Genomic DNA, 53,956 nt, shown 5'->3' with positions numbered 1-53,956 from the left:
GGAGGTCGAGCGCATGGCCAACGAGATCGTCGTGCAGAACAGCCCGGTGACGACGCGGCTGATGTCGGTCGACGACGCGATCGCCGAGGGCGCCATGGCGCTGTTCGGCGAGAAATACGGCGACGAGGTGCGTGTCGTGTCGATGGGCACCGGCCTGCATGGCGCCAAGGCAAACCGGCCTTATTCCGTCGAGCTTTGCGGCGGCACGCATGTGAAATCGACCGGCGATATCGGCCTGGTGCGCATCCTGTCGGATAGCGCGGTGGCGGCCGGCGTGCGCCGCATCGAGGCGCTGACCGGCGAGGCGGCGCGCAGGCATCTGGACGAGCAGGACAGGCGGCTGAAAGCCGCGGCGGCGACCTTGAAGATCGCGCCGGCCGATGTGCCGGCTCGCGTCGAAACATTGCTTGAGGAACGCAAGAAGCTCGAAAAGGAACTCAGCGAGGCGCGCAAGAAGCTGGCGCTTGGCGCCGGCCCGGCCGTATCCGATGCTCCGCCCACCAACGAGACCGTCGCCGGCGTCGGCTTCCTCGGCAAGGCGGTCAGTGGCGTGGCGCCGAAGGACCTGAAGCCGCTGGCGGATGCCGGCAAGAAGACGCTCGGCTCCGGCGTGGTCGTCTTTGTCGGCGCCGGCGAGGACAACAAGGCGAGCGTGGTCGTCGGCGTCACCGACGATTTGACCGGCCGCTTCAGCGCCGTCGATCTCGTGCGCGTCGCGTCCGCCGCGCTTGGCGGTCAAGGCGGCGGCGGTCGGCCCGACATGGCGCAGGCCGGCGGCCCCGACGCGTCCAAGGCCAATGATGCCATTGCGGCGGTGAAGGCGGCGCTGGAAGCGGCGTAGGTTAGGGGCGTCAGCAAAGCCGCGTCGCTTTCAGGGTGTGGGCCATTCTGGCGGAGTCGCCCCAAGTGGACAGCCAGATGAGGCAATCCGTGGCGACGGTGATCGTTGCGCGCAGGAGGTATAGTAGCGGGCCTGGTGCCAGCAACTGCTCCTCGGCGTGATGGAGATGGGCCAGCTCTTCCTCACGGATCGACTGGATAATGGCATGCAGTTCGGGATCGCGCTCAGCTAGATAGTAGAGCTGGTCGTCGAGATGGCGGTGCACTGTCGCTTCGACGGCGGCTGTGCATGCCCAGATGCCTTGCGGGCCCAGCAGGGCAGTGAGAAAGCCCAGCAACCAGCCTCCCCAACTCCAGAATTGCATCACGCGGCATGGACGCGAATTTCGCGCCGGCATGGCGGCACGGAAGGCGGCACAATGCTGGCGCTCGTGTCCAAGCATCTCCAACAAAGCTGGCACGCAATCAGGCGAAAAGCGTCGCGCGACAAGGATTTGCGCCGAATAGATCCTGATCGCTCCAAATTCGCCGGCGTGGTTGACCCGGACTATCCTGCCCACAGTCACCCCGTCGCGGCGAGAAAGCTCACCCATTGGAGAAGCTTGCCCGCACGGCGATACGATCCCACCATTCCTGCAAGACGGGGAAGCGGGAAAGGAGCTTTCGCCCCTCCGCGACCTTGACAAAATAGGCGACGATCGGTGCCGCGTGCAGGTCGGCCAGTGTCAGTTGCTCGCCTAGCAGCCAAGGCCCTTTCGCCTTCAGCGATGTCAGAACCTTGAGCACTGTCTCAGCCTGGCTCAGTCCGCCGGCAATCAGCGCCTCATCCGGCGCTGCCTTCTCCAGCCGCTCGACGGCGACGTCCCAGACCATGGCGCGATAACCATAGGCGTCGAGCATGCCGCTGATCTGGACCATCCTGGCGCGGCCGCGCGCGTCGGCCGGCTGCAAGGCCGGGCCGTCGAAGGCTTCGTCGACATAGCGCGTGATCGCACCGGTCTCGAACAGTCGAAAACCGTCGTGCTCGAAGGCCGGGATGCGGCCGAAAGGGTGATGTTCCAGATACCAGGCCGGGATGCCTTCGGCGGCGAAGATGTCGAGGGGAACGAGCTCGTAGCCGACGCCTTTCTCCTCCAGCGTCATCCGTGCGATGCGCACATAAACGCTGTAGTCCGCGCCGTAGAGAGTTGGCTTGGCCATCGATCAGCGCTCCCCTCCAAAAAAGAAGGCTCCTTCCGGAGCCTTCGGTATGCCGAATGTGGGTTTACCCCATCGCTTTCTGCAAATTCTCGTCGATCTTGTCGAGGAAGCCGGTGGTCGAGAGCCAGGGCTGGTCGGGACCGATCAGCAGCGACAGGTCCTTTGTCATGAAACCGCTCTCGACGGTCTGGATACAGACCTTTTCCAGCGTCTCGGCGAAGCGCTTGAGCTCGGCATTGTCGTCGAGCTTGGCGCGGTGGGCGAGGCCGCGCGTCCAGGCGAAGATCGAGGCGATCGAATTGGTCGAGGTTTCCTCGCCCTTCTGATGCTGCCGGTAGTGGCGCGTCACGGTGCCGTGCGCGGCTTCCGCCTCCACCGTCTTGCCGTCCGGCGTCATCAGCACCGAGGTCATCAGGCCGAGCGAGCCGAAGCCTTGCGCCACGGTGTCGGACTGCACGTCGCCGTCATAGTTCTTGCAGGCCCAGACATAGCCGCCCGACCATTTCAGGCTGGAAGCGACCATGTCGTCGATCAGGCGGTGCTCGTACCAGAGTTTCCTTGCCTTGAACTCGGCCTCGAACTCCTTCTCGTAGACCTCCTGGAAGATGTCCTTGAAGCGGCCGTCATAGGCTTTGAGGATGGTGTTCTTGGTCGACAGATAGACCGGGAAATTGCGCAGCAAGCCGTAGTTCAGCGAGGCGCGGGCGAACTCGCGGATCGACTCGTCGAGATTGTACATGGCCATGGCGACGCCGCCGCCCGGCGCGTCATAGACGTCATGCTCGATCACCTGGCCGTCCTCGCCGACGAACTTGATCGTCAGCTTGCCTTTGCCGGGGAAGCGGAAGTCGGTGGCGCGGTACTGGTCGCCGAAGGCATGACGGCCCACGACGATCGGCTTGGTCCAGCCCGGCACCAGGCGCGGCACGTTCTTCATGATGATCGGCTCGCGGAAGATGGTGCCGCCGAGAATGTTGCGGATGGTGCCGTTGGGCGACTTCCACATCTTCTTCAGCTTGAATTCCTCGACGCGCGCCTCGTCGGGGGTGATCGTCGCGCATTTCACGCCGACGCCCCATTTCTTAATGGCATTGGCCGAATCGATCGTCACCTGATCGTTTGTGGCGTCGCGGTGCTCGATGCCGAGATCGTAATATTCCAGCTTCAGGTCGAGATAGGGGTGGATCAGCTTGTCCTTGATGAACTGCCAGATGATGCGGGTCATCTCGTCGCCGTCGAGCTCGACGACCGGGTTCGCCACCTTGATCTTCGCCATGAAAAGAATGCCTCGTTGCTGGGGGATCTGAACGGCCTTGCCCACATGGCTTCGGCCGGGGATGCGGAGCGTATATCAAAGGCTTTTTCAGCGCGCAAACCGCGATCCGCGCCGGGGCAGACGGGTGCCGCTGTTGTGAATGCTTCATTTTCCGATCCGGATGTGGCAGGGGACGCCGAAACGCCGCAAACCCCGGTTACCCATAGCCATGCCAGCCACAGAAGACACAACCAAGACCGCTTCCGCCGGACCGGCGATCATCCTGGTCGAGCCGCAGCTCGGCGAGAATATCGGCATGGTCGCGCGGGCGATGGCGAATTTCGGCTTGTCCGAGCTCAGGCTGGTCAACCCGCGCGACGGCTGGCCGAGCGAGAAGGCGCGCGCGGCGGCCAGCCGCGCCGACCACGTCATCGACGCCACCAGGGTCTTCGACGATCTGCCCTCGGCGGTCGCCGACCTGAACTTCGTCTTCGCCACGACAGCGCGCGAGCGCGACGGCTTCAAGCCGGTGCGCGGTCCGGTGGAAGCGGGCAGGGCGCTCAGGGCGCGCAGCGAGGCCGGGCTGCGCACCGGTATCCTGTTCGGCCGCGAGCGCTTCGGCCTTTACAATGACGAGGTCGGGCTTGCCGACGAGATCGTCACCTTTCCGGTCGATCCCGGCTTTTCCTCACTCAACATCGCCCAGGCGGTGCTTTTGATGTCCTATGAATGGATGAAATCCGGCCTCGCCGACGAAACCCAGACCAACTTCTCCGGGCCGGAGCTGGCGCCGGCGCCCAAGGAGCAGCTGCACAGCCTGTTCGCCTACCTCGAGAACGCGCTGGAAGCGCGCGGCTATTTTCGCCCCGAAGAAAAGAAGCCGAAGATGGTCGACAATCTGCGCGCAGTGCTGACGCGCCCGGGCTTCGCCGAGCCCGAGCTCAAGGTGCTGCGCGGGATCATTTCCTCGCTCGACAGGTTTTCGCCGGCCATGCCGCGTGGCGACGGCTCGCCCGGGGACGATCCGAGACGATTGCCGGCCGGCGCGCGCAGTCGCGCCAAAGACGAAGAAAGTTAAGATCGGTAAGCTGTGAGCATTTGAAGTAACCGAATTTTATTCGGTCGTGCCTCATCCTTGCTGCAATAGTGGGGGTGGCACATGTTTACGTCCAATATTGGTCGGCTGCGCTTTTTCCTTTACTCTCTCGGTCTCGCCGTAGCCGAAACCGTGGTGATCGTCATCTGCATTGTCAGCACGATCGGCTTCGAAGGGCTGCTCAATTCAGGGCCGGGTCCGTCGCGCCAGGGCATGGCAGGCGCGGTCCTCATCGCCTCTCTCATCTTCGTCGCGCTTCGCGGCAACATCGCCTCGCGCCGCACCCGCGACGCCAACGGACGCCGCTGGATCCTGTGGGCCTACATCGCCCTTTCGGCCGTCTATGCCCTTCTGCAGGCAGGCGTGCTGCTTGTCGTCAAATTCGGCGACCCCGAGAGCATTCCGGGCGGGCTGAACCTGCTTGGGCTTTCGGTATTCGGCCTCTGGTGCACGATTTGGTGGGCGAAGCCCGTCGCGGGCAGCAACATCGATGAATTGACCGATGTCTTCGACTTCGATGGCCCGCTGCCGGCAACGACGCGCGCTGCCCGCACCGCTGTGCCGGCCGCTCCACGCGCCGCGGTTGGCGCTTCAGCCGCACTCATCCCACCCGCGCCGCAGCCTTTCGGCAGACCGCGCCCGGCCGGTTTCGGCAAGCGCGGGATATGAGTGATTTTAGAAGATAGGGCATGATGTCGTCCGAAAAGCCGCTTGACACTTTTCGGCATCATGTTCTAGCGACTGCGCAAAAGCTGCTCGCATTCGCCTCTTCAAGACCACGATCATTCGCGATAGAAGCGCGTCGGTCCAATTCCGGGCCTGTCGTTTCTCATAACCGGATGACAATGAGCGATCGATCAAGCCAGCGCCCGATCCTGATGTTCGATTCCGGCGTCGGCGGGCTGACCGTGCTGCGCGAGGCGCGCGTGCTGATGCCCGACCGCCGCTTCGTCTATGTCGCCGACGACGCGGCGTTTCCCTATGGCGCCTGGGAAGAGCCGGCGCTCCAGGAACACATCCTTGCGCTGTTCGGCAAATTGCTCGACCGGCTCCAGCCGGCGATTTCGGTCATTGCCTGCAATACGGCCTCAACGCTGGTGATCGATGCGCTGCGCGACAAATTCCCCGGCCATCCCTTTGTCGGCACCGTTCCAGCGATCAAGCCGGCGGCCGAACGCACCCGCTCCGGCCTGGTATCGGTGCTGGCGACGCCGGGCACGGTGAAGCGCCAGTACACGCGCGACCTGATCAGCAAATGGGCGCAGAAATGCCATGTGCGCCTGGTCGGCAGCGATCGGCTGGCGGGGCTCGCCGAGATCTATATGCGCCAGGGTTTCATCGACGAGGAAGCCGTGCGCGCCGAAATTGCGCCCTGCTTCATCGAGCGCGACGGTAACCGCACCGACATCGTCGTGCTTGCCTGCACGCATTACCCGTTTCTCGCCAACCGCATGCGCAAGACCGCGCCCTGGCCGGTCGACTGGATAGATCCGGCCGAGGCGATCGCGCGGCGCGCCATGTCGCTGCTTGAACCCGTTGGGGAGACATCCGCTGAAAGCGAGCCGGATCTTGCCGTTTTCACCTCGGGCAAGGTGGATTTCGCCACGAGGCGGCTGATCCAGGGTTTTGGACTCACCGCACCTTAGTGCTCAAAGCGGCTGAGCGGTCTCGAAAACGATGCTGCGTTGATCCGGATCGGCCGAGACAAGCTTCAGACTGAGATTGTCGCCCTGTCTGAGCCCTGAAGCCTTCACGCTGGCAACCACCGGCATGTCGGCAAGCTGCACGCGCACGCCACGCTCGACGAAGTCGGTGACGACGGCCTCGAACGTCTCGCCCTCATGTCCCTTGAGCATCACCGCCTCGGCAAGGTCGATTGCCGCGTGGCTGATCTGCGAGGCGCGGGCATCCGCACGCCCCATCACCTTCGGCAATCTGGCGAAGGCATCGGTGACGGCCTGCGGCACGGGCTGGCCGTTGACGATCGCCAGTGCGCAGCGCAGGACGTAACGGTCGGCCAGCCGCCTGAGCGGCGCGGTGGCGTGGGCATAGGTCGCGGCCATAGCCTCATGCCAGGGGACGATGCCCTCCTGATAGGGTTGGTAGGACGCGCCGTTGCCTGCGCGGCGGATTTCCAGCATCAGCGCCGCCTGTTTCGGGTCGGCCGGATCGAGCGTGCGTTGATAGTCGCGCAAGCTGGTGGAGGCCGGCCAGGACAGGCCGAGCGCCTGTGCCGCGTTGCGCAGCCGTTGCACCTTGGAGGCGTCCGGCCCCGACATCACCCGGAACAAGCCGGTCTTGTGGGCCAGCATGGCATCGGCAATCGCCATATTGGCGGCCAGCGAAAGTGCTGCATTGTCCTGCTCGGATTGCAGCAGCGGCCTGAACGAAAGCCGGAACGTGGCGTCGGCGAGCCTTTCCACCTCCTGCTCGGGCGGATCGACGCGCGAAGCGCCGCGGCGTTGTTCGTTTGCCGCCATACGCCGCGGCAGTTCCGCGAAGCCGGCCGGAACGTCGTCGGCCCGCACGCTGTCATAGGCGAGCTTGGCGCGGCTTTGGATGATGGCGCGCTCCGCGCTGTCCAGCTTCACCGCACCGTCTCCGGCAACCCGGATCGTGAAGACGACCGCAGGACGCGGTCCATCGGGCAACAGGCTCGCCGCCGCCTCGGCGAGCACCGGCGGGTAGAGCCCGGCCTTGCCGTCCGGCAAGTAAAGCGTCTCGCCTCGGTTCCAGGCTTCGGTATCAATCGTATCGCCGTCCTCGACGAACCAGGCCACGTCGGCAATGGCATAGTGCAAGAGAAGATCGCCGCCGCTGGCTTCGATCGAGAAGGCCTGGTCGAGATCGGTGGAACTCGCCGGATCGAGCGTGACGAAGGGCATTGCCGTCCGGTCGGCATGCTGGTCGGGCACACGCTTTGCCGCCGCCTCAGCCGCGGCCATAACCGCAGGCGGAAATCCATCCGGCACGTGGAATTCTGCGCGGATTTTCGCAAGGCCGGTGGAAAGCGCCTGTGAGGGATCGTTCAGGGATTTCATGCAACCGTCCTACACTGGCATTCCGGGCGCGGGAAGGCTTGCCAGGATATCGCCAAGGTCGGCAGCCTAATCGCCAACTCAAGCAGGCCCACGGGCCGGGCCGTAGCCGCTGGAACTGCCGCTTCAGCCCGGCGTTTCTTCTCACAGCAAAGGGAGAAACCGCCATGCCCGCCAAATCGCAAGCCCAGCAAAAGGCCGCCGGCGCAGCGCTTTCCGCCAAGCGCGGGGAGACGAAGAAGAGCGAGCTCAAGGGCGCTTCGCGCGAAATGTATGAATCGATGAGCGAAAAGCAGCTCGAGGAGTTCGCCGAGACCAAGCGCAAAAGTCTGCCCAGCAAGAAGTCGTAGATCGAATGAAAGGCCTGCGGCGTCGGCCGCAGGCCTCCGTCAACCCCTTTTGGCGCAAGATGAGCTAGCGGCGCCACCAGCAGCGTTTGGTCTTGTAACGGATGACGTGGCGATGGCCGTGGCGCCAGACCACTCTTTTCGTCACCACGACGCGGCATATCTGCCTGTGGCCGCTCCAATGCCTGGCCATGGCAGGTTCCGGGGTCATAACTGCCATAGATCCCGCCAATACAGCGGCCCCGGTCAGGGTAAGGAAGAACTTCTTCATCGGAATTCGGACTCCTCTGCTCCAGTCCCTTAATTAAGATGGCAGAGCAGGGCAGCTCCTTGGAAGCACAAGCCGCTCTGCTGCCGACGGCCTTCGCCACAACCGGCACCGCACGCCACGGGGAAATTATCGGGTTGCGACCCGCGCTGCCAGCCGTAAGCTTGACACCGGTTAAATCTCTGTTTAACAGGCCCACCAACACCGGGTGGCGACGCCCGGTGGTTTCTTTTGACGTGTCCCGTGGGTTTTCCGTCGCTTTGCGTGGAAAACCCTGTCAGGTCTCGAAAACGGAGGCCAGAGGAGGGCGCGTTTCCTTCGCCCGGAGCCATGGGGTTCCGGGTATATTGTTTTGAAAGGGAATGCGATGAGCAAGCGCGAATCCGCGAAATACAAGATCGACCGCCGTCTCGGCGAAAATATCTGGGGCCGTCCGAAGTCCCCGGTCAACAAGCGTGAATACGGTCCCGGCCAGCACGGCCAGCGCCGCAAGGGCAAGCTTTCCGATTTCGGCCTGCAGCTGCGCGCCAAGCAGAAGCTGAAGGGTCACTATGGCGACGTTTCGGAAAAGCAGTTCCGCAAGGTCTATGAAGAGGCCAACCGCCGCAAGGGCGATACCTCCGAGAACCTGATCGGCCTGCTCGAGTCGCGTCTCGACGCGGTGGTCTACCGCGCCAAGTTCGTGCCGACCATCTTCGCCGCCCGTCAGTTCGTCAACCACGGCCATGTCAACGTCAACGGCAAGCGCACGAACATCGGCTCGTATCGCTGCAAGCCGGGCGACGTCATCGAGGTGCGCGAGAAGTCGAAGCAGCTCGTGATTGTGCTGGAATCGGTCGCTCTCGCCGAGCGCGACGTGCCGGATTACATCGAAGCCGACCACAACAAGATGACCGCGACCTTCGCTCGCGTTCCCGGCCTTTCGGACGTTCCGTTCGCCGTGCAGATGGAACCGAACCTGGTCGTCGAATTCTACTCGCGCTGATCGACATCGATCAGCCGCAGCATCCAGGGCCGCCCTTCGAGGCGGCCTTTTCTTTGGCGGTCAGGTCCGCTAAGCCGGGCGCCAACAGAACCATGGGGCCGGCGCCATGAATATGCTGCCAGATGTCAAATCCCTCGAGGCGATCGACGATGAGACCGACGGCGGTTTCCACCCGCTGTTCCGCGACGTGCCGTCCTCGGTCGAGTTCAACAAGCTGCGCAAGCGGCTGTTGAGGCTCACCCGCCAGGCGATCGAGGATTTCGCCATGGTGAAGCCGGGCGAACGCTGGCTGGTGGCGCTGTCGGGCGGCAAGGATTCCTACGGCCTGCTGGCGCTTTTGCTCGACCTCAAATGGCGCGGGCTGCTGCCGGTCGAACTGCTTGCCTGCAATCTCGACCAGGGCCAGCCGAATTTCCCGAAGCACATCCTGCCCGACTATCTCAACGCCAACGGCATCGCCCATCGCATCGAATACCAGGACACCTATTCGGTGGTGACCGACAAGCTGCCGCAGGGCAGCACCTATTGCTCGCTCTGCTCGCGGCTGCGGCGCGGCCATCTCTATCGCATCGCGCGCGAGGAGGGGTGTTCGGCGCTGGTGCTTGGCCATCACCGCGAGGATATCCTCGAGACCTTCTTCATGAACCTGTTCCATGGCGGACGTCTCGCCGCTATGCCCCCCAAGCTCCTCAATGACGAAGGCGACGTCATGGTGCTGCGGCCGCTCGCCTATAGCGCCGAGGCCGACCTCGAAAAATTCGCCAACGCGATGAAATTCCCGATCATCCCGTGCGATCTGTGCGGCAGCCAGGAAGGGCTGCAGCGCAACGCCATGAAGGCGATGCTCGACGATATCGAGAAGCGCATGCCGGGCCGCAAGGACACGATGATCCGCGCCATGGCCAATGTAAGGCCCTCGCATCTCCTGGACAGGAAGCTGTTCGACTTCGCGGGCCTCGATGCAAACCCAGGACAAGACATTTCTGATGCGATTTGACGATAACGCGATCGACTGGCTGGCCGAGCTTCTCGCCGGTGCCGCAAACGCCGAAATCATGCCGCGCTTCCGCCGGCTGGGCGAGGGCGACGTGCGCCAGAAGACATCCGCCGCCGACCTCGTCACCGAGGCGGACGTCAACGCCGAAAGGCTGATCACCGCCCGGCTGCGTGAACGTTATCCGGACGCCATGGTGGTCGGCGAGGAAGCCTGCTCCGATAACCCGGCGCTGCTGTCTGGCCTTGGCGATGCTGCGCTTGCCTTTGTCATCGATCCGGTCGACGGCACTTTCAATTTCGCTTCCGGCGTGCCGCTGTTTGGCGTCATGGCCGGCGTCGTCGTCAATGGCGAGACCGTCGCCGGCATCATCCATGACCCGGTCGGCAAGGACTGGCTGATCGGGACCAAGGGCGCCGGCAGCCATATCCGCCATGCGCATGGCGCGCTGGAGAAGGTTCGCGTCTCGGCGCCGGTGCCGATGTCGCAGATGACCGGCGCCGTTTCCTGGCAGTTTCTTCAAGAGCCCGAACGCTCGCGGCTCGCCCGCAACCAGACCAAGACGCTGTCGCAATTCGCCTATCGCTGCGCGGCGCATGAATACCGGCTTCTGGCCAGCGGCCACGCCCATTTCGTGCTCTACAACAAGCTGATGCCCTGGGATCATCTCGCCGGGGCGCTGATCCACCAGGAAGCCGGCGGCCATGTCGCGCGCGTCGACGGCAGCGCCTATCTGCCGTCGCATGTCGATGGCGGCCTGCTGGTGGCGCCCGACAAGCAAAGCTGGGACGAGTTGCGACACGAGCTCTGGGCCGAGTAGGGGCCCGTGCCGGCTCTGGCCGGCAAAGCTGCCGGCCACACGGCGTCTAATGCAGATCGGTGACGTGCCCCGATACTGGGGGATTGTGGGGCTGGAACATCCTGCCCCGCTCGGCGATCAGGATCATCAGCAAAGCCGCGACCGAGACGCTGCAGAAGCCGGCGGCCAGAGGCGTCACCGTGCCGTTATAGGCCTGGCCGATCAGCGCGCCGATGATGGCGCCGAGGAAGGTCTGCATGAAGCCCAGGATGGACGCGGCGGTGCCGGCGAGCTCGCCGAGCGGCTCCATGGCCAAAGCGTTGAAATTCGCGCCAAGTCCGCCGAACGGCAGCATCGCGCCGGCAAAAAACGCGATGAAGAGCCAGAGCGGCATTTTCATTTCGAGCGAGACGACGAGCCAGGCAAGGCTGATGCACAGGAAGATAAGCAGCGCGCCTTGCGATAGGCGGCGCATGCCGATCTGTCCGACCAGCCGCGAATTCAGATAGTTCGAGAAAGCCAGCACGCCGGCGACGCCGGCAAAGATCAGCGGGAACAATTCGCCGACATGGAAGATGTCGATATAGATCTGCTGGGCCGAGCTGATGAAGCCGAACATGGCCGCGAAGATGAAGGTGCTGGCAAAGGCGTAGCAAAGCGTGAGGCGGTTGGTGAGCACGATGCGGAAGCCGCCGGCGACAGAGCTTACCGTCAGCGGCCGGCGATATTCCGGATGCAGCGTCTCGGGCAGGCGCAACAGCGCCCACGCCGACACGACCAGCGCACCGATGGCCATGGTGACGAAAATCCAATGCCAACTGGCAAACAGCATGACGAACTGGCCGATGCCGGGCGCGACCACCGGAATTGCCATGAACACCATGAAGATCAGCGACATCACCTCGGCCATGCGCCGCCCTTCGAACGTGTCGCGCACGATCGAGACGGCGATGACGCGGGTCGCCGCCGCGCCGAAGCCTTGTATCAGGCGGCAGGTCAGCAACAGGGCGAAACTCGGCGCGACGGCGGCGGCAGCCGCGGCGGCGACGTAGACGACCAGGCCGAAGACCAATGGCGCACGGCGCCCGAAGCGATCCGAAATGGGTCCGAAGAAAAGCTGTCCGCCGCCGAAGCCAAGCATATAGGCGGTGATCACATATTGGCGGTGATTCTCGCTCACCACGCCGAGCGAGGCGCCGATCTGCTGAAGCGCCGGCAGCATGATGTCGATGGCCAGGGAGTTGAGCGCCATGAGCGCCGCGCAGAGCGCAATGAATTCCCAGCGCGGAATGGGCAAGCTTGTTGCCGATTGCTGCGCTGCTGCCTGCTTGTCCACCGCGAAATCCGATTCTTCAAACGAACATGCGCCGGATTACCGGCGCATCCATTCGTCTCGTTCTCGAATCCGAGAACTACAATGCCGAGGTGGGGGCAGCCCCGGAAGCTAGTGTCCGCCGGCCGGTCGCCGACGCAATCCGATCAGGCGGCGCCTTTGACGCTGACGCCCTTTTCGACCAGGAAGTCCTGCAATTCACCGGCTTGGAACATCTCGCGCACGATGTCGCAACCGCCGACGAATTCGCCCTTCACATAGAGCTGCGGGATGGTCGGCCAGTTGGAATAATCCTTGATGCCCTGGCGCAATTCGGCCGAGTCGAGCACGTTGACGCCTTTGTAGTCGGCCCCGATATAGTCGAGGATCTGCACCACCTGGCCGGAGAACCCGCATTGCGGGAAGCCGGGGGTGCCCTTCATGAAGAGCACGACGTCGTTGCTCTTCACTTCATTATCGATGTAGTCGTTGATGCCGGTCATGGACAATCCTTTCATGCCTGTGGGAGTCAGGCTCGAAGCATGTCCTTCAAATAAACCCATAGGTTGGCTGAAACAAGACGTTAGCCGTGACGCTGGCCCAATGGCGCAAAAGTCGGCGCGGTTTGGGCCAAACCGAGTGACGGTGGATTCGTAGTGATGAATCTGAGCTTGGTGCCCGACGCGGAAGACGTCTCCCGGCCCAGATCTGCCCCCTCGGAGCTGTGACCCGTTGCGCATATCTTCACCAAGCGCGATGATCTCCACTGCGCCAAGCCGGCGTTCTGGGCATTTGGAGGCGAATGCGGCATGTCCGGTTTCGATATCGGCTTCGTGATCTTCCCTGGAATCACGCAACTCGACTTTACTGGCCCGTTTGAAGTCTTGAGCCGGCTTGGAACGCCTGCCTCGATCTCTGCGGCCAGCAAGTTCCCTCAATCGAGAACCCACGTTGTCGCGAAGACCATGCTACCGGTTTCGAGCGACCGCGGTCTCGGCATCATGCCCACCTGCACGTTTCAGAGCTGTCCCCAACTAGACCTGATTTGCCTGCCCGGTGGCGCAGGCGTCGTAGAAGCTCTCGCCGATTTCGAGACGATCGATTTCATTCGCCGCCAGGGCGAGCAGGCAGAATATGTAACCTCTGTTTGCATGGGCGCCTTTCTTCTTGGTGCAGCCGGGTTGTTGAAGGGACGTAGGGCTGCGACACATTGGGCCTACGTCGATCTGCTCCCCTTGGTCGGCGCCAGTCACGAAAAGGGCCGGGTAGTGCGCGACGGCAATGTCTTCACCTCGGGCGGCGTCACTTCGGGGATTGACTTCGCATTCCGCATCGTCGCCGAACTTGCTGGACCGGAGGTCGCGCAAGCCATCCAACTCGGGATCGAGTACGACCCGTCTCCTCCCTTTGATTCAGGTCACCCTGACAAGGCATCCGAGGCGGCCATCGCGCTCATGGTTCAACGCAACGAAAAGGCCTACACGGGGATTCGCGAAGGACTCAAAAAATTGGTCATCCCCGGCAAATTTCCGCGCTAAGGGACCTACAACTCCAATACGAGCCGTCAGATTTCAAGCACTAGTCCGGAACGCTGGTCTGCAGCGCCAGAGCATGCAGGACACCGCCCATCTTGCCCTTCAGCGCGTCATAGACCAGCTGGTGCTGCTGGACGCGGCTTTTGCCCCGGAAACTCTCGGCCACCACTTCGGCCGCATAATGATCGCCGTCGCCGGCCAGGTCGCGGATGGTCACTTTGGCGTCGGGAATGCCTTCCTTGATCAGTTTTTCGATGTCGTGGGCATCCATTGCCATGGCAAAATCCTGTTTCAAGCGGGCAGGCTGTGTGGTGTGACTCGGGGTAGAGCCTAGAACCTTTCCAGCCCGGATTGAAGCCGTTCCGTCGCAGAAGGAAGCCTAGGAATTATCCGGGCTCGGATGAACCACACCGTCCTCGCTGATGTCATCGCGCGTCGAATAGGCGCGGCCGAGGCTGAAGACCAGCACGTAGAGCGGGACGTTGATCAGCAGGCCGACGATGGGAAGATAGCTCGTCATCCGCCATGCAGTTGAGAAGAAGGCCTGACCGTAGCCGTCGCAGATCAAGGACGAGCCATAGTCCCAAACCGCCCCGACCGCGGCGGCAACGGCAAAGAGCTTGATGCAGGTCGCGATGTGCTTCGCCCGCGCCGGCTCCGGAGAAAACCTGTTCCACAGCACGAGGCAGGCGATTGGAACCGCGTAGATCAGGCTCTGCACGATGAGCATCGGCAGCGTGCCGTTTGCCGCCGCCAGGAACTCGGCGCGGGTTTCTAGCCGGGGGCAGACCTCGCTCGAGGTCGTCGACAGCAGGAACAGGGCGAACGGTCCGAGAAACCAGAAGAAGAACAGAGACGGCCAGAAGACGACTGCGACCAGCGCCCTGGCGGTTAAATCATGTCGCATAAAAAAGGATCTATGCGACATGATTTAGGTCTTTTGTCGTAGGCATGTCTTTTTCCCGAAACCGCTGCACACTTTCGGGAGACATGCTTCTGGTCAACTGGCCTGATCCATGAAGCGCGGGAACCAGCCCTCATGGGCGGCGGTCAATTCACTGACCGGGATCGGCCGTGCGTCACCCAGCTTCAATTCACGTCCGCCGGTGGTGCCGATCCATGGCGCGAAGATGCCGAGCTTGCTCTGCTCCTCGCGGATCCTGTCCCATTCGCCGCTTTGCGGGTCGATCGATAACGTCAATAGATAGCGGCCTTGGTCCTCGCCGAACCAGACCGGAATCGGGTCGGTGCCGGTGAGGCCGGGGATGGTGGCGCCGATGCCGGAGGCCATAGCCATTTCGGCCAGCGCTACCGCCAGGCCGCCGTCGGAGACATCGTGGGCCGATGTCACGATGCCGGAAGCGATCAGCGAGCGCACATGGTCGCCGACGCGCTTCTCATGCGCGAGGTCGACGGGCGGCGGCGGACCGTCGGAGCGGCCATGGATGTCACGCATATAGGCGGACTGGCCGAGATGGCTGCCCCATGTCGGTGGCGCGCCGACAAGCACGATCATCTGGCCCTCGGCAGCAAAGCCGATGCGCGCCATCTTCGACCAGTCGGCGATGAGGCCGACGCCGCCGATCGTCGGGGTCGGCAGGATGCCGCGGCCATTGGTTTCGTTGTAGAGCGAGACATTGCCCGACACGATCGGGAAGCCGAGCGCGCGGCAGGCATCGCCGATGCCTTTGATGGCGCCGACGAGCTGACCCATGATCTCCGGCCGCTCCGGATTGCCGAAATTGAGATTGTCGGTGGCAGCAAGCGGCAGGGCGCCCGTTGCCGTCAGGTTGCGCCAGCATTCGGCCACAGCCTGCTTGCCGCCTTCGTAAGGATCGGCCTCGCAGTAGCGCGGCGTGACGTCGGAGGAAAAGGCCAGCGCCTTGGTCGGGTGACCTTCGACGCGCACGACGCCGGCATCGCCGCCTGGAAGCTGTAGCGAATTGCCCTGGATCAGCGTGTCATACTGCTCCCACACCCAGCGGCGCGAGGAGAGATCCGGCCCCCCCAGCATCTTGAGCAGCGCGTCGGCGACGTCGGCCTTCGGTGCGTCGTTCGCGGCAAGCGGCGTTGGTTTCTTCGCCTCGATCCAGGGGCGGTCATATTCCGGCGCCTCGTCGCCCAGTTCCTTGATCGGCAGATTGGCGACCTCGTCACCCTGGTGGATGACGCGGAAGCGCAGGTCATCGGTGGTCTTGCCGACGATGGCGAAGTCGAGGCCCCATTTGCGGAAGATCGCCTCGGCTTCCTCTTCCTTCTCGGGGCGCAGCACCATCAGCATGCGCTCCTGGCTTTCCGACAGCATCATCTCATAGGCGCTCATGCGCTCCTCGCGCACCGGCACCTTGTCAAGGTCGAGCTCGATGCCGAGGTCGCCCTTGGCGCCCATCTCGACCGCCGAGCAGGTGAGGCCGGCCGCACCCATGTCCTGGATGGCGATGACGGCGCCCGACGCCATCAGCTCGAGACAGGCCTCCAGCAGGCATTTTTCGGTGAAGGGATCTCCGACCTGCACGGTCGGACGCTTCTCCTCGATCTTGTCGTCGAATTCGGCCGAGGCCATGGTGGCGCCGCCGACGCCGTCGCGCCCGGTCTTGGCGCCGAGATAGACGACCGGCAGGCCGACGCCCTTGGCCTGCGACAGGAAGATGGCGTTGGTCTTGGCAAGACCCGCCGCGAAGGCATTGACCAGAATGTTGCCGTTGTAGCGAGCATCGAAATTGACTTCGCCGCCGACGGTCGGCACGCCGAAGGAATTGCCGTAGCCGCCGACGCCCGAAACCACGCCCGCGACAAGGTGCCGGGTCTTGGGATGATCCGGCGCGCCGAAGCGAAGCGCGTTCATTGCCGCCACCGGCCTGGCGCCCATTGTGAAGACGTCGCGCAGGATGCCGCCGACGCCGGTCGCGGCACCCTGATAAGGTTCGATGTAAGAGGGGTGGTTGTGGCTCTCCATCTTGAAGACGACGCAGTCACCGTCGCCGATGTCGACCACGCCGGCATTCTCGCCTGGACCCTGGATGACCTGCGGACCGCTGGTCGGCAGCGTGCGCAGCCATTTCTTGGAGGACTTGTAGGAGCAGTGCTCGTTCCACATCGCCGAGAAGATGCCGAGCTCGGTGAAGCTTGGCTCGCGGCCGACCAGATCGAGGATGCGCTGGTATTCGTCCGGCTTCAGCCCATGCGCGGCGACGAGCTCGGGAGTGATCGGCACGGAATTGGAAATGGTCATGAGCGGCGATTTTTGTCCGTGGAAGAGGGGAGTTTCTTTGAGTCTCCTCTTATCGCAAGCTTTCGCGCGATACACCCCACCGGATGACGAAAAAAGCCGGAAAACGGCCCCTGCCGGCGGAGGCCAGGGCCTAGAGCTCGCCAGCTTGATCAGGAAAAACTGTCGTAGCCGGCGCGGCCTTCGTCAAGCAGGCGGCGGATGACGGCGACGCCGCCGGCGACATCCGTGCTTTGCCGCGGCTGCGACACGCCAAAGCGCACGCCGTGAAAGACCTGCTCGGAGCGGCCGGCCTTGAACTCGTCCTCGTCGTCGATGAGCACGCCTTGCGCCAGGCAGGCGTTCTTGAAAGTGCCGGACAGCCAAGGGTCCGGCAAGGTCAGCCAGACGAAGGGCACGTTGTCGCGCGCCTTGAAATCAAAACCCGCCAGCACTTCGCGCACGATGGCGAGGCGCGCCTGGATTTCGCCAATGCAGCGCTTGCGGATCTCGCCCGCCTGGCCCGACATCACCAGCCTCGTGCCGACCTCGGCCAGCAGAAAGGGCAGGCCGCCGGTCATCATCTTGTGGGCGACACGGATGCGGTGGCGGTAGGCCGGCGGGCAGGAAAGCCAGCCGCCGCGCACGCCTGCCGCGACCGACTTTGACAGGCCGCCGGCGACGATCGTGCGCTCGGGCGCATATTCGGCCAGCAGCGGTGTCGGGTCGTCGGTGAGCTCGCCGTAGAGATCGTCCTCGATCAGCGCGACATTGTATTCGCGCGCGATCTTGGCGATCGCCTGCCGTCGCTCCGCCGACAACGTCACCAGCGTCGGGTTCTTCGCGGTCGGCATCAGGAACATCAGCTTTGGATGTTTCTGCGCGCAGACGCGCTCGAAATCATCCGGGTCGATACCATCGTCGTCGGTCGAAACCAACGCCGTGCGGCGGCCGATCAGCCCGGCGCTGCGCGCGATCTGCGAATAGGTGAGATGCTCGAAGACCACGTAGTCGCCGGGCATGGTCAGCGCAGCGATCGCCGCCATGACCGCAGCATGGGTACCCAGCGTCGGCACGATCGAATCGAGCGAGGGGCGGAAGGCATTGCGTGCCAGCCAGCGGCTTCCGGCTTCGTACCAGCGTTCGGGAAAGTCCCGCGTGTAGCTCGAAATGTCGTGCGGATGCTCCTGCGCCGTGCGTGCCAGCATGTCGGCAATCACCGCGCCCTGGCCGACATCGGGCGCGGCGGTGCTGTCGAAGCGCAGCTTGCCGCTCGGCGCATCGATGGGGCGCGTGCCCTGGATGCCAGGTTCCAAATCCGGCTTCGGGTCTGCGGCGCGCTGGCCTAGCACATAGGTGCCGCGGCCGACCTCGCCGCTCACAAGGCCCCGCTCGCGCAGCAGCTGATAGGCCCTGCCGATGGTGCCGACGGTCGTGCCGATGTCGTAGGCGAGGTCACGCTGCGGCGGCAGTTTTGCACCGGCATCGATGACGCCCTTGTCGATATCTGACTCAATGCTGTCAGCAAGGCGCTGATAGAGCGGACCGGAGCCAGAGGAAAGATCGGGGATCCAATTTGTCATGGTGACAATTTTCTATATTGCACCGCGCGATGAGTCAATTCATATCGATCTCGCGATTGGGAAGGTACAATCGGAACAAGGCAGAATGACAATGGATACAATCGAGACAATTCGCTATGCTCGCCCGGCTTTTGGCGCGCAGGTCGATCCCTTGGCCCATCGCGGGTTCGTCGCCCGCATGGCGGTTGTGCTCCGTTCCATCGTAAGGCAGATCGACCGGATGCTGGAGCGCAGGCGCAGCCGCCTCGCGCTTATGGAGATGACGGACGAGCAGCTCAAGGATATCGGCGTCTCGCGCTGCGACGCCCATCGCGAAGGCATCAGGCCATTTTGGGAATGATGGTCTATCTTCGGGTTGCGGGCTTTCTTCGCAACCGGCCGATACCGTGATCGACAAGCACGGCGAGCACGCTCAATGCGATGAACAGGGCCGTGACGCCAAGCGCCGAAAAGGCAACGCTGGCGGCGCCGTTCTTGGCGACGTCGAGGAATGGGTAGGGTATTTCGCCGGCGAAGGGCGCGCGTATCAGCGCGTAGGCGAGATAGGCGACCGGATAGATCATCCACCAGGCGATGTCGCTCCACTGCCGCCTGCCATCGGCGCCCGCCACCAGCCACCACAGCACGAACAGCGCCGGCGTCACATAGTGCAAGAGGACGTCGCAGAGCAGGAACAAACCCCGCGGCTGCCAGAGCTTCGCCAGGACTGTGGTGTAGACGATGAAAACCAAAGTCATGGCCACGGCTACGCCAGTCCGCGTCCGCGGTCCGGCAAAGGCCGGGAACCAGGCATAGCCGGCGGGTGACAGCAGCGAGGCGTGCACCATCACAGCGGCGATGTTGGTCAGGATGGTGAAGAAGCTGAAATAGAAGACGATCGAGCCGAGCAGGCCGCGGCCTGCGGCCATCGATGCCGGGATGGTGATGGCGAATTGCAGGACAAGCGCAATCAGCCCGACAGCCAGTCCCGCCATCTGCAGGAACCGGCCCATGGCAATCTCAGGCGGCAGCCGCGCAGGACGGATTGCCGGCCTGCCAGCGGGCGATATCGGAACTGATGCGCGCGCCGAGCGGCTCGTTCATCAGCGGCCCGAAGGCGTCGACGCGGCTGGAACTGCCCTGCGCCTGCACGACCAGCAGCGGCTTGCCGCCATAATGCTTGGCGGGCACCAGCAGGAAGCGCGGCGTGCCGCTGTAGGAATTGAGCTCATTGGCCATCTGGTAGGGCTTGAAGGCCGGGTCCTTGCTGGCGATCCAGCATTTGTGCGCAGCGATGGCAACCTGTTCCATGGCGAGCAGCGAGGCGCTCTTGCCTGAGGGAATCGGCGTGGTCTTGGGGCTGGACTGGCAGGAAGCCAAGGCGAGCCCGGCGGCGGCCAGGAGAGCAAGGCGAGCGATCGTCAGTCTCATGGTCAGTCCGCCCCGCGTTCCGATAGGATGTTAAGGATCAGGCAGCGATGCCGAGCGCGCTTTCGAACAGCGCCCGTCCGTCATTGCCGCCATGCGCCGCTTCGATCAGGTTTTCCGGATGCGGCATCAGGCCGAGCACATTGCCCTTGTCGTTGACGATGCCGGCAATGTCGTTGATCGAGCCGTTGGGGTTGGTGTTTTCCGCATAGCGGAACACCACCTGGCCTTCGCCTTCGAGCCGGGCAAGCGTCTCGGCATCGGCGAAATAGTTGCCGTCATGATGCGCCACCGGCGAGCGGATGACCTGTCCAGGCTGGTAGCCGCGGGTGAACATGGTGTTGGCGTTGGCGATCTCGAGCTTCACCTGCCGGCAGACGAATTTCAGCGACGCGTTGCGCATCAGGGCGCCGGGCAGCAGTCCCGCCTCGACCAGAATCTGGAAGCCGTTGCAGACGCCGATAACGGTCACGCCCTTGGCCGCCTTTTCGGCGACCGCTCGCATCACCGGCATGCGCGCCGCGATGGCGCCGCAGCGCAGATAGTCGCCGAAGGAGAAGCCGCCCGGGATAGCGATCAGGTCGACATCGGGGATTTCTGTGTCGGTCTGCCAGACGGTCGCCGGCGCCTGGCCGGAAATCTTGGTCAGCGCCGCGATCATGTCGCGGTCGCGGTTGAGGCCAGGCAGAAGGACGACGGCTGATTTCATTGTCAGGCGATCTCCACCGCGTAGTTTTCGATAACCGTGTTCGCCAGAAGCTTGTCGCACATGGCCTTTAGGTCGGCTTCGGCCTTGGCCTTGTCGGTTCCGGCGAGTTCGATGTCGAACACCTTGCCCTGCCGCACTTGGCCGACGCCGTCGAAGCCCAGCCCGGAGAGCGCGTGCTCGATCGCCTTGCCCTGCGGGTCGAGGACGCCGTTCTTGAGGGTCACGGTGATACGGGCTTTCATCGATGCTCCTGGGCAGATCGTCGTTTGGGAAAGGCCTGCCATTGTCCGGCAGGCCCGTCAATGTTCAGTGCTTCAGGCCCTTGGGCGCCTCGGAAGAGGCGACGAGCACGGGGCCCGTGGGGCGCGGCGGCTCGTTCTCGTTGATGATGCCGAGACGGCGGGCAACTTCCTGATAGGCTTCGACAAGGCCGCCCATATCGCGGCGGAAACGGTCCTTGTCGAGCTTGTCCTGGGTGGCGACGTCCCACAGTCTGCAGGAGTCCGGCGAGATCTCGTCGGCGACGACGATGCGCATCATGTCGCCCTCGAACAGGCGGCCGCATTCGATCTTGAAGTCGACCAGCTGGATGCCGACGCCGAGGAACAGGCCGGACAGGAAGTCGTTGACGCGGATGGCCAGGGCCATGATGTCGTCGATTTCCTGGGGGCTTGCCCAGCCGAAGGCGGTGATATGCTCTTCCGACACCATCGGGTCGTCGAGCGCGTCGGCCTTGTAGTAGAATTCAATGATCGAGCGCGGCAGCACCGTGCCTTCCTCGATGCCGAGGCGCTTGGACAGCGAGCCGGCGGCGACGTTGCGCACCACGACCTCGAGCGGGATGATCTCGACTTCCTTGATCAGCTGCTCGCGCATGTTGAGCCGGCGGATGAAGTGGGTCGGGATGCCCATCCGGTTCAAGTGGTTGAAGATGTGCTCGGAAATGCGGTTGTTGAGCACGCCCTTGCCATCGACCACTTCATGCTTCTTCTTGTTGAAAGCGGTGGCATCGTCCTTGAAAAACTGGATCAGCGTCCCCGGCTCAGGGCCCTCATAGAGGATCTTGGCCTTGCCTTCGTAAATGCGGCGGCGATTTTTCATTTGATTTTTTCTCTGGATCTGCGGGCAAGCGGCGAGTGACCGGTTCCTGCCCGTCTGCCTAAATTAGTATGGCGAAGGCGGCGTTCAATGCCGGTGTTATCGCAATCGTCTTGTTTGCTCAATCCGCAAATCCCGCGAATCAACCGCTTTCGGGACTGAAATGCCGCAGCGCAGCATGCGACGAAGCATATTGACCGGCCCGCGGCCTTTTGGTTTGTGCTTGCCCACCACACATATTTACCGCCAAGCGAATCGGATTGACCGGAGGGACGTTATGAGCAGCATGAAAGACCGCGAAGAGGGTTTTGAGCGCAAATTCGCCTTCGACGAGGAGCTTCGCTTCAAGGCCGCGGCGCGCCGCAACAAGGCGCTTGGTCTGTGGGCCGCCGAGAAACTGGGCAAATCCGGCGCCGATGCCGAAGCCTATGCCAAGGAAGTGGTGGTCTCCGATATCGAGGAAGCGGGCGACCACGATGTTTTCCGCAAGATACGCACGGATTTTGACGCGGCCGGCGTCGCCCAGTCCGACCATCAGATCCGCCGCACCATGGACGAGCTGATGGCGCAGGCGATCGAGGAGATCAAGAACAGCTGAGGCTGTGCGGACATGATGTCGTCCGACAACCGCTTTGCGCGTTTCGGCATCATCCCCTATCTCTTTGTTTTTACGCAATACCGGACGGAAAGCCGTTACACACTTTTCCTGGAATTGCTCTGACTGGACCAATCGACCGCCCGGCCAAGCCGGGCGGTTTTTCTTTGCCTTCACGTCGTTTCCGGCCAAAACTGCGGATTGTTCACAAGGAAAGTTCCGATGTCGCTCAAATCCCGCCTGGCCGCCGACGAAACGCTGTTCACCGCCTGGTCGGGCGTGCCGGACGCGCTGACGGTCGAAATCATCGCCAAGCAGGGCTTTGACGCCGTCACGCTCGACATGCAGCATGGCGGACATCATGAGGACAGCGTGCTGCGCGGCCTGGTGCCGGTGCTCGCCGCCAACAAGCCGGCGCTGGTGCGCATTCCGGTCGGACGCTTCGACATGGCGAGCCGCGCGCTCGATTTCGGTGCCGAGGCGGTGATCGCGCCGATGGTGAACTCCGTTGCCGATGCAAGGCAGTTCGCCGCCGCGATGAAATATCCGCCGCTGGGCGAACGCTCCTGGGGCCCGACCTATGCTTTCCCGCGCCATGGCAAGGGCGACCATGCCGAATGGCTGCGCGACACGAACCAGCGCACCATGGCTTTCGCCATGGTCGAGACGCGGGCTGCCCTCGAGGCGCTGGACGGTATTTTGGATACGCCCGGCATCGACGGCATCTTCGTCGGTCCGTCGGATTTCTCGATCGCCTGGTCGAACGGCACCACCATCAACTCGACGCTGGAAAGCATGATGGAGACGGTCGCGTCGATCGCCGAGCGGACCCGCAAGGCCGGCAAGCATGCGGCGATCTATGTCATCGAACCGGCGATTGCCGGGCGCGTCGTGTCGATGGGTTTTCGGCTGCTCGCCATGGGCTCGGACCACACGCTGATCTCGCTCGGCGCGAAAACGCTGCTGAAAAGCATGCGGGATTCAATCGGCTCCTAAGGTGTGCTGATATTCAGGTGAGGCCGGCCTGCAAATGGCGGTTTCCTGCGCTTCCGGTGCTCACGTACTTTAAGTACGCTCCGCTCCGGTTCTCGGAATCCACCATTTTCGACTCAGCCTGACCTGAATCTCAACACACCTTGGGCCGTCTCAGGGCTGCTTCAGTTCCGTCAGGAATTTGGCGAAAGTCATCGAACCCTCGGGCCACGGGCCGAAGCCGGCGTCGTGGTTGAGATGGCCTGCCTCGCCGGCGTCGATGAAGAGCGATCCCCAGGCGGCGGCAATGTCCTCGGCGACCTCGAAGGCGCAGAACGGATCGTTGCGGCTGGCGATCACGATGGACGGAAAGGGCAGGGGATCGCGCGAATAGGGGCCGAAGGTCATCAAATGCCTTGGCCTGATTTCCGGATTGGAGACGTCGGGCGGCGCGACGAAGAACGCGCCGGCGACCGGCTTCTTGAATTGCGGGATGGCCTGCACCGCCGCCGTCACGCCCAGCGAGTGCGCAACAAGCACCACCGGCCGCTCTGCCTCGTTGACGGCGTTGGCCACGCTCGCCGTCCAGTCCTCACGCACGGGTTTGGTCCATTCCGCCTGCTCGACCCGGCGCGCCGTCGACAGTTTCGACTGCCAGCGGGTCTGCCAGTGCTCGGGGCCGGAATTGGTGTAGCCCGGCACAATCAGGATATCTGCGTCTTTGACTTTCATGGCGCCGATGTAGCGAGCGGCCTTCTTGCCTGCAACCCTGTCGGAAAATTCGGGGCGATCACAATTGTGAACAACTTGTTCGATTCTTGCTCTCTTGTGTGAACGATCGCAATCGACGATTTGGAGGGGAACAAGGAACAATGGCTGGCGGCCACGACAATCCCATGCTGGGATAAGCGCTGCCCGACGGAGAGTTTGATGAGCGAACTGCCTTTTGCCGCGACCACCCCGGTCAGCGTGTCGCGTGTCGGGCTAAAGGCGCGCGATGCCGAAAGCCTGGCGGCCTATTACCGCGCCGTCGTCGGCCTGCAGGAACTGAGCCGCGCCGACGGCACGATCACGCTCGGCGCAGCCAATCGGCCATTGCTGGTGCTCGAACAGGATTCGTCGGCCAAGCCCGACGATCCGCGCAGCGCCGGCCTTTTTCACACCGCTTTCCTTCTGCCGTCGCGCGCGGACCTTGGCCGCTGGATCAGTCACGCCGCGGCCAACCGTATCGGCATCGAGGGTGCGTCGGACCATCTGGTCAGCGAGGCGCTCTATCTCACCGATCCGGAAGGCAACGGCATAGAGATCTATGCCGATCGCCGCCCGCAGGACTGGAAATGGAACGGCGACAGAATTGCCATGGCGACCGAGCGGCTGAACTTGCAGGCGGTGGTGGGCAGCGTGCCGGCGGGCGATGCCGGCTGGCAGGGCGCGCCGGAAAACACCATTGTCGGCCATGTGCATCTGCGTGTCGGCCGGCCGGAGGACGCGGAGGCCTGGTGGCATGACCAGTTCGGCTTCGACACCGTCGCCAAATATGGCGGCCAGGCGGTGTTCCTGTCGTCCGGCCATTACCACCACCATATCGGCGCCAATGCCTGGCAGAGCGCCGGCGCCGGCCGCCGCGATCCGTCGCGCTCGGGCCTCGCCTGGGTCGAGATGCGCTCGGACAATGTGAAGGAGGAGACGAGCCGTGAGGATCCCTGGGGCACGGTGATCAGGACGGTGCCTGGGAAGGCTTGAGCGACGCCGGTGACAGCGTCTTTCTCCCCGTCACTATACGGGGAGAAATGCCCGGCAGGGCAATGAGGGGCAGCGCCGGCGTCAGGATGTTTCACGACAGACGGGTGCGATAGTCACCGAAGTCGGCGCCGCCCCTCATCCGCCCTTCGGGCACCTTCTCCCCGTGAACGGGGAGAAGGAAAGATCAGGCTGCCCCGAACACCCGCTTGAAGATCGTGTCGACATGCTTGGTATGATAACCGAGGTCGAATTTCTCGCGGATCTCGGCTTCGGGCAGCGCCGCCGTCACGTCCTTGTCGGCAAGCAGTTCCTCCAGGAAATCGGCGCCGTGTTCCCACACTTTCATGGCGTTGCGCTGCACCAGGCGGTAGGCGTCCTCGCGTGACAGGCCGGCCTGGGTCAGTGCCAGCAGCACGCGCTGCGAGTGCACCAGACCGCGGAACTTGTTGAGGTTCTTCTCCATGTTCTCGGGGTAGACGAGCAGCTTGTCGACGACGCCGGTCAGGCGCGACAGCGCGAAATCCAGCGTTACCGTCGCATCCGGCCCGATCATGCGCTCGACCGAGGAATGCGAAATGTCGCGCTCGTGCCAGAGCGCCACGTCTTCCATCGCCGGCATGGCGTAGGCGCGCACCATCCGGGCAAGGCCGGTGAGGTTTTCGGTCAGCACCGGGTTGCGCTTGTGCGGCATAGCCGACGAGCCCTTCTGGCCTGGCGAGAAATACTCTTCCGCTTCCAGCACTTCGGTGCGCTGCAGATGGCGGATCTCTATGGCGAGGCGTTCGACCGACGAGGCGATGACGCCAAGCGTGGCAAAGAACATGGCATGGCGGTCGCGCGGGATGACCTGCGTGGACACCGGCTCCGGCTTCAGGCCAAGCTTTGCCGCTACATGCTCTTCGACATAAGGCTCGATGTTGGCGAAGGTGCCGACGGCGCCGGAGATGGCGCAGGTGGCGATGTCTTCGCGCGCGTGCACCAGCCGCTCGCGGCAGCGCGAGAACTCGGCAAAGGCCTGCGCCAGTTTGACGCCGAAGGTGGTCGGCTCGGCGTGGATGCCATGGCTGCGGCCGATGGTGACGGTGTCCTTGTGCTCGAAGGCGCGGCGCTTCAGCGCCGCCAGCAAGGCGTCGATATCGGCAAGCAGGATGTCGCTGGCCCGGCTCAGCTGCACGGCAAGGCAGGTGTCGAGCACGTCCGACGAGGTCATGCCCTGGTGGATGAAGCGGGCATCGGGTCCGACGAATTCGGCGAGATGGGTCAGGAAAGCGATGACGTCATGCTTGGTCACGCGTTCGATCTCGTCGATCTTGGCGACGTCGAATTTGGCCGCGCCGCCTTTTTCCCAGATCGTCTTCGCCGCTTCCTTCGGAATGACACCCAGCTCCGCCAGCGCATCGCAGGCATGCGCCTCGATCTCGAACCAGATGCGGAAGCGGGTTTCGGGCGACCAGATGGCGACCATTTCCGGCCGGGAATAGCGAGGGATCATCCGTTTTCTAAGTCCTGCCTGGGGGAAGCGTCGGCCGCGTCCTAACAGAGCCTGGCCCAATGCTCAACGCCGCTGCCGCGCAAACCAGGTACTGACCGCGACGAGCGCTGCAAGACGGTTTGTCATCTGTCTCATCAGCGTCATGCTTATCACGCCACGATGAACGAGGCGCGCCGTGCGATGCATCCAATCCGGCGTTCATTTGTTATTGTCGGCCGTCTCGCATCCGAAAGGGCAAATCGCCATCCAGCGGAGAACCAGCATGAGCACCGACATCAGCAAGATACGCGGACACATGGAAGTGATCGGCGCCGACGGCGTCCATATCGGCACCGTCGACAAAGTCGAGGGTGATCGGATCAAGCTGACCAAGGCCGACAGCGGCATGGGCTCGCACAAGAACCATCACCACTACATTTCGCTTGCCCTGGTCGCGGAGATCGACGGCCAGAAGGTATGGCTCTCCGCGAATTCGGATGTCGCGGTCACCTTCGAGGAAGAAAAATCCGATCCGACTTGATCGGCCGTCAACGCGACGACCAGACCGGAAACAAGTCGCCGTCGGCCGGCGTCGCCGCATGGACGCCGCGGCTGATCGCGCGCGCCATGGTGGCGCCGGCGGCTGCGAACAGGTCGATCGCGGCATCGGCGCCGAGCTCGATGCCGCTCCTGCCGGTCGCCAGGGCAAAGACAAGATCGCCGTCGGCCGGCGTGTGCGTCGGCCAGATGGCGCGTGCGAAGCCGTCATGCGCCGAAATCGCCAGTCGCTTGGCCGCGGCCTTGGTCAGGACGGCGTCCGTGGCGATGACGGCGATGGTGGTGCTGCCGCCTTCGGCCTCGCCGCCCATTTGCCTGTCGCGGTATTTCAGCAGGATCTTTCTAGCATCTTCAGGCAACGGGGCCGGGTAGCCGAAGCCGCCGAACTCGTCGCCGATCTCGAAAGGCGCCGCCCAGAAATGGCGGCTGCGGCCGACCGTCACCGAGCCGGTCGGATTGACGGCGGCGAGCGCGCCGACGGTGACGCCGCTGTCAAGCACGGTCGAGGCGGAGCCCAGCCCGCCTTTGAGGCCGGAGGTCAGGGCCCCGGTGCCGGCGCCAGCCGTGCCGATGACAAAATCCACTGCTGCCGTCTGCACGGCCTCATAGCCGAGCTCGCGATAGGGCGGGTAACGGCCCCAATCCTTGTCGCCGCCATTGCGCAGGTCGAACAGGATCGCGGCCGGCACGATCGGCACGCGGAAGCCGCCGACCTCGACACCGATGTTCTTTTCGCGCAGCGCCGCCTGTACGCCCGAGGCGGCGTCGAGGCCGAAGGCGGAACCGCCGGACAGAACGACGGCGTGGACCATCGCGATCGAATTCTGCGGCTCGAGCAGGTCGGTCTCGCGCGTGCCCGGCGCGCCGCCCAGCACCTGGACGCCGGCAACCGCAGGCTCGTCGCACAGCACCACCGTGACGCCGGATTTGAGCCTGGCGTCGGCGGCATTGCCGACGCGAAGGCCGGCAACGTCGGTGATCAGATTGCGCGGACCGGTGCGGAACATCACTTATCCTCCAGCGGCACGAAATGCATGCCGTCGAAGCGGAAGAGGCGGAACGGGTTCTGGCTGAGATCGCCCTTGTCGTCGAAGCGGACGGTGCCGATCGCGGTCGCAAATTCACGGCCGGTCAACGCTTCGCCGAGCGGCTGCCCAGTGCTTTGCGCACCGGCCAGCGCGGCCTTGGCGACCTCGACCGCGGCATAGGCCGGAAGCGTGTAGCCGTCCGGCACGATGTTCTTCGCTGCGAAACCCTGCACCACCTTGGGATCGGCGATCTCCGACCATTCCGGCGGAGCGATCATCAGCGTGCCGACGGCATAGGGCACATCGCCCGGCGGCGTGCGCAGGTTTTCGCCGCCGGCAAAGGTGATGCCGGCATCGAGCTGGGCGGCGTCGCGGCCCATGATGGCGACATCCTCGCCGTCGCCGCCGGCGAACACCTTGGTCGCGCCGGCCTTCTTCAACCGGCCGATCAGCCCGATCTGGTTGTCGAGCTGCGGCCGGAACGTGTCGGTGAAGACCGGCTTCAAGGCAGCCTGCTCGGCTGCGGCGCGAAAGGTCTCGGCCATCTCGCGGCCATAGATGGTGCCGTCATCGACGATGGCGAACAGGTCGTCGCGCCAGAGCTGGATTAGCTTGGCGGCGACCGCATTGCGCTCGTCGTCGCCGCGCGGGCCGAGCCGGTAGACCGGCCAGCCGGTCTTGGCGCGCCGGTCGGTCAGGCTTTCGGTGCGCACGCCGACCGTGATGACCGGGATGTTGGCATCCTTCAGGATCGGCAGCGCCGCCTCGATCGCGTCGGTGCAGAGAAAGCCCACCACGACATTGACCTTGGCGTCGACGAATTCCTTCGCTGCTGCGGCGCCGCCATCGGCGGTGCAGGCATCGTCCACGGCCTTGATCGCGATGTCGTTCGCTTCCGCCGCAAGGCCGGCGCCGGCCTCGATCTGCTTGCCGAGGATCGCCGATGGGCCAGAAAGCGGCGCGGCAATGCCGACCAGCGTCTCGGCGTCGGCGCTCGCGGCCAGCGACAACCAGAGCAGCACGGCTGATGTCGTCGTGAGAAGACGCATTCGGGCTAAGAGATCCTCCATGCCGGGAATACAGTCCCGACACTATTCCAGAAAATGCCTAAAGGCTGGCTAAGCGCCGCGCAACACGCGAATTTGCGGATTGCGGTCAAGCACTTCGCCCATGCTATGCAACTTGTGGCGTGCAATATGCCGCCATATATAACGAACTGGTTTCGACAGGTGGACATCGGGTGCTGAAGATCAATGATATCGGGCCGCAGCATTATCGCGATGCGATGGCGCATTTTGCCGGCCATGTGCATGTGGTGACGACCGACGGGCCCGGCGGCAAAAGGGGCGCGACGGTGATCGCCGCCTGTTCGGTCTCGGACACCCCGCCGACGGTGCTGGTCTGCCTCAACCGCGAGAACGCCAAGAACGAAGCTTTCATCAAGAACGGCAAGTTCGCGCTCAACACCCTCGCATCGGACCAGGAAGCCGTATCGGTCGCCTTTTCCGGCATCACCGGCCTGCCGGTGGAGGAGCGCTTCGCGCTTGCCGAATGGGATGTGATCTCGACCGGCGCCCCGACGCTGAAAGGCGCGCTGGCCGTGTTCGACTGCGAGATCATCGATAGCAAGGACCTTGCCACCCACCGTGTGCTTTTTGGCAAGGTGACAGGCCTGCGCATCGGCGATAATTTGCGGCCGCTGATCTACCACAACCGCGGCTATCATTTTCTTTGAACGTGCAAGCGGGATCCACGGAGACAAGATGACCGCGCCGCGCCCCGCGCCGAAAACGATCGACGAAACGCTCGATCTTTTGACAGGCGCGGATTATGTCGCGGACCGTTCGCTGGCGACGGTGCTGTTTCTTTCACTGCGCATGAAGCGGCCCTTGTTCCTCGAAGGCGAGGCGGGCGTCGGCAAGACCGAGATCGCCAAAGTGCTGGCCGACACGCTCGGCCGCCGGCTCATCCGCCTGCAATGCTATGAAGGGCTCGACGTCTCCTCGGCCGTCTATGAGTGGAATTACGCCGCGCAGATGATCGAGATCCGCATGGAGGAGGCGGCGGGCAAGGTCGTCCGCTCCGATATGGAGCGTAACGTCTTTTCCGAGAAATACCTGATCCGCCGCCCGGTGCTCGACGCGCTGACCGGGAAGGCGGGTGCCGCGCCGGTGTTCCTGATCGACGAGCTCGATCGCACCGACGAAGCTTTCGAGGCGTTCCTGCTCGAGATTCTTTCCGATTTCCAGGTAACAGTTCCGGAACTTGGCACGATCAAGGCGGAAGAACCGCCGATCGTCATCATCACCACCAACCGGACACGCGAGATCCACGACGCGCTGAAGCGTCGCTGCCTCTATCACTGGGTCGACTATCCGAACGCCGAGCGCGAGCTGGAGATCGTGCGGCGCAAGGTGCCGCAGGCGAATCGCCGGCTCTCGGCGGAGGTCGTGTCCTTCATCCAGAAGCTGCGCCAGGTGGAACTGTTCAAGGCGCCCGGCGTTGCCGAGACCATCGATTGGGCCGGCGCGCTGACCGAGCTCGACAAGGTGGCGCTCGATCCGGAGACCGTGTCGGACACCATCGGCGTGCTTTTGAAATACCAGGACGATATCGCCCGTATCGGCGAGGGCGAGGGCCGGCGCATCCTCAATGAGGTGAAGGCCGAGCTGTCGGCGGCGGAGTAGGCGCGATGCCTGTGCCGCGTCCGGAACCCAAGGAAGCGCTCGCCGATGGGCGCATCGCCGACAACATCGTCTATTTCGCGCGTGCGTTGCGCAAGGCAGGCATGCGCGTCGGCCCGGCGTCGGTGAAGGACGCCATCGAGGCGGTGCTTGCCGCGGGCATCGGCTCGCGCGACGATTTCTACTGGACGCTGCATGCGGTGCTCGTCTCGCGGCGCGAGGATCATCCTGTCTTCGACGACGCCTTCCGCCTGTTCTGGAAATCGCGCGAGCTGATCGAGAAGCTGCTGGCGATGTTCTCGCCGGTTGCGCCGGACGATCGCGAAAAGCAGAAGCCGCGGGCTGCCGAAAACCGCGTCAGCCAGGCGATGTTCGAGGGCCATCGGAAGAATCAACCGGTCCGGGAAGTGCCGGAGATCGAGGTCGATGCGCGCCTCACCTTTTCCGGCAACGAGGTGCTGCGCGGCAAGGATTTTGCCCAGATGGATGCGGCGGAGATGGCCGAAGCCAAAAAGGCGATCGCGGCCTTGCGCCTGCCCTTCGATCTTGTCCGCACACGGCGCTTCAGGGCGGACGCGCAAGGGGGCCGCATCGATCCGCGCGCCATGATGCGCTCGGCCGCGCGCACCGGCGGCGAGCTTATCCTGCCGAAATTCCGGTCTCCGCGCGAAGCGCATCCGCCGCTGGTCGTTCTGGCCGACATTTCCGGCTCGATGAGCCAGTATACGCGCATCTTCCTGCATTTCCTGCATGCGCTGACGGAGAAGCGCCGGCGCGTGCACGCCTTCGTTTTCGGCACGCGGTTGACCAACCTGACCCGCCAGATGCGCCATCGCGATCCCGACGAGGCGTTGGCCGAATGCTCGACGGCGGTGAAGGACTGGTCGGGCGGCACCCGCATCGGCGACACGCTTGCCGAGTTCAACCGGCTGTGGTCGCGGCGCGTGCTGGGGCAGGGCGCCGTGGTGCTTCTCATCACCGACGGACTGGAGCGCGACGACGTCGCCGGCCTTTCGCAGGAGATGGAGCGGTTGCAAAAATCCTGCCGGCGGCTGATCTGGCTCAATCCGCTGTTGCGCTTCGACGGTTTTGAGGCCCGCGCCCGTGGCGTGAAAGCGATGCTGCCCTATGTCGACGAGTTCCGGGCAGTGCACAATCTCGACGCGCTGGCCGATCTTTGCGCTTCGCTCGACCAGCGGCGGGCGGCTTCGGTCGACCCGCGCCGCTGGCGGCAAGCTGGCGGGAGGCAGGCTGCGTAGCCATATGTTTCCTTGGCGGGAAACCAACGTTTACCGTAGGGACGACCAAGGTTTCCCTTGAAAAACAGACTTTGCGAGAAGCGACGATGGATGAGAGCATTTATCTCGACGAGGCCCGCGATCCGCTGATCATCGCGGAAGGCTGGATGAAGGACGGCAAGAATGTCGCCATCGCGACCGTGGTCGAGACCTGGGGTTCGGCGCCTCGCCCGGTTGGCAGCCATCTGGTCATTGACGCCGAGGGCAATTTCCATGGCTCGGTCTCCGGCGGCTGTGTTGAGGGCGCCGTGGTGACGGAGGCGATGGACGTCATCGACAGTGGCAAGGCAAAGATGCTGGAGTTTGGCGTCGCCGACGAGACCGCATGGCAGGTGGGCCTGTCCTGCGGCGGCCGCATCAAGGTCTATGTCGAGCGGCTGGGCTGATCGCAGATGGATCCCTACGTCCTGAAGACACTGAACGAAGAACGCCGCGCCCGTCGCGCCGCGGTGCTTGTCACCGACCTAGGCGACGGCCGCGACCGCATCGTGCGCGAGGGCGACCATGTCGCAGGCGATCTCGGGGCGGCGATCGCCATGGCGTTCCGCACCGGCAATTCGCAATCGGTGGAGGCGGAAGGGCGGACCTTTTTCCTCAATGCGCATCTGCCGCGCCCGCGTCTGGTGGTGATCGGCGCCGTGCATATCAGCCAGGCGCTGGCGCCGATGGCGAAGATCGCCGGCTATCCGGTCGAGATCATCGATCCGCGCACCGCCTTCGCGACCCCGGAGCGCTTTCCCGACGTTGCGCTACATGCCGAATGGCCGCAGGATGTGCTGAAACGCGCGCCACTCGACAGCTATACCGCCCTTGCCGCCGTCACCCACGATCCGAAGATCGACGATTTCGCGCTGAAGGCGGCGCTCGACGCCCGATGCTTTTACGTCGGGGCGCTCGGTAGTCGCAAGACCCACGCCAAGCGTGTCGAACGCCTGCTGGCACTCGGCGCCGGTGCCGACCAGATCGCCCGCATCCACGCGCCGATCGGCCTCGATATCGGTGCTGCCAGTCCGGCCGAGATCGCCGTCGCCGTCCTTGCGCAGACGATCCACGCCTTCCGCTCGCGCGGTCTCGAAGCAAAAGGCGCCGTGGCGTGAAATTCGGACCGGTGCCGATCGACGAGGCGGAAGGGGCGGTGCTGGCGCATGCGACCACCGCCGGCGAAAAACGCTTCCGCAAGGCGCACCGGCTGAGCCGCGAAGATATCGAGGCGCTCAAGGCGGCAGGCGTCGCCGAAGTCGTTGCGGCGGTGCTTGCCGAGGGTGATCTGGGCGAGGATGCCGCAGCCGCGAAGATCGCCGCCGCCATGCGTCACCGCAACATCGAGGTCAAGCCGGCCGCGACCGGGCGGGTGAATTTGCATGCGGAAGCCCCAGGCGTCTTTACCGTCGACGCCGCAATGATCGACGCCATTAATGCCGTCGATCCGGCCATCACCATCGCGACGCTGGCGCAGCACGCGCCGGTCGAGAAGGGACAGATGGTTGCGACGGTGAAGATCATCCCCTTTGCCGTCGCCGCAAGCCTGGTGGACAGCGTGGTGAGGATCTGCGCCGGCCGCGAGATCTTTGTCGTCAATGCCTATCGGCCCGTCACTGTCGGCGTTATCCAGACGGTGCTTCCCGGCGTTAAGCCGAGCGTGCTCGACAAGACGCTGCGCGTCACCGAGGCGCGGCTGGCGCGTTTCGGCGGCCGACTGACGGCCGAGCGGCGCACACCGCATGAGGTCGCGCCGGTCGCCGCGGCCGCAACCCAGCTGGCGCGCGACAATGACATGGTGGTGATCTTCGGCGCCTCGGCGATGAGCGACTTCGCCGATGTCGTGCCGGCCGCGATCGAGCGGGCAGGCGGTACCGTCGTCCGGGCGGGCATGCCGGTCGATCCTGGCAATCTGCTGGTGCTGGGGACGCTCGACGGCAAGCGCATCGTCGGCGCGCCCGGCTGCGCGCGCAGCCCGAAGGAGAATGGCTTCGACTGGGTGCTCGATCGCCTGGTTGCCGGGCTTGAAGTGACCGCGAGCGACATTGCCGGCATGGGCGTCGGCGGGCTTTTGATGGAAATCCCGACCCGGCCGCAGCCGCGCGAGCCGGCGCCGCAGCCGGCAAGGTCAGCGCTGAAAGTCGATATCGTGCTCCTGGCCGCCGGCCGCTCGAGCCGGATGGGCGGGCCGAACAAGCTTTTGGCGCTGTTCGACGGCGAGCCGCTTGTGCGCCGCACCGCCGGTCGTGCGCTGGGCTCGAAGGCCGCGGCCACCGTCGTCGTCACCGGCCATCAGCGCGAGCGCGTGCGTTCGGCGCTTGGCGGTCTTGGCGTGACATTCGCGGACAATCCGAATTTCGCCGATGGCCTCGCTTCGTCGTTGAAGGCGGGCATCGCGAAGGTCGCGCCCGATGCGGCCGGCGCCCTGATCGTGCTTGGCGACATGCCGGGCGTTTCGTCGGGGGACCTCGACAGCCTGATCGACGCGTTCCGCAGCTCCGACGGCCGCTCCGTGGTGCGCGCTTCGCACCAAGGCAAGCGCGGCAATCCGGTGCTTTTGCCGCGCTCGCTTTTCGCGGCCGTCGCGCAGCTCGAGGGCGATACCGGGGCGCGGCATCTGGTCGAGGCCGAGGGTCTCGACGTCATCGATGTCGAGATCGGGCAGGGCGCCTCGATCGATGTCGACACGCGCGAGGCGCTGGAAGGGGCGGGCGGCGTTCTGCAGGATTGACAAAGCGGAGCCGAATTTCGCATGCCTCTCGGCATGGCTTTGCGTTATCGACGTTTCTTCGCCCTGATCGCCGCGACGGCGCTGTCCCTCTCGGTCGCCGAGGGGCAAACGCTTTCGCTGAAATCGTTCAAGGACGATCTGTTCGCTTATCCGGCGACACTGTCGACGAGCGACAATGGCGCTTACACCGTCCTCGACTATCGCGAGATGCGCGACATCAACCAACGCGACGAGGTGCCGGAAAGGCGCGTACATGCGCAATACACCGATCCCGGGGTGCGCAAGGTGCAGCAGGACCTGATGCTGAAGACCGACGCCGGCGATATCAGGCATGTCGCGGTGGGCAGGACCGAGGGCGCCTCCATCATCGTTCTCTACCTGCATGGTCAAGGCGGCAGCCGCAAGCAAGGCGTGGACGACTTCACCTTCGGCGGCAATTTCAATCGCATCAAGAACCTGATGGCCGCCAACAACGGGCTCTATCTTTCGCCCGATTTCCCCGATTTCGGCGACAAGGGCGCGGCGCAGGTCGCGGCGCTCATCGACCACTATGCCGAGACATCGCCGAGCGCGAAAATCTTCGTCGCGTGCGGCTCGATGGGCGGGATCATCTGCTGGAAGCTCGCCGCGCGCAATGACACGGGCGGCCGCATCAACGGGCTGCTGCTGCTCGGATCGCTGTGGGACGACAGCTTTCTCACCAGCCCCGCCTTCAAGCGCCGCGTACCGGTGTTCTTCGGCCAGGGCAGCCATGACGTGGTCTTCCCGGTGGAGAAGCAGGAAGCCTTCTTCCGCTCGATTCTGGCCAAGAAGGCTTATCCGACCCGCTTCGTGCGCTTCGAAACCGGCACCCACGGCACGCCGATCCGCATGGTCGACTGGCGCGGCACGCTGAACTGGATGCTGACGAAAGCGCCGTGATTGCGCTGCAGCGCCTCAAGGCGCCGTGTTGTAGTCGATGACCGTCTGCGGATTTTGCTCGCCGTCATAGGATGCATCGACGTCATACTGGACGAGCGAGAAATCGCCGTTGCGGAAAAGGTAGGTTCCCGATGACGAGGCATCCCCCACACCACGCCATTTGTTGGATGTGGTGATGGTTTTTGTGTTGTCGTCATAGTCCGAGTTGGTCGCCCAGCCGCTGGTCTTGAACCCGATGATATGGATCGATTCGACCTTGCCTTCGCTGTTGTTGTTCTCATAGCGGATGTCGAGCTCCGGCTCGGTGAACTGCAACTGTGAGACGCCGTTGACGTCGTCGGTGATGTAGTAGACCGCCGTCTCGTTGTAGGCGGCCATCGAGCAGAAGAAGCGGAACAGCCGCGTCTCGCGCTCCGGGTCGCTGGGCTGGGCGTCCTTGTCCTTATAGTGGATGGAATGAGCCTCTGGCTCGCCGATCGGCTTGCCGTCAGGATCCTGCTTGTCGCACTGGTCGCCATAGGTGGCGAGGAAGGCCTTCTTGGCCTGCTCCAATGCCTCGTCCTTCTTTGGCGGCGGCGGACCGTCGCCGCAGCTTGCCGGCACGGCGCTGTCGAAATCCTCGGTCGACGGCTTCAACGCGCCCTTGTCGATGAAGATCGGCTGAAAGGGCGGCTCCTGGATCTGCGCATTGACCTGGCGGACCGTGTAGCAGCCGGCGAAAACCTTGGCCTCGCCTTTCTTGTCGGTCGCCTGGATGGCGACGGGGACGCTGTAATAGATGCTGCCGGCAGCACCGTCCTCCGAGATGGCGCCAGTCTTGACTTCGACCCTGTCGGTGCCGTCGTAACCCTTGACGAAGGCGTTGAAATCCTTTGCCGGCTTCGTATCGCCGAAATAGCCCCAGGCACGGGCGAATTCGTGACGGTTGATGGCGCTGTAAAGCGAGCGGACGACCGCATCGGCGCTTGATCGGTCATCGACATAGGGCGCATCCGCCGCGGACGCGGAATGCGTGAGGCCGGCCAATGAGAAAAAGACAGTCGCTGCGAAAGTGGCTCTTTTCATCGAATCCTCCGCTCGGTAACGAAAATACTACCACGGCGATTGCGGCGGCGCGGTGACGCCATAGCCACGGCCGCTTGAAGAATCGTGGCGGGAGGCGCTAGTTCACGGCCCGCGGCGCTGGGCCGCGTGGGGAGATTGCCCGTGACCATTTCCATGTACGACATATCGGTGGGCGTTTTTTCCGCCAGGCTGAAGGCGCTGGCCAGCGTCTTGACGGCGGCGGAGCAGAATGCCGGCGAACGCAAGATTGATCCGCAGGTGTTCCTCACGGCGCGGCTGGCGCCCGACATGTTCGCGCTGGCCAGCCAGATCCAGATCGCCACCGACCATGCCAAGGGCGCGCCGTCGCGGCTCGCCGGGCGCGAGGTGCCGAAATATGAGGACAATGAAGCGAGCTTTGCCGAGTTGCAGGCCCGGATCGCCAAGACGCTCGATTATCTGGCGACATTTGCGGCGGCCGATCTGGAAGGATCTGAGGACAGGACGGTCGAAGTGCGGCTCGGCGGCCGCGAAACCACGCTGCCCGGCCTGCAATATCTGCTGCACCTAGCGATGCCGAATTTCTATTTCCACGTCACCACAGCCTACGACATCCTGCGCCACAATGGCGTGCCGCTCAGCAAGCAGACTTTTCTCGGAAATCGTTGATGTTGAATGGCTTGGAGGTTCCCCGGGATTCCGGGAAACCTCTTTGGCTCAGCTCAGCGGATCGACATTTCGCGCGCGATGCGCGGAAAATCCGCCGGCTTGACGCCGATATCGGCGCGGTCCGCATTGCTCATCGCGTTCAGAAGCGCAAGCGCCGAGCGGTAACGCTGGTGTTCCTGCGGCCTCGGCCGAGCGAACATTTCAGTGAAGAACCCCATGACTCAGTTGCCCCAGTTGGTCCTCCCGACGCCAGCATATAGGCGATTTGTTAAAATTGTGCAGTGCAGCATTTGCATGGCTGCCATGCCGCGACAATTTTCCCGCCACAATCGATTTTCCGTGAAACTTTTCGGCAGGCTCGGCCGTAGGCACCCGTGCCGGCACATGGCTGGCTTTTTCCTCGCCACTCCTGGCGACCTTGCCGGACTGCCCGAATGAGCAGTCCGGCTTGTTATTTTCCGATGCCGTCTTGCCGGGCGGAAAAGCCGCCAATTGTCAATATCGCCAGAATTCATTCTTAACGAGAGCCCACTATGTTTGGCGGCATCACTGCATGCCGTCACGACAGGGAGGTTGAGATCGGCACCGGGAACAAGCTCGATTTCGCTTCGTTGCTCGACGACCTAGTCGTCGCCTCGGAGAAAGGCGAGGACGAGGGCGCCCGACCGTCCATCCCGTTTGATTATCTGTCCGTGGCCGATGAACTGCATTCCGGCCGCATCAAGGTCGCCGGCGAGAGCGTCGCCGCCGAATATCGCGAGTCCGCCGCCGACCTCGCTGCCGAGTTCGCAGCACTTCTCGACCAGGCGAAACTGACGCTTGCCGGCGAAGAGCAGTGGCCGGAGGAGAAGCTGCCGCCGATCGATCCCGAAGCGATCGCCGGCGAGCTCGGCCTCGACCGTCCGGCCAAGAACGCCGATTTCGGTCGCATCCGCCGTAACTTCGCCTTCGCCAACCATCCGGACCGGGTCGCGCCGCATCTGCGCCAGCGTGCCATGATCCGCATGCAGGTTGCCAACATGCTGATCGACGAGGCCAAGCGGCGGGCGCTGGCCGGGGCGAGGCGGTAGTTCCGAAATTGGCTGGAGCCTCTCCAATATTCGTCATCCTTGGGCGTAGCGACGCGAAGCGGAGCGCAGACCCAAGGATCCATTCCGTGACCTTCAACGTAGAGTGCAACGGTGCAGAATTCTGTAACCGCTGCAACGCTTTAGGGTAACGGAATGGATTCCAGGGTCTGCGCGCGTCGCTTCGCTCCTTGCTCCGCCCTAGAATGACGAACTGACTGACGCTTCGGCCAATCTCGAAACTGGGCGGCTTTGCAAAACGCAAGCGTTTTGCTCTATGTTCAACTTCCTCCCCGCGCTGTCCGCGCAAACCTCCCGCCGGAGAATTCCATGCATAAGCGCCGCCTCGGTCGGACCGATCTCCTTGTTTCGCAAATCTGCCTCGGCTCGATGACCTGGGGTCAGCAGAACAGCGAGGCCGAGGGCCACGCGCAGATGGACCTGGCGTTCTCGCGCGGGGTGAATTTCATCGACACGGCCGAGCTTTACCCGATCCCGCCCAAGGCAGAGACGCAAGGGCGAACCGAGAGGATCATCGGCAGCTGGATGAAGGCCAATCGAAACCGCGACAAGGTCATCCTTGCCTCGAAGGTGGTCGGCCGCACGGCCAACGCATGGTTCCGCGGCGATCGTCCGTCGAAGCTGGTGCGCGCCGACATTTTCGACGCGGTCGAGAAATCGCTGGCCAAGCTCGGCACCGACTATATCGACCTCTACCAGATCCACTGGCCGGACCGGGACATTCCGTGGGGTTCGAACCCGACGCGGATCGGAGCGGTGGCGCGCCGGGCCGATGCCGCAGCCGCGCCCGCAGACGAAACACCGATTGCCGAGACGCTCGCCGTCTTCCAGGACCTGGTGAAAGCCGGCAAGATCCGCCATCTCGGCCTATCGAACGAAAGCTCCTGGGGTGTCATGCGCTTCGTCTTCGAAGCCGAGAAGGGCTCCGGGCCGCGCGTCGCCTCGCTGCAGAACGCCTACAACCTCGTCAACCGCACCTTCGAGGTGAACCTTGCGGAGGTCTGCGAGCGCGAGGAGATCGCGTTTCTTCCCTATTCGCCGTTGGCGCAGGGTTATCTCACCGGCAAATACGATCATGGCGCGCGACCGCAGGGCTCGCGCTCGCAGCTGTTCAATCGAGGCCAGCGCTACGAGACGCCGAACGCGGCGGAGGTGCTGCTTCAGTACAATGAGCTGGCACGTTCCTTCGGCATGGAGCCGGCGCTTTTCGCCAACGCCTATGTGGCGAGCCGGCCCTTCGTGACCGCGAACATCGTCGGCGCGACCACGATCGCGCAGCTCGGGACGGCGCTGTCCTCGGTCGATGTCGCTTGGACGGATGAGATGCAGAAAGCGGTCGACGCCATCCACCAACGTGTCGGCAATCCGTGCCCTTAAGCGAGAAAAAACAAAGGGATGGAGACGATGGCAGAATTTCCGATCGAAGCCGTACGCGGCAAGTTTCCGGCGCTTTCGCTGACCGATGACGGGCGTCGCCGCATCTATCTGGACAATCCCGCCGGCACGCAGGTGCCGCTGACGGTAGCGGACGCAGTATCCCGCTGCCTGCTGACGACCAATGCCAATCTCGGTGGTTTCTTTGAAACGACGGTCGCGGCCCAAAAAGTGGTCGACGCTGCGCATGCCGCGATGGCCGATTTCCTGAACGCACCGAGCGTCGAGGAGATCGTCATCGGCGCCAACATGACGACGCTGACCTACCACATGTCGCGCACGCTTGGCCGGACGATGAAACCTGGCGACGAGATCATCGTCACGCGCATGGACCATGAGGGCAATGTCTCGCCCTGGCTGCAGCTTGCCGAGGATCTCGGCCTTGTCGTGCGCTTCCTGCCGTTCGACGAGCGGAGCTGGCAGGTGGAGGAGACGGCGCTCAAGGGACTGCTTTCGGAAAAGACGCGGCTTGTCGCGCTGAACTATGCCTCCAATCTCACCGGCTCGATCAACAAGGTGAAGGCGCTGACGGCGGCAGCTAAACAGGCCGGCGCGCTGGTTTATGTCGATGCCGTGCAATTCGCGCCGCACGGGCTGGTCGACGTGCAGGCGCTCGGCTGCGATTTCCTGATCTGCTCGGCCTATAAATTCTTCGGGCCGCATTTGGGCATATTGTGGGGCCGGCGCGACGTCATCGACGCGCTCCAGCCTTACAAATGCCGCTGCTCGTCGAACGTCCTGCCCGAGCGGTTCGAGCTCGGCACGCCGCAGATCGAGCTGATGGCCGGGTTGACGGCGGCAATCGACTATTTCGCCGATCTCGGCGCTGCCGCCGGCGAGAGCGGGTCGCGGCGGCAGCGGATCGCCAAGGCGTTCGAGGTCTCGATCGCTTACGAGAATACGCTTGCCCGGCAACTGATCGAAGGCCTGTCCGACATCGAGGGGCTGGTCATCCACGGCATCATCGATCCGGAACGCCTCGCCGAGCGGGTGCCGACCATTTCTTTCACCGTCGAAGGCATTGCGCCGGAAACGATCGTGCGGCAGATGAATGCCGAGAACATCTTCGTCTGGTCAGGCCACAATTATGCGTGGGAGGTCGTCCACCAGCTCGGAATACCCGCCGAGCAGGGCGTCGTGCGCATCGGCATCGCGCATTACAATACGGCGGCCGAGATCGAGGAGACGCTGGAGAGCGTGCACCGCGTGATCGCGATGCTGCGGCAGCAGCGCTCCTAGTTTTTTAGCTTTACGCAATTCCGGACGGAAAACCGCTACACACTTTCCTGGAATTGCTTCTAGCCCTGCTTGCCGCCGAAGCCGGTGAGGAATGCGGTGAGGTTGTCGCCGAGCGCATCGCAGAGATAGCCGCCTTCCTGGACGATGACCGTCGGCAGGCCTAGTCCGGCGATCGCTTCGCCGATGCGCGAGAAGCCTTGCATCGTCACCGATAGGCCGCCGAACGGGTCGCCCTCGAAAGCGTCGAGGCCGAGCGCCACGACCAGCGCTTCCGGCGCGAAGGCGCGGATGCGCTGGAAGGCCGTCGCCAGCGCTTCGAGAAAGGCCGCGTCGCCGGACTTGCGCGGCAGCGGCAGGTTGAGATTGTAGCCGAGGCCGGGACCTTCGCCGCGCTCGTCTGCATATCCCCAGAAGAACGGGTAGAAGCGCAGCGGATCGGCGTGCAGCGAGACGGTGAGCACGTCGGGGCGGGCATAGAAGATGCCTTGCGTGCCGTTGCCGTGATGCAGGTCGACATCGAGGATGGCGACGCGGGCGGCGTTCTTGCGCAGCACCTGCGCCGCGACCGCCGAATTGTTGATGAAGCAGAAGCCGCCGGCTACATCGGCGAAGGCGTGATGGCCGGGCGGCCGGCAGAGCGCATAGGCCGAAGGCGCGCCGGCCATCACCGCTTCGGCAGCTTCCACCGCGCTCCAGGCGCTCCACAGCGCGCTGTTCCAGGTTTCGGCCGAGATCGGGCAGGCGGTGTCGGCCATGTGGTAGCCGGCTTGGCCGACGGCGGAGGCCGGATAGGAGCCGGCGCGGGCGATCGGGTGGATGTTCGGGATGACTTCCGCCGAGGCGCCTTCGATGCGCTGCCAGCGCGCAAAAATGTGCTCGAGAAAATCGAGATATTCAGGCGTATGCACCGCCGCGATCGGGCCGAGCCCATGGTTGCCTGGGCGTTCGATCGTCGAGCCTGCCGATCTTGCGCCGGCTAACAATCGTTCAATCCGCTCCGGCTTTTCCGGGTTGGGCTGCGGCGCGCCGCTGGAGAGGAAAGCTTTCGGGTCATGGCGCTTCTGCTCCTCGGCATAGAAGGCTTTCATCGTCATTCCTCCGGCGTATCGGCAAAGGCGAAAAAGGCGTCGCCGACGATTTTCTGCACCTGTTCATAGCTCGACCGGCCGATGCCCAGCCTTTCGTAGAAGGCCTTGGCCGTCTCATTGTCGGTATCGACGGACAGCCTCAGATAGCTACCCCCCGCCGCGCGGCACTCCTTCGCAACGCGTCTGAGCAGTTTTTCACCGATGCGGCGGCCGCGGAAGCGATCGTCGACATAAAGGTCCTGCACATAGACGCCAGGACGGCCCATCCAGGTCGAGAAGATCGGAAAATACAGGCAAAGCCCGGCAAATTCGCCGTCGATCTCGGCGATCAGGGTCGAGAAGGCGGGTTTGGCGCCGAAGCCGTAGCGGCGCAGGTCCTCGGGCGTCGAAGTGATTTCCTGATGCGCGCCGATATCGGTACCGAGGCGCAGCAGGGCGGCATGGATGGTTTCGACATCATCAATGGTGCCGGGGCGGAGGGTGATTGGTGCCGGCATCAAAACACCTTTTTCAGCCTTCCACCGGCAGGTCGAGCTCCGCGGCGAGCGCCTCCAGCGAATCGCCGATGATGGAAATCATCTCGCCGATCTGGTCTCTGGTGATGATCATCGGCGGCGCCACCATGAAATTGTCGCCGTCGACGCCGCCCTTGACCTTGCGGCCATAGATGATCAGGCCGCGCGCATAGGCGTGGTCGAGCAGGCGCTGCGTCGCCTTGCTGGCCGGATCGATGGGCCTCAAAGTCTCGGGATCGGCGACCATTTCGGCGCCGGTGAGCAGGCCCTTGCCGCGCACGTCGGCGATGAAGGGGAAGCGCTTTTGCAAGCCCTTCAACTCTGCCATCAGCACCTCGCCCATCGCGGCGGCGTTGGCGATGAGGTCGAGCCGGTCCATCTCGCCGAGCACGGCGAGGCCGGCGGCGCAGGCCAGCGGATTGCCGGCATAGGTATGGCCGTGCTGGAAACCGCCGGAGGCCAGCAGCGGCTCGACCAGGCGCATCGGCGCGGCGAGGGCGCCGAGCGGCGCGTAACCCGAGCCCAGCCCCTTCGAGAGGGCGACGATGTCGGGCCTGCAGTTCCAGTGGTCGCCGCCGAGGAACTTGCCTGTCCTGCCGGCGCCGCTCATCACCTCGTCATGAATCAGAAGAATGCCGTAGCGGTCGCAGATTTCGCGGATGCGCGGATAGTAGCTGTCAGGCGCGACAAGGGCTGCGGTCGCGGCACCGCCGACCGGCTCCATGATGAAGGCCAAAACGCTTTCCGGCCCTTCGGCGTGAATCTTCTCCTCCAGCATGTCGGCATAGCGAAGGCCGCGCTGCTCCATCGAGAGATTGTCGCGGTCGCGCCAGGCTGTGGGTGCAGGCACTGTCGGCATCACCTTCATCATCGGCGTGAAGGTTTCGGCGAGCGCATCGTCGCCGGTGACGGAAAGCGAGCCCAGCGTGCCGCCATGATAGGAGGGGAAGCGGGTGATCACCTTCCAGCGCTTCGGCTGGCCGGTGGCGACCGCCCATTGGCGGGCGAGCTTGATGCAGGATTCGGTCGCTTCCGAGCCGCCCGAAACGAAGAAGATGCGGTCCATGCCTTCGGGCAGCTTGCCGGCCAGGGCGCGCGCAAGCTCCTCGGCGGGCTCGTTCTCAAAATGCAACCGGTAGGCAAAGGTGGTCTTGTCCATCTGCCGCTTCATGGCGTCGAGCACGTAGCGGTTGGAGTGGCCGATATTGGCGACCATCGGCCCGCTCGAGCCGTCGATGTAGCGGCGGCCGTCCTTCGTCCAGAAATAGATGCCCTCGGCGCGGTCGACGAGCGGCCGGCGCAGGCTGGAGAGGTAGAACAGGTGCGACGGCGGCCGCGCTTCGGCCTCTGCTACGGGCTGGACTTCCAGTTTCGACATGTCAGGACTTTCCGAGATATCGGTCGAGAACATTTTTGGTCACGCGTTCGACCATCGCGTCCTGCCTTAGCAGGCCGGCGACCCATTCGCAGCTTCCGGCGTGGAAGACCTCGCCTTTGCCGCGCGGGAAATTGACGATCATGCCGTTGCCGCGCTTGACCTTGTCGAGATTGGCGTCGCTCGCCTCGCCGAACAACGTCTCGGCGGTGAAGCGGCCGTCCTCGTCGGTGAGGAACTGGTCCTCGATCGGGATGTCGGCGCTTTCCTCGACCTGGCTCGCCATGCCGACGGCCAGCACCTGCAAGCCGTCCGGCGCGCCGCTGGTCGCGGTCGGGTAGGGCAGGCCGCCGCGGATCTCGAAATCGAGGCCGTCGACTTCATAGCCATAGACATGGCTGTCGGCGCCGAGCAGGTCGCCGTAATAGATGCCGGTGCCGGCGAATGCCCAGTGCTCGGGACGGTAGACCGGAAAGCCGCGCACGCCGCGCGGCGCGCAGCCGCCCCAGCCGGCATAGACGCCTCGGGTCGCATTGAGGCCGAAGGTGGCGCTGCCGGGGCGGCCGATCTCGGGCGCTTCCCAGGAATTGGTTGCGCGGGTGACGTCGCCGCCGCGATAGGCGGGGTCTTCCGCGCGTGCCTTGTATTTGTAGCAGACTTGGCGGCGGCCTTGGTCCTCCAGCCGCGTCTGCCACATGAAATTGCCGGCGAAGCGCGCCGCATGCCCGCCGCGCTCGACATAATTGTCGACGGCATCGCGCATCTCCCAGGTCCAGTATTCGTCGTGGCCGACGAAGACGACGCAGTCGTAGCCGTCGAGGATTTCGGGCGAGAAATGGAGCTCGTGCTGGCTGGCGAGATCGACCTGATAGCCGGCGCGCTCGGCGAAGCGAAAGAAATGGCTGTCATAGCTCGCCCAGCCCGAAGAGGCATATTTCTTCGAATGTCCAGTGGCGTAGGCCCACTCCATATGCGGATAGCGTGGCACGGTCCTCGCCGGCACCGCGACTTCCAGCGGCACGCGCGGCGCATCCTTGGGCAGCACCACGAAGCCGCGGCACCACGGCCGCTGCGTCGACACCGTGGTGGCGTATTGATCGCGACTGGGGCCGGTGATGCCCTGATAGTGGTTCGAGCCACCCCAGGTGTTGTAAGCGAGCCAGGTGCCGGTAGCGGCGACCTGCAGCAGGCGGCCGGGCTTGCGGCCGGGCAGGGGTGTGACAATGAAGAGATGATGGCTGTGGATCGGCGTGCCGTCGCGGCCTTCGGCCGAGAGCGTCACGCGATAGGCGCCGGACGGCCAATCGTCGCCGACACGGAATTCGAACGAAGCCTCCCAGCCGCAGCCTTCGACTGAGCATTGGTCGGGCGTATCCTGCCAGCGCGCCAACAGGCCCGCTCCCTCGAAGACTATTGTTTCGTTGTCGCCGTCGCGAATGATGGCGAGGCTGAAATGCGGCGCCGACGCGCTGACGAAGAGCGTTACCGTCTCGCCGGGGCGATAGGAAAACCGGTCGCTGTAGCACCAGATCTCGCCGCTCGGGCCATCCATTCCCGGCCATTCGTAATAGTGGCCGCGCACCGCCTCGCGGCGCTGCTCGGGCGTCAGCCCGAAATCGGGGAATTCACTGGGCAGTTGCGTCAAGGAACACCTGAGGTCACGAGGCCGTCATTGAGACCATTGGCCGCCCAAGCGTCAAATGGAAAGCATCGGGCCAGCGCGCTCGCGCTTGGCCGCCGCCGGCAAACCAACTATTCATGCTGAGGCGACATTCTCGCCGAGGAGCCGACATGCTGCGTGTGCAAAAGGTCAAGGTCGACGACATCTACGTGCCGACGGCGCGGCGCAAGACGCTGCATCCCGAGACGGTGCGCCATCTCGCCGAGGATATTCTCGAAAACGGCATGAAGACGCCGATACAGGTGCGGCACGACGGCAAGCGCCACATTCTGGTCGAGGGGCTGCATAGGCTCGAAGCCGCGAAATGGCTCGGCGAGACCGTGATCGACGCGTATCTCGTGCAGGCCAAGCGCCACTGATCCTTCTTCTTTGGAGTCGCCTGCCGAGGCGCTTCCACTCTCCCTCGAATTATTTAGCGGGCCATGTCGGCTTGGGTTCTCCCACCGCGTCCTTGAGGCAACGCAAGCGGAGAGGAGACTGAAATGCCCAAGACCCTGTTTTTCGCCATCCTTGCTTCGGCAATGACCCTCATAGCCTCGCCGAGCGCAAAATCCGAGGAGACCAAGCCTGCCATGACCAGTGAAACCAAGGCTCTCTTGAAGCCGGAAAAATCCGGCCTGCTGCCGATCGACGGCGTGAACTACTACTACGCCGTCTACGGCAAGGGCGAGCCGCTGCTACTTTTGCATGGCGGCCTGGGTTCGAGCGACATGTTCGCGCCGATCCTGCCGAAATTTGCCGAACATCGCACGGTGATCGCCGTCGACCTGCAGGGACATGGCCGCACCGCGCTCGGCGAACGGCCTTTCGGCCTTGAGGCGATGGGCGACGATATGGCGGCCATCGTCAAGGCGCTCGGCTACGACAAGGTCGACGTCATGGGCTATTCGCTTGGCGGCGGCGTCGCCTTCCGCATGGCCGTTCAGCATCCGGAGGCGGTGCGTCGGCTGGTCATGGTGTCGACCGGCTACGCCGCCAACGGCTTCTATGACGAGATGCGTCCGCAGCAGGCGCAGGTGAGCGCGGCGGCCGCCGAGTTCATGAAGGACACGCCGATGTACAAATCCTATGTCGCCGTGGCGCCGAAGCCCGAGGATTTCCCAAAACTGCTCGATGCGCTCGGCGCCTTCATGCGCAAGGACTATGATTTCTCGGCCAACGTGCCGAAGCTGAAGATGCCCGTCATGCTCGTCTACGGCGACAGCGACATGTACAAGCCCGAGCACGAGATCAAGTTCTTCCAGATGCTCGGCGGCGGATTGAGGGACGCCGGCTGGATGCGCGAGCACCTGTCGCAGAACCGGCTGGCGATCATCCCCAACCGCACGCATTACGACGTGTTCTTCGCGCCGGAACTGGTCGCCAGCACGCTGCCGTTCCTCGACGGTGTCACCAAGGTGAAGACCTGGGACGAGATCGTCAGCGAATGAATCCTGGCCGCTGGCCGCCTGAGGCAGCCGGCCAGCGGCATCAGCTCAAGCGATCGTATCCCATCAATGTTTTTTGATTGACCCTGCCATGCCGGCCACTAGGGTGCCCGGCATTTCCTCGAGGCAGGTGTCTGGTGATGACCAAGTATGAGGGCGGATGCCTTTGCGGCGCGGTGCGCTACAGGGCCGAGGCCGAGCCGATCAACGAACGCATCTGCCATTGCCGCATCTGCCAGAGAGCGATCGGCGCCGCCTTCAATGCGCGACTTCTGTTTCGCATCGACGATGTGACCATCGAAGGACCGGTGGCGACGATCAATTCCACGCCTGACCTCAAGCGCGGCTTCTGTCCGGTTTGCGGCACGACTTTGTTTTCACGCCGCGATTCCAGGGGCATTCTCGGCATCACCTCCGGCTCGCTCGATGACCCGTCGCTGTTCAAGCCCGACATGCATTTCTGGACCGCCTCGAAGCAGCCCTGGGTGATGCTCGACGATGGCCTGCCGCAATATGAAGGCGCGCCGCCAGCGTAGCTTCTTCCTTCTCCCCTTGTGGGAGAAGGTGGCCGAGCGAAGCTCGGTCGGATGAGGGGTGTTCCAGAGAATACCAGCGTCTCACTCCGCTGGAACACCCCTCATCCGTCTCGGCGCTTGCGCGCCGATCCACCTTCTCCCACAAGGGGAGAAGGAAGAAGGCCTGCACAAAAATTTCATCTTCGATTCACGACATAGCCGGCAAAGCGTCATTGGCGGGCCATCTTTGGCTGCCTATCTACGCGCTATGCGGGAAGGCATCGAGGAGGCGACGGATGAGCGAGAGCATCAACACCCTGGACGAGCTTTTGAACGACCCGATGGTCCAACTCGTGATGGCGCGCGACCGCGTGCGCCCGGCCGAGCTTCGCCTGCTTCTGGAAAAGGCTCGCGACAGGGCGAGTGATGATTCCCGCATCGACCAGGCTTCGGTGCCGCCCGCGCATGTCGTGGCAAGAAGCTGCCTGAAGCAGTGGCTCTACCGCTGAGGCGACCCGGGTCAGCTCGAATGAGCGGGCAGGTAGCTGTAATGATTGCGCAAATAGGCGAGCTTGAAGCCGAGCCGGTCGTAGTTGCGATAGGCCGGCCCGTCGCGGTCGGGGCGCGGCGCCTCGATATCGGCGACAAACAGTTTCGCGCCGGCGGCTATGCCGTCGCGGACCAGCCTTTCGCCAAGCATGGCGTCAAGATCGAAGCTCGGCGCCATGATGCCCGGTACCGGCGCGTCGATGCCGCTCCAGGCGGCCCCGTCTGAGATGAAGAGCGAGCGCACGGCGGCGACCGCGCCCCTGCGTTTCAGCATGTAATGATGCCAGCCCTTGCGATCGACAAGCGCCATCAGCCAGGGCGAGGTGGGGAGCCTGTATTTGGCATCGATGAAAGATGCCCACTCCGAAGCTGTCCTGGGCGTGACCTCCTCGATCACCAGATCGTCAACCGGGATCAGCGGGTCGCTCGGGAAAAGCGGTTCGTCCGCCAGCGGCGTCGCGTCGCGATAGATGCGCTCCCAGCCGCCTTGCTGCTGCATCCCGCGCGCTTCCAGCCAGCATCTCAGCCGCGACGGCTCAGTGTGTGGATTGGTATAGAACCACGGCCGCCTGATGCCGGCATCGCGGTAATGCGCGAGCAACGTGTCGACCTGTTCTTCCGTCGCCGGACCATCGACGCCGATATTCTTCACGCAGTTGAAATGGATGAACGGGATCGTCGTGCAGGTGGTCCAGACAAGATCGCCGTCCTTGTCAATCGTCAGCCCTTGCCGGGCCGCGAAATCCGCCGGCGCCGCCTCGTAGAGGTCGAGCCAGGCAGCGACCTCGGCGCGCTCGATGGCGCGGCTGGTATCACGCGACACCTCCTCGATCGTGATTTCTGCAGCATGCGTTTCCGGCGGCGTGACCGGCTCCAATTCCGAGAGGGCGGCGGTCGACATCGTGATGCTCCTCCGATTTGCCTTACAGTGTAAGATTAGCGGAGAATAATATGGCGGCGCCAGTTGTCAAGCAGGATTAGCGGCACCTTACAAATCCGTGAGTTGGAATCACGCTATCGTGAGGCTAAGCCTGTCCTCCAGGCTTTTCGAATGACGATTCACTTTTTGCCCCCAAGAACGATTGGGGCACGGGGAAAGGACCGGAATGACAGACGTCTGCACGCAAGGGTTGGATACCGGCTTTGTCGGCCTGGGTTATGCCAAGGTGGCATTTCTCGGCATCGTGCAAGGCATCACCGAATTGCTGCCGATTTCGTCCACGGCGCATATGCGCATCGTGCCGGCCGTGCTCGGCTGGCAGGACCCCGGCTCGGCCTTCTCGGCCGCTATGCAGCTGGCGGCGTTGGCGGCGGTGGTCAGCTATTTCTGGAGCGATGTCAGGGACGTGCTGTTCGGTTCGGTTGCGGCGATCTCGCGGCGCAATTTCGGCGACCGCTATTTCCGCCTGGCGATCAGCATCGTGCTTGCCACCGTCCCGATCGTCATTGTGGGCCTCGCGCTTTCCGGCGTGCTCAACGCCTGCAACTCGCCGCTGCGGGGGCTCGCCGTCATCGGCTGGGCCTGTATCGCCATGGCGGTCCTTTTGGCGCTCGCCGAGATCTTCGCCAGCCACAAGCTGATGCTGCGCCAGGCATCGATCCTCGACGCGCTGCTTGTGGGCGTCGCCCAGGTCGGCGCGCTTATTCCCGGCGTTTCGCGCTCGGGCTCGACGCTGACGGCGGCGATGGGGCTGGGCTTCGCCCGGCCCGAGGCGGCGCGCCTTTCCTTCCTGCTCGGCCTGCCGGCCATCGCACTGGCCGGCCTCAAGGAGCTCTATGAACTGCACAAGGTGCATCTCGATGGGCATGGTTGGTCGATCCTGGCCGTCGGCCTTGTCGTCGCCTCGATCTCGGCTTTCTTCGCGATCTGGGGGCTGATGCGCGTGCTCGAGCGCTTCTCCGCCTGGCCGTTCGTCATCTATCGCGGCCTGCTCGGCGTGGTGCTGCTGATCGGCGTCGCGACCGGCTGGCTTATCTAGAGGTCTCGGCCCACTCCGCTATATCGACGCCGACGCCCGGAAGCGCTGATGGATCTTGGGACTCTGCTGCAATCCGTGCCATTGCTTGCGACGCTGGTGAAATCGGCGGCGCCGGCGGCAATTGGCGCCGGCATAGGCCTCGGCCAATGGCTGGCGGCGCTGCCGCCCTGCCGCAACCAGGTTTTTGAGAGCGCGACCTATCTGGTCTGCGAAGCCGACCCGAAGCATTTTTCCATCGAGCTGTTCTGGAAGAACAAGGACGGCGATCTCTACCGATCGCTGCACAATCTGCAAAGCGCGCAGCAGGCGACGGGGCGCACCATGCTCTTCGGCATCAATGCCGGCATGTATCATCCCAACCTCGCGCCGGTCGGCCTCTATGTCGAGCGCGGCAAGCAGGTCACGCCAGCCAGGACCGGATCGGGCACCGGCAATTTCTCCATGCAGCCCAACGGCATCTTCTATATCAGCGCCGGCAAGGCCGGGGTTCGCGCGACCAAGGATTATCTGAAGCGCCCGCCGCGCGTCGACTACGCCACGCAATCCGGGCCGATGCTGGTCATCGACGGCAAGCTGCATCCGAAATTCCGTTACGACGGCACCTCGCGCAAGATCCGCGATGGCGTGGGCGTGCGCGCCGACGGGGTCGCGGTCTTCGCGATCTCGAATGATGTCGTGACCTTCCACGAATTCGCGCGGCTGTTCCGTGACCGGCTTGGCTGCCCGAACGCGCTCTTCCTCGATGGCTCGATCTCGAGCCTCTATGCGCCCGGGATCGGCCGCAACGATGATTTCTGGAATCTGGGGCCGATGATCGGCGTGTTCAGGCGCTAGCCAAGAAGCTCGCTTCGGCGCCATCCCGAATCATCCGCTCGCGCCAAAAGTAAATTTTGATTCAAACTTTGTTGGTAATTTCTCATTAGGAATGGCGTTTCCGGCGGCGCTGTTCCTGCCTTCGGTCTGTTTTGTTTTGCGTACAGGTCAAGATGCGGATATTTGGCGTCGTCAGTTTCGTGCTCGCATCGCTTTGCCTCGCCGGCTGCTCGTCTACGTCCGGCGTCGATGCTTTGCAGATGCCGTCCAACGAGACGACGAGCTCGGTCGTGCGGCCAAGCGCGCCGGTGTCGAAGGGCGCGAGGACAGCCGTCGCCGAAAGAACCGTCGAGACCGCATCGATGTCGGGCGCCGCGCGCATCAAGCCGCCGGCGCCGTTGCTAGACGAAAACAATGCGATCCCCGACGACGAGAACGCTCGCCCCGGCGACGAGAACTCGCGCCCATTCGGCCTTGCCGAGGAGGAGACGGTGAACTTCCCGGCGGCCGATCTGCCGGAGAGTGTCGAGCCGCCGGTGCAGGAGGCAGCACTCGTCTCGCCGCCGAAGCGGCTGTCGCGCGCCGCGCCCGCGATGCTCGCCGGTCCGGTCACCCGCTATGCGTTCCGCGACGCCAAGCCGATCAATTTCGGCCGTTCCTCGCCGCGCCACCTTGCCGTTCACGGCGTCGACGTCTCGCGCTGGCAGGGCAACATCAACTGGGGAAAGCTGCGCGCCCAGGGCGCCAACTTCGCCTATATCAAGGCGACCGATGGCGGCGACCATCTCGACCCGATGTTCATGAAGAACTGGCGCAACGCCGATGCCGCCGGGCTGAAGCGGGGCGCCTATCACTTCTTCTACTGGTGCCGCACCGCCGGCGAGCAGGCCGACTGGTTCATCCGCAACGTGCCGAAGGTCGACGGCGCGCTGCCGCCGGTCATCGACGTCGAGTGGAACGGCGAGTCTTCCTGCAAGCGGCGGCCTTCGCGTGAAAAGGTGCTGGAGAAAATGCAGGTGTTCATGGACAGGCTGGAGCGCCACTACGGCCAGCGGCCCATCATCTACACCAGCCCCGATTTCTATCGCGACAACCTGCGCGGCGCCTTCCTGGATTACCCGTTCTGGCTGCGCGCTGTGGCGGCGCATCCGTCAAAAGTCTATCCGGGCCGCAGGTGGCTGTTCTGGCAATATTCCGGTTCCGGCCTGTCGCATGGCGTCAGCGGCCGCATCGACCTCAACGTCTTCCATGGCGACGAGCGCCAATGGCGCGCCTGGCTGGGCGGCGGGCAGATGGTGGCCGACGCCGATTGAGGCGGAGTTTTCCCTTCTCCCCTTGCGGGAGAAGGTGGCCGCGAAGCGGCCGGATGAGGGGTGCTTCAGCTTGATGCAGACCTTCGCAAACGACTGATGATCGCCAGCATCTCACTCCGCTGGAATCCCCTCATCCGTCTCGGCGCTGCGCGCCGACCCGCATTCTCCCATAAGGGGAGTAGGGGAAGCACCGGCGCCTCACGCGCGGGCGTCGGCCGGTGAGGTCGATGGCAATTTCGGCATTTCGCTAACCATGCGCTCACCCTGTCTCTTAGAGGTGCGGCAACGGGCTTCCGGTAACGTGTCCGTGATCGCATTTCGGAGAGGTTTCGATGCGCAAACTGATTGTTACTGCCGCTTTGGTAGCCGCCGTCGGCTACGGATTTTTCAATTCGCACATGCGGGGCAGCGAGCCCAAGGACAATGTGGTCGCCTACTCCACCACCGACGCGGCGATGCAGGGCGCCAAGGCCAAGGGCCATTCGACGCTGCCGCGCTTCCATGAACTGATAGCCGCACGCACGCCTGGCACCTACACCGTGAAATTTCCGCTGACCCAGAACGGCGCCACCGAGCATATCTGGATGCAGCTTGTGGCTTTCAGCGACGGCCGCTTCGTCGGCCTGCTGGCCGACAAGCCGGTCAATGGCAACCAGTACAAGATGGGCGATCGCATGACGGTGGCCGAGGCCGACGTCGAGGACTGGATGATCCGCAACGGCGGCGACGTCTATGGCGGCTACACGGTGCGCCAGGCGCTGGCGGATATGCCGAAGGAACAGGCGGCGAAATACGGGATCGCGTTCAAGGATTGAGCGCTCTTCTCCTTCTCCCCCTGGGGGAGAAGGTGGCCGCGAAGCGGCCGGATGAGGGGTGTTCCAGCTTGATGGACACCTTGCCGGTTGGGGGCGCCGCAGCAAGATCGCCAGCCTCTCACTCCGCTGGAACACCCCTCATCCGTCTCGGCGCTGCGCGCCGATCCACCTTCTCCCACAAGGGGAGAAGGAGAGGGCGCTCATGCCTCGGCCCCGCGCGGTCGTCATCCTCGGGCTTGACCCGAGGATCCATGCCGAGACCCCGGCGAAGTGTGCAAACGGAGCAGAATTCTGAACCGTTGCAACGCGTCGATGTAACGGAATGGCAACTGTGTTCACGCGAATGCGGTTTTGTCGCGAATGATAGCGTTGAGGACGACCAGGAGCTTCCTTGCGACGGCGATGATAGCGAGCTTCTTGGAGCCCGACCGGGCAGCAAGTGCGGTGTAGAAGGTCTTGAAGCGCTCACAGGTTCGAATGGCAGTGAGGGCTGCCATGTAGAGGGCGCGGCGCACACGTGATCGCCCGCCCTGAATCTGACTCCTGCGGTTGAGCTTGCCGCTCTTGTTGTCGAACGGGGCAAGGCCGACCAGTGCAGCGATTGCCTTGGGTGAGCGCTTGCCGAGCTCGGGCAGGAGCGCCAGCAGCGAGAATGCGCCGACCTTGGAGACACCGGGCACAGAGACCATCAGCGCCTGGTCGCGAGCGGCGTCCTGGTTTTGACGAATGACGTCGGCGATCTGACTTTCGAGCGCCTT

Annotated in this window: 61 protein-coding genes (1 of these 61 cut by a window edge); 33 read left to right on the top strand and 28 right to left on the bottom strand. The window is 63.7% G+C overall.

Features of this window, described 5'->3' with window-relative positions; all coding sequences use genetic code 11:
* Positions 1-841 carry the 3' end of an alanine--tRNA ligase gene (alaS, locus tag LB538_RS00305; protein ID WP_224525615.1) on the top strand. 1,829 nt of this gene lie to the left of the window's left edge, so only the last 841 of its 2,670 coding nucleotides appear in the window; its start codon lies off the left edge, out of view; it ends in the stop codon at positions 839-841.
* A 10-nt stretch (positions 842-851) separates the two neighbouring features.
* On the opposite strand, the gene LB538_RS00300 is transcribed toward alaS, so the two are convergent.
* The 3 genes from LB538_RS00300 to LB538_RS00290 all read right to left on the bottom strand — a co-directional run bounded on the left by LB538_RS00300 (position 852) and on the right by LB538_RS00290 (position 3,316).
* The gene (locus LB538_RS00300; protein WP_224525617.1) at positions 852-1,433 is read right to left on the bottom strand and encodes a demethoxyubiquinone hydroxylase family protein; all 582 of its coding nucleotides are present in this window, start codon (positions 1,431-1,433) and stop codon (positions 852-854) included.
* Positions 1,426-2,040, bottom strand: a complete 615-nt coding sequence (locus LB538_RS00295) for a glutathione S-transferase family protein (RefSeq protein WP_224525620.1) — start codon at positions 2,038-2,040, stop codon at positions 1,426-1,428. Before LB538_RS00295 ends, LB538_RS00300 begins: the two co-directional genes overlap by 8 nt.
* A 64-nt stretch (positions 2,041-2,104) precedes the next feature.
* Complete coding sequence (locus LB538_RS00290; protein WP_095765188.1) at positions 2,105-3,316, bottom strand: NADP-dependent isocitrate dehydrogenase; 1,212 nt, start codon at positions 3,314-3,316, stop codon at positions 2,105-2,107.
* A gap of 208 nt (positions 3,317-3,524) precedes the next feature.
* Between LB538_RS00290 and LB538_RS00285 the strand changes: the two genes are divergently transcribed.
* The 3 genes from LB538_RS00285 (at position 3,525) to murI (ending at position 6,037) form a co-directional block, all read left to right on the top strand.
* On the top strand, positions 3,525-4,373 hold the full coding sequence (locus LB538_RS00285; protein ID WP_224525623.1) for an RNA methyltransferase: 849 nt from the start codon (positions 3,525-3,527) through the stop codon (positions 4,371-4,373).
* A gap of 81 nt (positions 4,374-4,454) precedes the next feature.
* A complete protein-coding gene (locus LB538_RS00280; protein WP_224525626.1) occupies positions 4,455-5,060 on the top strand; it encodes a hypothetical protein in 606 nt (201 codons plus the stop codon).
* 176 nt (positions 5,061-5,236) lie between these two features.
* The gene (gene murI, locus LB538_RS00275; protein ID WP_224525629.1) at positions 5,237-6,037 is read left to right on the top strand and encodes a glutamate racemase; all 801 of its coding nucleotides are present in this window, start codon (positions 5,237-5,239) and stop codon (positions 6,035-6,037) included.
* Positions 6,038-6,040: 3 nt separating this feature from the next.
* On the opposite strand, the gene LB538_RS00270 is transcribed toward murI, so the two are convergent.
* A complete protein-coding gene (locus tag LB538_RS00270) occupies positions 6,041-7,432 on the bottom strand; it encodes an RNB domain-containing ribonuclease (protein WP_224525632.1) in 1,392 nt (463 codons plus the stop codon).
* Between the two features lie 164 nt (positions 7,433-7,596).
* On the opposite strand from LB538_RS00270, the gene LB538_RS00265 reads away from it, so the two are divergent.
* Positions 7,597-7,779, top strand: a complete 183-nt coding sequence (locus LB538_RS00265) for a DUF3008 family protein (RefSeq protein WP_095765193.1) — start codon at positions 7,597-7,599, stop codon at positions 7,777-7,779.
* Between the two features lie 64 nt (positions 7,780-7,843).
* On the opposite strand, the gene LB538_RS00260 is transcribed toward LB538_RS00265, so the two are convergent.
* Entirely contained in the window at positions 7,844-7,996 is a 153-nt protein-coding gene (locus LB538_RS00260) for a hypothetical protein (protein WP_224525634.1), read from the bottom strand.
* 415 nt (positions 7,997-8,411) lie between these two features.
* On the opposite strand from LB538_RS00260, the gene rpsD reads away from it, so the two are divergent.
* The 3 genes from rpsD to LB538_RS00245 all read left to right on the top strand — a co-directional run bounded on the left by rpsD (position 8,412) and on the right by LB538_RS00245 (position 10,843).
* Entirely contained in the window at positions 8,412-9,029 is a 618-nt protein-coding gene (gene rpsD / locus LB538_RS00255) for a 30S ribosomal protein S4 (protein ID WP_140840172.1), read from the top strand.
* A 112-nt stretch (positions 9,030-9,141) separates the two neighbouring features.
* Positions 9,142-10,026 (top strand): tRNA 2-thiocytidine(32) synthetase TtcA, encoded by an 885-nt coding sequence (gene ttcA, locus LB538_RS00250; RefSeq protein WP_224525720.1) that lies wholly within the window; start codon positions 9,142-9,144, stop codon positions 10,024-10,026.
* Entirely contained in the window at positions 10,016-10,843 is an 828-nt protein-coding gene (locus LB538_RS00245) for an inositol monophosphatase family protein (protein WP_224525636.1), read from the top strand. Before ttcA ends, LB538_RS00245 begins: the two co-directional genes overlap by 11 nt.
* A gap of 46 nt (positions 10,844-10,889) precedes the next feature.
* Here the strand turns inward: LB538_RS00245 and LB538_RS00240 are convergent, their stop codons facing one another.
* Positions 10,890-12,113: a multidrug effflux MFS transporter gene (locus tag LB538_RS00240; RefSeq protein ID WP_411908987.1), complete on the bottom strand. Its 1,224-nt coding sequence runs from the start codon at positions 12,111-12,113 to the stop codon at positions 10,890-10,892.
* 188 nt (positions 12,114-12,301) lie between these two features.
* Positions 12,302-12,637 (bottom strand): Grx4 family monothiol glutaredoxin, encoded by a 336-nt coding sequence (grxD, locus tag LB538_RS00235; RefSeq protein ID WP_059185116.1) that lies wholly within the window; start codon positions 12,635-12,637, stop codon positions 12,302-12,304.
* A gap of 306 nt (positions 12,638-12,943) precedes the next feature.
* Between grxD and LB538_RS00230 the strand changes: the two genes are divergently transcribed.
* A complete protein-coding gene (locus tag LB538_RS00230; protein WP_224525640.1) occupies positions 12,944-13,672 on the top strand; it encodes a DJ-1/PfpI family protein in 729 nt (242 codons plus the stop codon).
* Positions 13,673-13,712: 40 nt separating this feature from the next.
* On the opposite strand, the gene LB538_RS00225 is transcribed toward LB538_RS00230, so the two are convergent.
* The 4 genes from LB538_RS00225 to LB538_RS00210 all read right to left on the bottom strand — a co-directional run bounded on the left by LB538_RS00225 (position 13,713) and on the right by LB538_RS00210 (position 18,460).
* Positions 13,713-13,946: a BolA/IbaG family iron-sulfur metabolism protein gene (locus tag LB538_RS00225; RefSeq protein ID WP_224525643.1), complete on the bottom strand. Its 234-nt coding sequence runs from the start codon at positions 13,944-13,946 to the stop codon at positions 13,713-13,715.
* A gap of 102 nt (positions 13,947-14,048) precedes the next feature.
* Entirely contained in the window at positions 14,049-14,576 is a 528-nt protein-coding gene (locus tag LB538_RS00220) for a hypothetical protein (protein WP_224525647.1), read from the bottom strand.
* Between the two features lie 93 nt (positions 14,577-14,669).
* Complete coding sequence (purL, locus tag LB538_RS00215; protein ID WP_224525650.1) at positions 14,670-16,901, bottom strand: phosphoribosylformylglycinamidine synthase subunit PurL; 2,232 nt, start codon at positions 16,899-16,901, stop codon at positions 14,670-14,672.
* A 149-nt stretch (positions 16,902-17,050) separates the two neighbouring features.
* Positions 17,051-18,460, bottom strand: a complete 1,410-nt coding sequence (locus LB538_RS00210) for a PLP-dependent aminotransferase family protein (RefSeq protein WP_224525654.1) — start codon at positions 18,458-18,460, stop codon at positions 17,051-17,053.
* On the opposite strand from LB538_RS00210, the gene LB538_RS00205 reads away from it, so the two are divergent.
* On the top strand, positions 18,459-18,800 hold the full coding sequence (locus LB538_RS00205; RefSeq protein ID WP_411908979.1) for a DUF1127 domain-containing protein: 342 nt from the start codon (positions 18,459-18,461) through the stop codon (positions 18,798-18,800). The genes LB538_RS00210 and LB538_RS00205 overlap by 2 nt on opposite strands.
* 4 nt (positions 18,801-18,804) lie before the next feature.
* Here the strand turns inward: LB538_RS00205 and LB538_RS00200 are convergent, their stop codons facing one another.
* The 5 genes from LB538_RS00200 to purC form a co-directional block, all read right to left on the bottom strand.
* Entirely contained in the window at positions 18,805-19,452 is a 648-nt protein-coding gene (locus tag LB538_RS00200) for a Pr6Pr family membrane protein (RefSeq protein WP_224525656.1), read from the bottom strand.
* Positions 19,453-19,459: 7 nt separating this feature from the next.
* On the bottom strand, positions 19,460-19,870 hold the full coding sequence (locus LB538_RS00195; protein ID WP_224525659.1) for a hypothetical protein: 411 nt from the start codon (positions 19,868-19,870) through the stop codon (positions 19,460-19,462).
* 37 nt (positions 19,871-19,907) lie between these two features.
* Positions 19,908-20,576, bottom strand: coding sequence for a phosphoribosylformylglycinamidine synthase subunit PurQ (gene purQ / locus LB538_RS00190; protein ID WP_224525663.1), 669 nt, complete (start codon positions 20,574-20,576; stop codon positions 19,908-19,910).
* Between the two features lie 2 nt (positions 20,577-20,578).
* On the bottom strand, positions 20,579-20,818 hold the full coding sequence (gene purS, locus LB538_RS00185) for a phosphoribosylformylglycinamidine synthase subunit PurS (protein WP_095765207.1): 240 nt from the start codon (positions 20,816-20,818) through the stop codon (positions 20,579-20,581).
* 64 nt (positions 20,819-20,882) lie between these two features.
* Complete coding sequence (purC, locus tag LB538_RS00180) at positions 20,883-21,677, bottom strand: phosphoribosylaminoimidazolesuccinocarboxamide synthase (RefSeq protein ID WP_040995384.1); 795 nt, start codon at positions 21,675-21,677, stop codon at positions 20,883-20,885.
* A 274-nt stretch (positions 21,678-21,951) separates the two neighbouring features.
* Here purC and LB538_RS00175 point away from each other — a divergent pair, with 274 nt between their 5' ends.
* Positions 21,952-22,272: a DUF1476 domain-containing protein gene (locus LB538_RS00175; RefSeq protein ID WP_095765208.1), complete on the top strand. Its 321-nt coding sequence runs from the start codon at positions 21,952-21,954 to the stop codon at positions 22,270-22,272.
* A gap of 219 nt (positions 22,273-22,491) precedes the next feature.
* The gene (locus LB538_RS00170) at positions 22,492-23,265 is read left to right on the top strand and encodes an HpcH/HpaI aldolase family protein (protein ID WP_095765209.1); all 774 of its coding nucleotides are present in this window, start codon (positions 22,492-22,494) and stop codon (positions 23,263-23,265) included.
* 150 nt (positions 23,266-23,415) lie between these two features.
* On the opposite strand, the gene LB538_RS00165 is transcribed toward LB538_RS00170, so the two are convergent.
* Positions 23,416-23,973, bottom strand: coding sequence for an RBBP9/YdeN family alpha/beta hydrolase (locus LB538_RS00165; protein WP_224525665.1), 558 nt, complete (start codon positions 23,971-23,973; stop codon positions 23,416-23,418).
* A 198-nt stretch (positions 23,974-24,171) separates the two neighbouring features.
* Here LB538_RS00165 and LB538_RS00160 point away from each other — a divergent pair, with 198 nt between their 5' ends.
* Positions 24,172-24,984 (top strand): VOC family protein, encoded by an 813-nt coding sequence (locus LB538_RS00160; protein WP_224525669.1) that lies wholly within the window; start codon positions 24,172-24,174, stop codon positions 24,982-24,984.
* A gap of 184 nt (positions 24,985-25,168) precedes the next feature.
* Here LB538_RS00160 and purB read toward each other — a convergent pair whose 3' ends face one another.
* The gene (gene purB, locus LB538_RS00155) at positions 25,169-26,476 is read right to left on the bottom strand and encodes an adenylosuccinate lyase (protein ID WP_224525672.1); all 1,308 of its coding nucleotides are present in this window, start codon (positions 26,474-26,476) and stop codon (positions 25,169-25,171) included.
* 262 nt (positions 26,477-26,738) lie between these two features.
* On the opposite strand from purB, the gene LB538_RS00150 reads away from it, so the two are divergent.
* A complete protein-coding gene (locus LB538_RS00150) occupies positions 26,739-26,996 on the top strand; it encodes a DUF2171 domain-containing protein (RefSeq protein WP_140546895.1) in 258 nt (85 codons plus the stop codon).
* 7 nt (positions 26,997-27,003) lie between these two features.
* Here LB538_RS00150 and LB538_RS00145 read toward each other — a convergent pair whose 3' ends face one another.
* Positions 27,004-28,020: a P1 family peptidase gene (locus LB538_RS00145; protein ID WP_224525677.1), complete on the bottom strand. Its 1,017-nt coding sequence runs from the start codon at positions 28,018-28,020 to the stop codon at positions 27,004-27,006.
* On the bottom strand, positions 28,020-29,090 hold the full coding sequence (locus LB538_RS00140; RefSeq protein ID WP_224525679.1) for a branched-chain amino acid ABC transporter substrate-binding protein: 1,071 nt from the start codon (positions 29,088-29,090) through the stop codon (positions 28,020-28,022). The genes LB538_RS00145 and LB538_RS00140 overlap by 1 nt, the downstream gene beginning before the upstream one ends.
* Before the next feature lie 191 nt (positions 29,091-29,281).
* Between LB538_RS00140 and LB538_RS00135 the strand changes: the two genes are divergently transcribed.
* From LB538_RS00135 to LB538_RS00105, 7 genes are all read left to right on the top strand, one after another.
* Positions 29,282-29,776, top strand: coding sequence for a flavin reductase (locus tag LB538_RS00135; protein WP_095765215.1), 495 nt, complete (start codon positions 29,282-29,284; stop codon positions 29,774-29,776).
* A 28-nt stretch (positions 29,777-29,804) separates the two neighbouring features.
* Positions 29,805-30,728, top strand: coding sequence for an AAA family ATPase (locus LB538_RS00130; RefSeq protein ID WP_224525682.1), 924 nt, complete (start codon positions 29,805-29,807; stop codon positions 30,726-30,728).
* 5 nt (positions 30,729-30,733) lie between these two features.
* Positions 30,734-31,984, top strand: coding sequence for a vWA domain-containing protein (locus LB538_RS00125; RefSeq protein WP_224525685.1), 1,251 nt, complete (start codon positions 30,734-30,736; stop codon positions 31,982-31,984).
* 86 nt (positions 31,985-32,070) lie between these two features.
* Positions 32,071-32,409, top strand: coding sequence for an XdhC family protein (locus LB538_RS00120; RefSeq protein WP_224525688.1), 339 nt, complete (start codon positions 32,071-32,073; stop codon positions 32,407-32,409).
* A gap of 6 nt (positions 32,410-32,415) precedes the next feature.
* Complete coding sequence (locus LB538_RS00115) at positions 32,416-33,120, top strand: XdhC family protein (RefSeq protein WP_224525691.1); 705 nt, start codon at positions 32,416-32,418, stop codon at positions 33,118-33,120.
* Positions 33,117-34,733, top strand: a complete 1,617-nt coding sequence (locus LB538_RS00110) for an NTP transferase domain-containing protein (protein WP_224525692.1) — start codon at positions 33,117-33,119, stop codon at positions 34,731-34,733. The genes LB538_RS00115 and LB538_RS00110 overlap by 4 nt, the downstream gene beginning before the upstream one ends.
* A gap of 33 nt (positions 34,734-34,766) precedes the next feature.
* Positions 34,767-35,654, top strand: coding sequence for an alpha/beta hydrolase (locus LB538_RS00105; protein ID WP_411908986.1), 888 nt, complete (start codon positions 34,767-34,769; stop codon positions 35,652-35,654).
* Positions 35,655-35,669: 15 nt separating this feature from the next.
* Here the strand turns inward: LB538_RS00105 and LB538_RS00100 are convergent, their stop codons facing one another.
* Complete coding sequence (locus tag LB538_RS00100; RefSeq protein ID WP_224525697.1) at positions 35,670-36,719, bottom strand: DUF1176 domain-containing protein; 1,050 nt, start codon at positions 36,717-36,719, stop codon at positions 35,670-35,672.
* Between the two features lie 141 nt (positions 36,720-36,860).
* On the opposite strand from LB538_RS00100, the gene LB538_RS00095 reads away from it, so the two are divergent.
* Entirely contained in the window at positions 36,861-37,367 is a 507-nt protein-coding gene (locus tag LB538_RS00095) for a DUF1993 family protein (protein ID WP_224525700.1), read from the top strand.
* Positions 37,368-37,420: 53 nt separating this feature from the next.
* On the opposite strand, the gene LB538_RS00090 is transcribed toward LB538_RS00095, so the two are convergent.
* Positions 37,421-37,585 carry a DUF1127 domain-containing protein gene (locus LB538_RS00090; protein ID WP_140546832.1) on the bottom strand — a complete coding sequence of 55 codons (165 nt, stop codon included), beginning with the start codon at positions 37,583-37,585 and terminating at the stop codon, positions 37,421-37,423.
* A 315-nt stretch (positions 37,586-37,900) separates the two neighbouring features.
* Between LB538_RS00090 and LB538_RS00085 the strand changes: the two genes are divergently transcribed.
* From LB538_RS00085 to LB538_RS00075, 3 genes are all read left to right on the top strand, one after another.
* The gene (locus LB538_RS00085) at positions 37,901-38,437 is read left to right on the top strand and encodes a hypothetical protein (protein ID WP_411908978.1); all 537 of its coding nucleotides are present in this window, start codon (positions 37,901-37,903) and stop codon (positions 38,435-38,437) included.
* Positions 38,438-38,764: 327 nt separating this feature from the next.
* Positions 38,765-39,832: an aldo/keto reductase gene (locus LB538_RS00080; RefSeq protein WP_095765223.1), complete on the top strand. Its 1,068-nt coding sequence runs from the start codon at positions 38,765-38,767 to the stop codon at positions 39,830-39,832.
* Positions 39,833-39,859: 27 nt separating this feature from the next.
* Positions 39,860-41,128 carry a cysteine desulfurase-like protein gene (locus LB538_RS00075; protein WP_224525702.1) on the top strand — a complete coding sequence of 423 codons (1,269 nt, stop codon included), beginning with the start codon at positions 39,860-39,862 and terminating at the stop codon, positions 41,126-41,128.
* 59 nt (positions 41,129-41,187) lie between these two features.
* Here the strand turns inward: LB538_RS00075 and LB538_RS00070 are convergent, their stop codons facing one another.
* Genes LB538_RS00070 through LB538_RS00055 form a run of 4 tightly spaced genes read right to left on the bottom strand, consistent with a single transcriptional unit; the run spans position 41,188 to position 45,751 of the window.
* Positions 41,188-42,216, bottom strand: coding sequence for a histone deacetylase family protein (locus LB538_RS00070; RefSeq protein ID WP_224525704.1), 1,029 nt, complete (start codon positions 42,214-42,216; stop codon positions 41,188-41,190).
* 2 nt (positions 42,217-42,218) lie between these two features.
* Positions 42,219-42,713, bottom strand: a complete 495-nt coding sequence (locus tag LB538_RS00065; RefSeq protein WP_224525707.1) for a GNAT family N-acetyltransferase — start codon at positions 42,711-42,713, stop codon at positions 42,219-42,221.
* A 13-nt stretch (positions 42,714-42,726) separates the two neighbouring features.
* Positions 42,727-44,109 (bottom strand): aspartate aminotransferase family protein, encoded by a 1,383-nt coding sequence (locus tag LB538_RS00060; protein WP_224525709.1) that lies wholly within the window; start codon positions 44,107-44,109, stop codon positions 42,727-42,729.
* Position 44,110: 1 nt separating this feature from the next.
* On the bottom strand, positions 44,111-45,751 hold the full coding sequence (locus LB538_RS00055; RefSeq protein ID WP_224525711.1) for a N,N-dimethylformamidase beta subunit family domain-containing protein: 1,641 nt from the start codon (positions 45,749-45,751) through the stop codon (positions 44,111-44,113).
* Between the two features lie 146 nt (positions 45,752-45,897).
* Between LB538_RS00055 and LB538_RS00050 the strand changes: the two genes are divergently transcribed.
* The 4 genes from LB538_RS00050 (at position 45,898) to LB538_RS00035 (ending at position 48,238) form a co-directional block, all read left to right on the top strand.
* A complete protein-coding gene (locus tag LB538_RS00050; RefSeq protein ID WP_140856941.1) occupies positions 45,898-46,146 on the top strand; it encodes a ParB N-terminal domain-containing protein in 249 nt (82 codons plus the stop codon).
* A gap of 123 nt (positions 46,147-46,269) precedes the next feature.
* Positions 46,270-47,217, top strand: a complete 948-nt coding sequence (locus LB538_RS00045) for an alpha/beta fold hydrolase (RefSeq protein WP_224525712.1) — start codon at positions 46,270-46,272, stop codon at positions 47,215-47,217.
* Positions 47,218-47,354: 137 nt separating this feature from the next.
* Complete coding sequence (locus tag LB538_RS00040) at positions 47,355-47,750, top strand: GFA family protein (protein WP_095765229.1); 396 nt, start codon at positions 47,355-47,357, stop codon at positions 47,748-47,750.
* Positions 47,751-48,025: 275 nt separating this feature from the next.
* On the top strand, positions 48,026-48,238 hold the full coding sequence (locus LB538_RS00035) for a hypothetical protein (protein ID WP_095765230.1): 213 nt from the start codon (positions 48,026-48,028) through the stop codon (positions 48,236-48,238).
* Between the two features lie 11 nt (positions 48,239-48,249).
* Here LB538_RS00035 and LB538_RS00030 read toward each other — a convergent pair whose 3' ends face one another.
* Complete coding sequence (locus LB538_RS00030; RefSeq protein WP_224532800.1) at positions 48,250-49,179, bottom strand: hypothetical protein; 930 nt, start codon at positions 49,177-49,179, stop codon at positions 48,250-48,252.
* Between the two features lie 205 nt (positions 49,180-49,384).
* On the opposite strand from LB538_RS00030, the gene LB538_RS00025 reads away from it, so the two are divergent.
* From LB538_RS00025 to LB538_RS00010, 4 genes are all read left to right on the top strand, one after another.
* The gene (locus LB538_RS00025) at positions 49,385-50,257 is read left to right on the top strand and encodes an undecaprenyl-diphosphate phosphatase (protein ID WP_224532799.1); all 873 of its coding nucleotides are present in this window, start codon (positions 49,385-49,387) and stop codon (positions 50,255-50,257) included.
* Positions 50,258-50,305: 48 nt separating this feature from the next.
* A complete protein-coding gene (locus LB538_RS00020) occupies positions 50,306-51,091 on the top strand; it encodes a phosphodiester glycosidase family protein (RefSeq protein WP_224532797.1) in 786 nt (261 codons plus the stop codon).
* A 152-nt stretch (positions 51,092-51,243) separates the two neighbouring features.
* Positions 51,244-52,383, top strand: coding sequence for a GH25 family lysozyme (locus LB538_RS00015; RefSeq protein WP_224532794.1), 1,140 nt, complete (start codon positions 51,244-51,246; stop codon positions 52,381-52,383).
* A 332-nt stretch (positions 52,384-52,715) separates the two neighbouring features.
* The gene (locus tag LB538_RS00010; RefSeq protein ID WP_095765235.1) at positions 52,716-53,198 is read left to right on the top strand and encodes a DUF2314 domain-containing protein; all 483 of its coding nucleotides are present in this window, start codon (positions 52,716-52,718) and stop codon (positions 53,196-53,198) included.
* Positions 53,199-53,533: 335 nt separating this feature from the next.
* Here the strand turns inward: LB538_RS00010 and LB538_RS00005 are convergent.
* Positions 53,534-53,956, bottom strand: a 423-nt coding sequence (locus LB538_RS00005) for a transposase (protein WP_224560527.1), incomplete at its 5' end; no start/stop codon positions are given.

Origin of the sequence: Mesorhizobium sp. Ca11 (assembly GCF_020165275.1) — a bacterium.
In the GTDB taxonomy this organism is placed as follows: domain Bacteria; phylum Pseudomonadota; class Alphaproteobacteria; order Rhizobiales; family Rhizobiaceae; genus Mesorhizobium.
The sequence above is the reverse complement of the archived record's forward strand: the minus strand, read 5'-3'. Positions and strand labels throughout refer to the sequence as shown.

Bases quoted from the DNA above. Each gene is read 5' to 3' on its own strand.
- LB538_RS00300 (WP_224525617.1), bottom strand. From the start codon at position 1,433: ATGGGTGAGCTTTCTCGCCGCGACGGGGTGACTGTGGGCAGGATAGTC.
- LB538_RS00295 (WP_224525620.1), bottom strand. From the start codon at position 2,040: ATGGCCAAGCCAACTCTCTACGGCGCGGACTACAGCGTTTATGTGCGC.
- LB538_RS00290 (WP_095765188.1), bottom strand. From the start codon at position 3,316: ATGGCGAAGATCAAGGTGGCGAACCCGGTCGTCGAGCTCGACGGCGAC.
- LB538_RS00285 (WP_224525623.1), top strand. From the start codon at position 3,525: ATGCCAGCCACAGAAGACACAACCAAGACCGCTTCCGCCGGACCGGCG.
- LB538_RS00280 (WP_224525626.1), top strand. From the start codon at position 4,455: ATGTTTACGTCCAATATTGGTCGGCTGCGCTTTTTCCTTTACTCTCTC.
- murI (WP_224525629.1), top strand. From the start codon at position 5,237: ATGAGCGATCGATCAAGCCAGCGCCCGATCCTGATGTTCGATTCCGGC.
- LB538_RS00270 (WP_224525632.1), bottom strand. From the start codon at position 7,432: ATGAAATCCCTGAACGATCCCTCACAGGCGCTTTCCACCGGCCTTGCG.
- LB538_RS00265 (WP_095765193.1), top strand. From the start codon at position 7,597: ATGCCCGCCAAATCGCAAGCCCAGCAAAAGGCCGCCGGCGCAGCGCTT.
- LB538_RS00260 (WP_224525634.1), bottom strand. From the start codon at position 7,996: ATGGCAGTTATGACCCCGGAACCTGCCATGGCCAGGCATTGGAGCGGC.
- rpsD (WP_140840172.1), top strand. From the start codon at position 8,412: ATGAGCAAGCGCGAATCCGCGAAATACAAGATCGACCGCCGTCTCGGC.
- ttcA (WP_224525720.1), top strand. From the start codon at position 9,142: ATGCTGCCAGATGTCAAATCCCTCGAGGCGATCGACGATGAGACCGAC.
- LB538_RS00245 (WP_224525636.1), top strand. From the start codon at position 10,016: ATGCGATTTGACGATAACGCGATCGACTGGCTGGCCGAGCTTCTCGCC.
- grxD (WP_059185116.1), bottom strand. From the start codon at position 12,637: ATGACCGGCATCAACGACTACATCGATAATGAAGTGAAGAGCAACGAC.
- LB538_RS00230 (WP_224525640.1), top strand. From the start codon at position 12,944: ATGTCCGGTTTCGATATCGGCTTCGTGATCTTCCCTGGAATCACGCAA.
- LB538_RS00225 (WP_224525643.1), bottom strand. From the start codon at position 13,946: ATGGCAATGGATGCCCACGACATCGAAAAACTGATCAAGGAAGGCATT.
- LB538_RS00220 (WP_224525647.1), bottom strand. From the start codon at position 14,576: ATGCGACATGATTTAACCGCCAGGGCGCTGGTCGCAGTCGTCTTCTGG.
- purL (WP_224525650.1), bottom strand. From the start codon at position 16,901: ATGACCATTTCCAATTCCGTGCCGATCACTCCCGAGCTCGTCGCCGCG.
- LB538_RS00205 (WP_411908979.1), top strand. From the start codon at position 18,459: ATGGTGACAATTTTCTATATTGCACCGCGCGATGAGTCAATTCATATC.
- LB538_RS00210 (WP_224525654.1), bottom strand. From the start codon at position 18,460: ATGACAAATTGGATCCCCGATCTTTCCTCTGGCTCCGGTCCGCTCTAT.
- LB538_RS00200 (WP_224525656.1), bottom strand. From the start codon at position 19,452: ATGGGCCGGTTCCTGCAGATGGCGGGACTGGCTGTCGGGCTGATTGCG.
- LB538_RS00195 (WP_224525659.1), bottom strand. From the start codon at position 19,870: ATGAGACTGACGATCGCTCGCCTTGCTCTCCTGGCCGCCGCCGGGCTC.
- purQ (WP_224525663.1), bottom strand. From the start codon at position 20,576: ATGAAATCAGCCGTCGTCCTTCTGCCTGGCCTCAACCGCGACCGCGAC.
- purS (WP_095765207.1), bottom strand. From the start codon at position 20,818: ATGAAAGCCCGTATCACCGTGACCCTCAAGAACGGCGTCCTCGACCCG.
- purC (WP_040995384.1), bottom strand. From the start codon at position 21,677: ATGAAAAATCGCCGCCGCATTTACGAAGGCAAGGCCAAGATCCTCTAT.
- LB538_RS00175 (WP_095765208.1), top strand. From the start codon at position 21,952: ATGAGCAGCATGAAAGACCGCGAAGAGGGTTTTGAGCGCAAATTCGCC.
- LB538_RS00170 (WP_095765209.1), top strand. From the start codon at position 22,492: ATGTCGCTCAAATCCCGCCTGGCCGCCGACGAAACGCTGTTCACCGCC.
- LB538_RS00165 (WP_224525665.1), bottom strand. From the start codon at position 23,973: ATGAAAGTCAAAGACGCAGATATCCTGATTGTGCCGGGCTACACCAAT.
- LB538_RS00160 (WP_224525669.1), top strand. From the start codon at position 24,172: ATGAGCGAACTGCCTTTTGCCGCGACCACCCCGGTCAGCGTGTCGCGT.
- purB (WP_224525672.1), bottom strand. From the start codon at position 26,476: ATGATCCCTCGCTATTCCCGGCCGGAAATGGTCGCCATCTGGTCGCCC.
- LB538_RS00150 (WP_140546895.1), top strand. From the start codon at position 26,739: ATGAGCACCGACATCAGCAAGATACGCGGACACATGGAAGTGATCGGC.
- LB538_RS00145 (WP_224525677.1), bottom strand. From the start codon at position 28,020: ATGTTCCGCACCGGTCCGCGCAATCTGATCACCGACGTTGCCGGCCTT.
- LB538_RS00140 (WP_224525679.1), bottom strand. From the start codon at position 29,090: ATGCGTCTTCTCACGACGACATCAGCCGTGCTGCTCTGGTTGTCGCTG.
- LB538_RS00130 (WP_224525682.1), top strand. From the start codon at position 29,805: ATGACCGCGCCGCGCCCCGCGCCGAAAACGATCGACGAAACGCTCGAT.
- LB538_RS00125 (WP_224525685.1), top strand. From the start codon at position 30,734: ATGCCTGTGCCGCGTCCGGAACCCAAGGAAGCGCTCGCCGATGGGCGC.
- LB538_RS00120 (WP_224525688.1), top strand. From the start codon at position 32,071: ATGGATGAGAGCATTTATCTCGACGAGGCCCGCGATCCGCTGATCATC.
- LB538_RS00115 (WP_224525691.1), top strand. From the start codon at position 32,416: ATGGATCCCTACGTCCTGAAGACACTGAACGAAGAACGCCGCGCCCGT.
- LB538_RS00105 (WP_411908986.1), top strand. From the start codon at position 34,767: ATGGCTTTGCGTTATCGACGTTTCTTCGCCCTGATCGCCGCGACGGCG.
- LB538_RS00100 (WP_224525697.1), bottom strand. From the start codon at position 36,719: ATGAAAAGAGCCACTTTCGCAGCGACTGTCTTTTTCTCATTGGCCGGC.
- LB538_RS00090 (WP_140546832.1), bottom strand. From the start codon at position 37,585: ATGGGGTTCTTCACTGAAATGTTCGCTCGGCCGAGGCCGCAGGAACAC.
- LB538_RS00085 (WP_411908978.1), top strand. From the start codon at position 37,901: ATGTTTGGCGGCATCACTGCATGCCGTCACGACAGGGAGGTTGAGATC.
- LB538_RS00080 (WP_095765223.1), top strand. From the start codon at position 38,765: ATGCATAAGCGCCGCCTCGGTCGGACCGATCTCCTTGTTTCGCAAATC.
- LB538_RS00075 (WP_224525702.1), top strand. From the start codon at position 39,860: ATGGCAGAATTTCCGATCGAAGCCGTACGCGGCAAGTTTCCGGCGCTT.
- LB538_RS00070 (WP_224525704.1), bottom strand. From the start codon at position 42,216: ATGAAAGCCTTCTATGCCGAGGAGCAGAAGCGCCATGACCCGAAAGCT.
- LB538_RS00065 (WP_224525707.1), bottom strand. From the start codon at position 42,713: ATGCCGGCACCAATCACCCTCCGCCCCGGCACCATTGATGATGTCGAA.
- LB538_RS00060 (WP_224525709.1), bottom strand. From the start codon at position 44,109: ATGTCGAAACTGGAAGTCCAGCCCGTAGCAGAGGCCGAAGCGCGGCCG.
- LB538_RS00050 (WP_140856941.1), top strand. From the start codon at position 45,898: ATGCTGCGTGTGCAAAAGGTCAAGGTCGACGACATCTACGTGCCGACG.
- LB538_RS00045 (WP_224525712.1), top strand. From the start codon at position 46,270: ATGCCCAAGACCCTGTTTTTCGCCATCCTTGCTTCGGCAATGACCCTC.
- LB538_RS00040 (WP_095765229.1), top strand. From the start codon at position 47,355: ATGACCAAGTATGAGGGCGGATGCCTTTGCGGCGCGGTGCGCTACAGG.
- LB538_RS00035 (WP_095765230.1), top strand. From the start codon at position 48,026: ATGAGCGAGAGCATCAACACCCTGGACGAGCTTTTGAACGACCCGATG.
- LB538_RS00030 (WP_224532800.1), bottom strand. From the start codon at position 49,179: ATGTCGACCGCCGCCCTCTCGGAATTGGAGCCGGTCACGCCGCCGGAA.
- LB538_RS00025 (WP_224532799.1), top strand. From the start codon at position 49,385: ATGACAGACGTCTGCACGCAAGGGTTGGATACCGGCTTTGTCGGCCTG.
- LB538_RS00020 (WP_224532797.1), top strand. From the start codon at position 50,306: ATGGATCTTGGGACTCTGCTGCAATCCGTGCCATTGCTTGCGACGCTG.
- LB538_RS00015 (WP_224532794.1), top strand. From the start codon at position 51,244: ATGCGGATATTTGGCGTCGTCAGTTTCGTGCTCGCATCGCTTTGCCTC.
- LB538_RS00010 (WP_095765235.1), top strand. From the start codon at position 52,716: ATGCGCAAACTGATTGTTACTGCCGCTTTGGTAGCCGCCGTCGGCTAC.